This is a genomic window from Pelomonas sp. Root405 (assembly GCF_001425165.1).
Taxonomy (GTDB): Bacteria; Pseudomonadota; Gammaproteobacteria; order Burkholderiales; family Burkholderiaceae_C; genus Pelomonas.
The window spans coordinates 1-57,671 of sequence record NZ_LMDU01000017.1 but is presented as its reverse complement, the minus strand read 5'-3'; the positions used below and the strand labels follow the sequence as shown (position 1 = coordinate 57,671).

The following is a 57,671-nucleotide window of genomic DNA, read 5'->3' as shown; positions in this document are numbered from 1 at the left end:
TCGTCGCCGCGCTGGGCAATACGCCTACCGAAGTCGCAGGCGTCGTCATGAACGAGTATTGAGGTGTCGACCTTGGGGATTTCAATGGTTCCGGCGCGCGGCAGTCGGGCAGCGCTGGTTCCCTGGCTGGTAGCTGGCCTCGGCCTGCTCGCGCTGTATGTGCCGACGCTGATCAGCCTGTTCAGCACCATCTGGGCTTCCGATGCCCAGGGCCATGGCCCCATCGTGCTGGGCATCAGCATCTGGTTGATCTATCGGCGCTGGCCCCAGCTCATGGACACCAGTACGGCGCAGCCGAGGCCGGGGCTTGCCTGGCCCTTGTTCGTCATCGCGGCCTTCCTGTACGCGGTCGGGCGCTCCCAGGGCATCTGGGTCTTCGAGGTCGGCTCTGCCATCCTCGTCGTCTCGGCCATCGTGCTGCTGCTGCGCGGCACTGCCCATGTGCGGCTGATTGCCTTCGCGCTGTTCTTCATGCTCTTCATGATCCCGCTGCCGGGTGCCATCGTTGATGCGCTGACGCAGCCGATGAAGATGGCCGTCTCCTACGTGGCCGAGAGCATGCTCCATGCAGTTGGCTACCCGATCAGCCGCAGTGGCGTCATCCTGCAGATCGGCCCCTACCAACTGCTTGTTGCCGATGCCTGCGCCGGCCTGCACACGCTGTTCACGCTGGAGGCCTTGGGCCTGCTCTACCTGAACATCGTTCGGCACTCCTCCTTGTTCCGCAACATCGCATTGGCCATCCTGATCGTCCCGATCAGCTTTGCAGCCAATGTCATCCGGGTGTGCACGCTGACGCTGATCACCTACTACTTTGGTGACGAGGCCGGACAGGGTTTCCTGCATGGATTCGCCGGCATGGTGCTGTTCATCAGCGCTTTGCTGCTCATCATCGCGACGGACGGCATGCTGCGCTTCGGTACGCGGCGGGTCACTGAGAAGGGGCACGCATGAGCGAAGCCATCAAACCAAGTGGCGAACTTTCTGTCGAGGGCCAGACCCGTCGCGCCGCGATCGCCAGCCTCCTGATGGGAGCTGCGGCAATCGCTGCGTGGCGCCTGACGCCCACGCAGCGAATGGCCAGCCTGCATGGCGAGATGAACCTCGAAAGCATGATCCCGAAGCAATTCGGCGAATGGCAAGTCGACCTCACCGTCACGGGCGGTGTGGTCAACCCGCAGCAGGAAGAACTGCTCAAGCAGCTCTACAGCCAGATCCTCTCGCGCACCTACATCAATCGAGTGGGCCAGCGCGTGATGCTGTCCATCGCCTATGGCAACGACCAGCGCGACGGGCTGCAGCTTCACTATCCCGAGGTCTGCTACCCGGCCCAGGGCTTCCGCCTCGCCGCTAACAGCAAGGTCGAGCTGAAGCTGGCCGGGGCCACCATCCCGGCAAGACGCCTCGAAACTGTTTTCGGCAACCAGCGCTACGAGCCGGTCACCTACTGGACCGTCATCGGTGAGACCGCCGTACTCGGGGGTATCGACAAGAAGCTCGCGGAGATGCGCTACGGCTTCCGCGACCTGATCCCTGACGGCCTGCTGTTTCGCGTGTCGTCGATTGATCGCGACACCAATGCAGCTTTCGCACTGCAAGACCAGTTCTCGAACGCGCTGCTCCAGGCCATCCCCGAAGGCGTCAGAGGACGATTCGCCGGCGTAGACCATATCGCCTGACGTTTCGCGCTCCAGTTTCTTAACGCTTCTACCGGCCCTCGCCGCAGCCGTGCTTCCGCATGTCTATCGTCCGCAATCTTGCCCTGATGGGGACCAGCACTGCCATGCGCCTAGGCTTTGGCATGCTGACCTTCGTCGTCATGGCGCGCATGCTCGGGCCGACGCAGTTCGGTCTTGTCATGCTCTGGTTGTCGGTCGCCACGCTGTTGGCGCTGCTGGCCAACTACGGGCTCACTCCCTTCCTGCTGCGTGAGATCGGCGCCGCGCCCGACCGGGCCGGCGAAGTCATGGCCGAGGTGCTGTCGGCCAAGCTGCTGCTGACCGTCGTTGTGCTGCTCATCGCATGCGCAGCGCTGCCATGGCTGCAGCCCAGCTCGCGCACCATCTTCCTGCTCCTGCTGGGCGCCCAGCTGGCCGATGCGCTGACCGAATTCCTGAATGTCGGCTTTCGGGCGACGAACCGGTTCGCCGACGAAACCCGCATCGCTTCCGTAGCCGTGCTGCTCCAGTGCGCCATCGTCACCTTGGCGCTCTGGTGGATGGCAACGCCCGTGATGGCCGCGCTCGCTTTCCTGGTATCGCGCCTGTCCGTGCTGCTGTTGACCTGGCTGGCGCAGCAGCGCTACTTCGCGGCCTTGCGGCCAGCGACGCTTTCGGTAGCCTGGGCGCGCATTCGCTCAACGCGTGCCTACGCCGTCGACTTCGGCCTGCAAAGCCTGCTGGGGCAAATCGACAGTGTCGTGCTGAACCACTTCGCCGGCCCCGCGGCAGTCGGTATCTACCAGGCCGGCATGCGCCTCTTCAACGGGGGCGCGCAGGCCGCCGGTGTGCTCGCGAACGTTTTCCTGCCGCGCGCTGCGGCTGCGGCAGGTGCTGCCGACGATGGCCGCAGTCTGCGCAAGGAGTCGGTTCGCATCCAGTGGGCCTTTGTCGCTGTCGGGCTGCTGTTCGGCCTCGCCCTTTGCGCCCTGGCCGAGCCCCTGGTCGCGCTGCTTTTCGGTAAGCAGTACCTCGGCCTGGTGGCGCTCATGCCCTGGTTCGGCCTGCTGTTCTTCGTCCGCTTCTTCGCGTCGTCCTGGGGCGTGCTGCTCACCTCGGCCGGTGCCCAGCGCTTTCGCGCTGCCATCAACGCCGTGCACTGGGTCTTCATTGGCGCACTCAGCCTGGTCGTCGTGCCCCGCCATGGCGTCGCCGGCTGGCTCATCTGCCTCACTGCAGGCAATGCGTTGCTGGCCGTCGCCTATGTGTGGCGTGGCAGGCAGCTCTCAGGCGCCGGCTGGCGCCAACCCGCTCTGGCCACGCTCGCGCTGGCCAGCTTCTTGCCTTTCCTTCATGTGCCGCGGTAGACGCCGTGCCTCCACGTTTGACGCTCCATGTCCGCTGACGTCTCCCTGATACCGAACGTCGTTCAGAACGGCCTGTGTGCCGGCTGCGGCCTTTGCGCTTCCGTCGCCACGCCCGGCGTCATCCAGATGCGCATCAGCAGCCAGGGCTATCTGCGGCCCCAGCAGCGCGGCGCTCTCAGTGACGAACAGACCCGCGTGCTCGCCGACGCCTGCCCTGGCGCCCATGTCGCGCATGCTCCGACACAGGCGGGCCAGCCTGACTACCACCCGCTTTGGGGCCCGCTCGTCGGCGTGCGAGCCGGCCATTCGCTCGATCCCGAAATCCGTCGGCAGGGCTCCTCCGGCGGCGGCATCTCTGCTGTCGCAGCCTGGTTGCTCGAAACCGGCCAGGTCGACTTCGTCGCGCAGATCGCCGTCAGTGGTGACGACCCGCTGCGCAACGACCTGCAGATCAGTAACAGCCGGGCCGACATCCTCGCCGCAGCGGGATCGCGTTACGCACCGTCGGCGCCTTTGGCCGACCTGCGTCAACTGCTGGAGCGTGGCCAGCGCTTCGCCTTTGTCGGCAAGCCCTGTGACGTTGCCGCACTGCGCAGTTACGGCCGTCATGACGCCCGCGTCGGCGAGCTGGTGGTCGCCATGATCTCCTTCATGTGCGCCGGCATCCCGAGCCTCCACGGCACTCACGAACTCCTCGCAAAGCTCGGTGCCGACCGGCACCAGCTCAAAAGCTTCCGCTACCGCGGAGACGGCTGGCCCGGCATGGCGCGCGCCGTCCAGCACGACGGCCAGGTCTTCGAGACCGACTACAACAGCTCCTGGGGCACCGTGCTCAACAAGCACCTGCAGTTCCGCTGCAAGATCTGCCCCGACGGTACCGGCGAGTTCGCCGACATCGTCTGCGCCGACGCCTGGTACGGCAAGGACGGCTATCCCGACTTCGCCGAGCGCGACGGCCGCAGCCTCATCCTCAGCCGCACCGCCCGCGGCGAAAGCCTCATCCAGGCCGCAATGGCCGCCGGCGCCCTGTCGGCCGACCCGCTGCCCGTCGACGACATCGCCCGCATGCAGCCCTACCAGGTCAACCGCAAGCAAATGGTGCTGGGCCGCGTCATCGCCACCTGGCTGGCCCGACGCCAGGCGCCACGCTACCGCCGCCTGGCCCTGCTGCGCAACGCATTGAACGCACGCAAAGTCGAATGGTTGAGAAACGCGTGGGGCACCTTGCGCCGCGCCAAAGGTGAGTCCCCGTTGTGAATCAGAAAACCTCTTCGTCGCTCCCCGCCGCTCCCGCGCGGCTTGTCACCGTCGGCCTCATGTGGCATTCGCTCGGGTCCGGCAACCTCGGCGTCGGTGCGCTGACCGAATCCAACATCGCCATCGTGCGCGGCGTGGCGGAGGAACTCGGCCTGCGCGTGCGCTTCGTCGTGCTCGGTACCAGCGATGCCACGGTGCCCCAGCTGGCGGCCGAACTGGCCGCTGCCGGGCATGAACTGCAGGTGCGCCGCATCCGCGTCTTCCGCGCCGAGTTCCGCGAGGCCGTGCGTGCCTGCGACCTCGTCCTCGACATCGGCGAGGGCGACAGCTTTGCCGACATCTACGGCCTCAAGCGTTTCCTCTTCTACTGGTACAGCAAGAACATCGTCTGCTCGGTCGGGCGGCCTCTCATCCTTTCGCCGCAGACCATCGGTCCCTTCGACGGCGGCATCGCCCGCCTGCTGGCACGCCAGGTGATGAAGCGCTGCGCCCGCGTCTTTGCCCGCGACAACCTCTCCAGCGCCTATCTGAAGGAGCTGGGCATGACCGGCAACGTCGACGAGGCCATCGACGTCGCCTTCCGCCTGCCCTTCACGCGCCCTGCACCCCGCAACGACGGCAAGGTGCGCTTGGGCATCAACGTGTCCGGCCTGCTGCTCAATGGCGGCTACACCGGAAACAACCAGTTCGGCCTGAGCATCGACTACGCCGCCACCATGCGCGAGTTGCTGAGGCAACTCACGTCCCGGTCCGATGTGGAGGTTCACCTCGTCAGCCACGTCATCGAGCCCCACATGCCGGTGGAGGACGACGTGGCCGCGGCCAAGCTCCTCGCAGCAGAGTTCCCTGGCATCGTGGTGGCCCCGACCTTCGCCCGGCCCTCGGAAGCCAAGTCCTATATCGCCGGCATGGACTTTTTCACCGGCGCTCGCATGCATGCCTGCATTGCCGCGTTCTCAAGCGGCGTGCCGGTCATCCCGATGGCGTACAGCCGTAAGTTCAACGGCCTGTTTGGCACGCTGGGGTACTCGCATGTGGCTGATTGCAAAAAGGAAGATGGAGAAGCCGTCGTCACCAAAATACTCGACGGCTTCCTGCAGCGGGAGACACTGCGGGATGATGTGCGACGCGCACTCAATCAAGTAGATGCCCGCATTCGGCGTTATGAAGATGCACTGAGAGAAGTTCTAAAGGCACTTCGATGAACTTAAAACTCAACTTCCCGGATCGGCCGCAAGCCATATTGGCGCTGCTTCGCGCAGCCAAGTATGGCGTGCTATTGGTCTTCACGGTCTTGTGTGGAATGGCCGTGGTTGTCCTGCCTCCTGGGTTGACGGTTCGAGCTTTCGCAGCGCTTGGCGTTTTAACCTTCCTTGCGTTCGCCTGGGGATATCCATCTTTACCAGGGCGTGAGCCTCCAAATCGAATTTTGAAGCTGATCGCTTCTCTAATGTTCTTGTTTGCGATCATTTGGCCGCAATACATCTTCCTTTCTGTCGCGTCGCTCCCCCGTGTTAATCCGTTTACCCTCGGCAGCTTCCTCTTTTTGGCGCTTGTCGCCGTAATATCTCTCCATTACAGAAGTTTTTCCGCCGAACTGGGGCGCGGATTGGCGTCAGTACGCGGACTGCTGATCGTTTATGTTTGCTGGATGTGCTGGCGAGTTGTCACATCAGCAGTCGTCGATTTTCCAGTCTCGCGCATTCTCGAAATATTCCGCGAGTTTGTGTTCATTCATTCTGCATTTTTCGTTGGGCTGATATTGTCGAGAAGTGACGGCTGGCGCGAGCGATTGAATAACTTGTTGATCTGCGCTTCCCTTGTTGTTGCCGCCGCCGGTATCGTTGAAGCCATCGAACAGCGAAATCGATTTGTCGCGTTCGCTTCAGCGGACGAGGCAGGCCAGCTCGGGTCGGTGATCGCAAATATTGCCAGTGAGAAATTGCGATCGGGAACGTTTCGCGTTCAATCCGTTTTCGGCCATCCGATCCTATTCGGTCAATTCCTAGGAGCAATGTTGCCGCTTCTCTTTGCCGCTTTCGTGTCTCGTAGCGGAATTATTTATCGTGGGTTGATCATCGCGGTGACGTTACTATGTCTGGTAGGCATCTGGAAATCCGGATCGCGGTCCGGCGTGCTTGCTGCGGTTACATCCGTTGCAGTGCTGGCGTTGCTGGTTTGGTGGAGGGTGTTGAAGTATTCAAACGTTTTCAGAGGGTTGGCTATCGCACTCGTGCCGGTGCTCATCTTGGGTGCAGCGGTCGGGGCAATGGCAATGCAGGAGTTGGTTCGTGGTAAGAGTCAAACCGAAGCGTCAAGCAGTAGCACGCGACTGGTTCAATTAAACGCCGCGATCTCTGCCGCTTCGGACAGCCCAATATTGGGATATGGGCAAAGCTCGGCGCTCGGTCTGGCAGGCGTTTCTGGTTCGGGCGGCCTTCTCACTATGGATGTGCATTACATCTCATTGCTGCTGGATTCTGGCTTAGTGGGTTTCGTCCTATTTATCGTTTTGGCGGTATGGATGATTGGCAGGTTGGTTGCTCATGGCATTAATACAAAAGGACCGCCCGGCCTTTTTGCCTGTGCATTGGTTGCCGCAAGCGTCTCCGTTTTGGTAACTCTCTCAGCTGTGGCTATTCCGCAGAACTTGTACTTGTTCTTTCTGGCCTTTGGTTGTTTGGTCGGCTTGAATAGAGAAAAGAATGAATCAGGCGAAAGCAAAGCTTGAATGGATTGAATGCCTGCGCTATCCATTAATAGTTGGTGTAGTGCTCATTCACGCATACGACCCCGTCAAGGGGTATGACGGTACGCTTGTTTCTTTGCAGGGAAGGGACCCCGCCGCTGATGTGGTGATGTTTTTCGTTTCGCAGATATTTGCCCGTCTCAGCGTGCCAGCCTTTTTTGTTTTTGCAGGGTTCTTCTTTTTTCGGTCGACCTTTGCTTCGGGCTTAAATAGGTGGGTCACCGAGGTTGCGAAGCGGATTAGGACATTATTGATTCCTTTTCTGATTTGGAGCTTGTTGGTTCTATTGGTTTACTACGCGGCGCAGCGAATCGGTGTGGTCCCTGTGGGTGAGGATAGCCGAGTGGGGAACATAGCGCAGCTGTCGCTCGTGGAGATAATAGATCTCCTGCTAGGAGTTACCAGATATCCGGTCGCCTACCAATTCTGGTTTCTGAGAGACTTAATAGTCTGCGTCGCCATCTCGCTCCCGGTCATATTTGCGAGTCGAGGTGCTTTCATCACCGTCACGGCAGTCTTGGGGCTTTGCTGGTTCTCTGGATATGGCGTAACGCTTATACCGTCGTCCACCGCCTTGTTCTTCTTTTTACTGGGAGGGCTGTCGTCGGTGGTGCGGTGTAATCTAGAACTTCCTGTACCAGCGCCTTTCTTGATTGTCGGACTTGTGATTCTGGCAATTTGTGATTTTCTCGCTAAAGATTCAGAAGCGGGTGAATACATTCACCGGGCCTTTTTGCTTTGTGGCGTCGCTTCGCTCAGTCTGGTAGGGAAATTAATCTCGCGCAACGAAACTATTGCTGGCAGCATCAAGGCGTTGGGGGCGACGGCTTTCTTTCTTTACGCCGCACATGAACCGGGCTTGATGGCCTTGAAAAAGTTTCTGGTGAACCTTTATCCCTGGGAGGGAACGATTCAGGTGCTTTTTGCGTTCTTTTTGCCCGCGCTGCTTGTAATTGTTCTGTGCGGTGCTGCCTATAAGTTCCTCGCCTCCGTCGTTCCTAAATTCTTGTCTGTCTCAACTGGAGGCAGAAATTGAATTGGGAGCGCGCGTTGCTCGATGTGCCTGTGGTCGTTCTTCTCAACTGGAACGGTTGGCGCGACACCCTCGAATGCCTCGACAGCCTGTTCGCCGAAGGTGCCACGCCATGCCGCGTGCTCGTATGTGACAACGCATCGCGCGATGAGTCGGTGCCTCGCATTCGTACTTGGGCCGAGCAGCGTTTCGGTACGAGGTTCGCCAATCTGACGCGCGCGGATGTCGACGGCGGCGCCAGGCTGGAAGACAGCCAGCAGTTCGCGCTGATCGAGAACGGCGGCAACCTTGGCTTTGCCGCCGGCAACAACGTGGGCATCAAGCTCGCGTTGCGGGACCCGCGCTGCCGCTACGTTTGGGTGCTCAACAACGACACGGTCGTGCTGCCCGATGCGCTGGGGCAGGCTGTGGAGCGCATGCAGGCGGACCCGAGCGTCGGGCTGTGCGGGTCGACGCTGGTGTATTTCGATGAGCCTGACAAGGTGCAGGCCCTGGGCGGAGCCAGCTACTCGCGGTGGAGCGGGCGGTCTCGCCACGTGGGAGCCTTCATGCCGCGCTCCGAGGTGCCGCAAGACAGCGCGGCTTGCGAGGCGCGCTTTTCCTACGTGGTGGGCGCCGCGATGCTGGTGAGCCGGGCCTTCCTGGAGCAGGTGGGGCTGATGCGCGAGGACTATTTTCTTTACTACGAGGAGATCGACTGGGCCACGCGCGGGGGCGGGCGATTCCGGCTGGGCTACGCCCCGGGGAGCGTCGTGCTGCACAAGGAGGGGGCGTCCATCGGCACGGCGGCGAGCGGCGGTTCACCGTTGTCGCTGTATTTCCTGTATCGCAACAGGCTGCGCTTCTCGTGGCGCTTTCATCGGCCCTTCGTCGCCAGCGTCGTGTACTTCAGCCTGCTGGATGTGGCACGGCTGGCGGTGCGGCGCCGCTGGCCTCAGGTCGGCGCGGCGCTGCGCGGCATCCTGCAACTCTCCCGCCCACCCGCACCCGCACCGGCGCGGCCGTGATGTGGCACGGCCTTTGCGCCTGCCAGAGCGCGGCTCCGCCGGCGTAGGCGCGCCGGCATCGAAGACTTGAACCTGACCATGCGAATACTGTGCATTGCCAATGACGTTCCCTTGCCCGCCACGAGCGGCGGGCGGGTGGATGTGTGGCGCCGGCTTCAGGCGCTGCGGCGCGCTGGCCACGAGATTGCGCTGCTGTGCTGGATGGATGCCGGGCGGGTGGAGCCCCCATCGCCGGCGATCCTGGCGGAGCTGCAGTCGGTCTGCCGCGACGTAAAGCTGCTGCCCATCACGCGGTCACTGCCCGAGATCGCCCAGCGGCTGCTGCAGCTCTGGCGCTGGCCTAGTCATGTGGCGTCGCGCTGGGTGACGTCGCGCCATGCCGGCCTGCTGGACTGGGCTCGCGGCTTTGCACCCGATGTCGTGCTGCTGGACGGCCTGTATGGCGGCGCAGTGGCGTGGGAGCTGGCCAGGCGGCTGGGCGCGCCCATGGTCTATCGCTCGCACAACGTGGAGCACCGCTACATGAACGATCAGCAGGCTCGCGAAGAGCGCTTTGCGCGCAGGCTGGGACTGGCGGCCAACTGCGTGGGGCTCGAGCGCTTCGAGCGCCAGACAGTGGCGCGGGCCGTGCAGGTGATGGACATCTCGCTGGAGGACGCGGAGTACTGGCGCGCCCAAGGCTTCAGCCATGTGAGCTGCGTGCCTACGCTGGTCGATGCCGGCTTTGCCGCGCGGCTCTCGCAGGCTCCCGCGGACAAGCCGTATGACTTGCTGTATTTCGGCAATCTCAACACGCCGAACAACGTGGAGGCATTGCGCTGGCTGGTGGGGGCGGTATTGCCGCGGTTGCCGGCGCGCGACCTGCGTATTGCCGTCGCTGGGTCGCGCCCGACCGATGCGGTGCGTGCGCTGCTGGCGACGGATGCCCGCATCACGCTGATCGAGAACCCGGCCGACATGGCCGAGGTGGTGGGCCAGGCGCGTGTGCTGGTGAATCCCATGCTGGCTGGCAGTGGCGTGAATCTGAAGAGCGTGGAGATGCTGTTTTCGCGCGCGGCGCTGGTCAGCACCTCTGTCGGCGTGAAGGGCTTGCCCGAGGCTGCGCGGCGGTGCTTCGCGGTGGCTGATGCGCCCGAAGCCTTTGGCGCAGCCATCGAGCGTGGGCTGGGCGAAGCGGCGGCGGAGACTGAACACCGAACCGCCGCGCGCGCGCTGTTCTCGGACAAGGCGCTTCTCGCGGCAATCCAACAAGCCATCGTGCCCCCGACGGGCCTGGCCATCGGAGGTCGCCCTTGACTCAACCGACATCGCGCCGGCGCATCGGCGTCGATTTCCATGTCTTCGACGGCAAGTTCCAGGGTTCGCGCAGCCACCTGATCGGCATCTTCGGCGAGCTGACCCGGCTTTGCCCGGAGTACGACTTTGTCTTCCTGCTCGAACAGACGGATGCGCTGGGCCGGTTGCCTGGCTTCTCGGGGCCTAACGTCGAGCGTGTGCGCATGCCGCATGCCAACCCGTTCGTGCGCCTCGGGCTGCAGCTGCCGCGCTTGCGACGAGAGTTGGCGCTGGACTTGGTGCACACGCAGTACGTGATCCCGCTGCAACCGGCACGCGGCAACGCGGTGACCATCCACGACGTGCTGTTTGAGCCGTTTCCCCAGTTCTTCAGCCGGCTGTTCGTGCTGCGCTCGCGCACGCTGATGCGCTGGTCTGCACGCAAGGCGGACCTGTTGTTCACGGTCAGCGACTATTCGCGCGACGAGATCGCGCAACGCTATGGCGCGCACGCGGCGGACATCGGTGTGCTGCACAACGCGGTGGACCGGCAGCTCTTCTTTCCAGGCGAGACAGGCGCTGATCTCGTGCGCGCTCGTGGGCTCACGCCGGGCGGCTATCTGCTCACCGTGGGGCGCATCGAGCCGCGCAAGAACCATGCAGCCCTCCTGCGGGCTTACCGGCTGCTGCCCGGCACGCCACCTCCGTTGGTCATCGTGGGTCAACGGGATTTCGGCTACGGCGAATTCGAGACCGAATTGGCCCAGTTGCCGGCAGGACGCCAGGTGCACCTGTTCAGCGACGTCGGCGACGGCGAACTGCCGGCGCTGTACCGGCATGCGCAGATCTTCATCTACCCCTCGTTCGCCGAAGGCTTTGGCATGCCGCCGCTGGAGGCTCTCGCCAGCGGTGCGCCCCTGATCACATCCGACTCCACGGCCATTCCCGAGGTGGTGGGTGATGCGGGTCTGCTGATCGATCCTACGGATGCACAGGCGCTGCAGTCAGCCATCGAGCGCCTGCTGGCCGACCCGGCACTGCGCGCGCAACTGGTGCAGCGCGGGCTGGCGCGGGCCGATGTTTTCACGTGGCGCCGCTCCGCCGAAACGCTGGCAGCCGCCTATCGACATTACTTTGAAAAAGCGTGACCGTGTCTGAACCTCGCACCCTTCGCATCCTGGGCACCCGTGGCGTGCCCGCCGCCCACGGTGGTTTCGAAACCTTCGCCGAGCAGCTGGCCGTGTACCTCGCTGCCCGCGGCTGGCGCGTCATCGTCTATTGCCAGGACGAGGGCGAGGGCCCGGTCTTCGAGGACCGCTGGGAAGGCGTCGAGCGCGTGCATATCCCGGTCAAGGGCGACGGCCCCAAGAGCACCATCGTGTTCGACTGGCAGGCCACCCTGCATGCCAGCCGCCACCGCGACCTGTGCCTCACGCTGGGCTACAACACCGCGATCTTCTGCGCGTTGCTGCGGCTGAAGGGCGTTCCGAACGTCATCAACATGGACGGCATCGAGTGGTCCCGCGCCAAGTGGGGCCCCGTGGCCAAGACCTGGTTCTGGCTGAACGACTGGGCGGGTTGCTGGCTGGGCAACCATCTCGTGGCCGACCACCCGGAGATCAAGGTCCATCTCAGCTCACGCGTCAGGCCCGACAAGATCACCACCATTGCCTATGGTGCTGATCGCGTCGATGCGATGCCTGACCACGCCGTTCGGGCGCTGGGCCTTGAGCCGGGCAGATACCTGACGCTGGTGGCTCGCCCCGAGCCGGAGAACTCCATCCTCGAGGTGGTGAGCGGCTTCTCCAAGCGCACGCGCGGCATGCAGCTGGCAGTGCTGGGCAACTACAACGAGGCCAACGCCTACCACCGCGCTGTGAAGGCGGCGGCAGGGCCCGAGGTGCGCTTCCTGGGTGCCATCTACGACAAGCCGGTGGTGCAGGCGCTGCGCTTTCACAGCGCGGCCTACGTGCATGGTCATCAGGTGGGCGGCACCAATCCATCGCTTGTTGAAGCATTGGGAGCCGGGAACGCGGTTGTTGCGCACGACAACCGATTCAACAAGTGGGTGGCCGGAGAGGCTGCTCGCTACTTCCGCGATGGTGAGGAGTTTTCAGCGGTGCTGGATGCCGTGCTCTCCGCCCCCGGAACGCTGGCTTCCATGAAGTCCGGCAGCCTTCAGCGTTTCGAGCAAGGCCTGACCTGGCCTCAGATCCTGGGTCAGTACGAAGCGCTGCTCCAAACGTGGCTGCCGCGGCGCTGAGCGGCAGCCATCTTTCAGTCGGTATTGGTACCGAAGACGTCCCTGATCTGCTCAAGGTACTTGGTGCCGTCGACCTTGGTCGGCTCAATGAACGAGCCTTCGCCGTATTCGTTCCAGCAGCAGATCACGCCCATTCGACGGGTGAGGGTGGGGTACTTGTCTATGAAGCTGCGAGCTGCCAGCAGATGGTTCCGGAACTCGCCCGGTGTCGAGCGGCTGTCGTCGTGCAACGGGTCCTTGCTGCCGCCCCAAGGCCGCTTGTCCCAGCCTGACGTGATCGGCGTGACGTAGATGCCAGAGGCATTCTTTTGCATCCAGCTCCACTGGTTCTGGTAGGACGTGTCCAGCTCGGCATAGCTCCGCGAAATGTTCTCGGGGCGAAGCGGCGTCAAGGCGATGGAAACAGGGCTGTGATAGTTGTAGGTGCTGAAGCCCTGATAGCCGCTGCTGCTGCTGTAGTTCTTGGCAGACGGTGACCCGCCACCGATGAAGACGATGCCCGGCAATCCCTTTGCCTTGACCGCGCTTTCTGCCATGGCGACCAGTGCCTCGGTGGTCATGCCGAGCGCCTTGGCGTTGTTGTCCAGCGTCTCAGCAGAGAAGATGAAGACCACCGGCTTGCCGTCGAGCTTGACGTAGTCGGAGCGTTTGAAATAGTTGGCAGCCCAGAAATCGAAGAGCGCCTCGAAATGGGATTTCGAGAAGGTGTACGTGGTGTGATTGGCCCACATCACCGAAAACTCAACGCCGTAGCGGTCAGGCGCATTGAGGTAGGCGTTGATGCCCGCGGTCAAGGGCGCCTTGTTGTCTGCGCCCCAATAGGAGTCGAAGACGACGTAGTCGATGCCGTAGTCGCGCATCCACTTGAGCTGCTGTGTCATTACGCCGGGGCCATCTTCGGAATACCAACCCAGGGTCGGTTCGCGGTCGGTGTAGAGCTTGATGGTGTCCCACGGCTGCTTGCGTTCGTTGCCCACCTGGTTGCTCTTCCAGCCTGGGAAGTAGTACGTCCCGATGCGGTAGCTGCTGGCCGACGCCGTCGTGGCGGCGGCAGCGGCAGTTGTGGCAGCGCTCGTCGCTGCCTTGGGCACCGAGGCGATGTAGGTGCAGCTGCTGGCCGACCAGGTGATCGCGCCGTTATTGCAGGTGGCCGTGATGCCACCGCGGTAGCCGGCCCGGGTGTTCGGGAACGTGGCGCTGCCGCCGCTGGCGAGGTCGGCGCTCGCTGCGGCATAGCAAGCCTCGCCGAAGGTCTTGCTAAGCCGGACGGCGCAGGGCGCATTCGCCGTTGCGGTGGTTGCGGCCGGTGTCGGCTCGACCGGAGCGGTGGCTTGCACAGTTGAGCCGGTGCTGGCGTTCACGGGTGGCGTGATGGCTGCGGGTGGGGCGGGTATGGGCGCCGGCGCAGCAACATTGACGGGCGCTGGTGCAGGTGCAGGTGCAGGTGCGGGCGCAGCGACAGGCGTCGGTGCAGGCGCGGCTGCCGTAGCAGGTGCGGGTTCAGGTACGCCTTCCCCGCTCTTGGAGGCGTTGGCCACAACGTCAGGACCGGATGCTGGAATTGACGCTGACGCGACGGCGCTGCTGGCCCCGGCGGGGCTGCTTGCTGCCTCAGGCGCCGCTGCGGTGCTGGTGCCAGGTGTCGTGGGCGTGATCGATTGCGAACTGGAGGTGGCGCCGCCACCACCACCGCCTCCGCCGCAGGCGATCAACGAGCAAGAAAGAAGGAGGGCGGCAAGCGGGGTCAACGCTGGCGCGCGGGCAGGATGGGGGGCGTTCATGGGCATGGTTTCGGCAGTACTGCGTGCTCATGGAATTGTGAGCCGCGGCTTCTTGTACTGCGTGCGCAAGATGTCGCGCGAACCACCGCTCTTCGCCCGGCGTCGCGCTGCGGCGCCCGAAGACCTGAACAATTCCTCATTCCTACCCGACCGGTGGACGAGCTGTCTGCCTAACCTAAAGATCGAGCTGAGCTTGCGTTGCCTTCACGACGCTGCCCCGCGACAACTCGACAGCTGTGCAAGCCGCCGTTCCGCGGTGTTTCTACTTCGCGCCGAACACGTCCCGGATCTGCTCCAGATACTTCATGCCATCCACCTTGGTCGGCTCGATGAAGGAGCCTTCGCCGAATTCGTTCCAGCAGCAGATCACGCCCAAGCGGCGAGTGAGCGTGGGGTTGCCGTCCATGAATCTGCGCGCGGCGAGCAGGTGGTCGCGAAACTCTGCCGGCGTCGAGCGGCTGTCGTCGTGAAGCGGGTCCTTGCTGCCACCCCACGGGCGCTTGTCCCATCCCGAGGTCATGGGCAGAACGTAGAGGCCAACGCCCTTGTCGCGCATCGACGACCATTGGTCCTGATAGGCGGCGTCGAGTTCGACAAAGCTGCGGGACAGGTTGCCGGGCCGTGCGGGTGCGAGAGCCGCTGCAGCAGGGCTGTGGTAGTTGTAGGCTGAAAATCCCTGATAGCCGCTGCCGGCGTAGTTGTAGCGCGACCCGGTGCTTGCGCCGATGAAGGCAATACCCGGGATGCCCATCGGCTTGGCGATGGTTTCTGCCAACGCGATGAGGTCTTGTGACGTCATGCCGATCGCCCTGGCATTGGCATCCAAGGTCTCGGCGGAAAAGATGAAGACGGCTGGCTTGCCGTCGATCTTCAAGTAGTCGGGGTGTTTGAAATACTGGGTCGCCCAGAAGGTGAACAGGGTTTCGAACTGAGCTTTCGAGAACGTATAGCGGGTGTGGTTGGTCCAGAGCACCGAGAACTGCACGCCACGGCGGTCAGGCAGACGGAGGTAGGCGTCGATGCCGGCGGTCAACAGTGGCCTGTTGTCGCCACTCCACAGGAAATCGAAGACGACGTAGTCGATGCCGTAGTCACGCATCCACCGGAGTTGCTGGTCCATCACGCCAGGGCCGTCTTCGCTGTACCAGCCCAGTTTGGGCTCGCGGTCGGTATAGAGCTTGAGGACGTCCCACGGCTGCTTGCGGGCGTTGCCCAACTGGTTGCTCTTCCAGCCCGGGAAATAGTAGGTGCCGATGCGGTAGCTGCCACTGGGCGCGCCAGCCTCGACTGGGGAGGCAGCCGCGGTTGCCGTGCTCGATCTGGCAACAGCTGCCGCGGCGTCGCCGGCCTTCGCCAGGGCTTTGGAAATCGAGGCGCACTCACCCGCTGTCCAGGTGACGGTCCCGTTGCTGCAACTGGCTGTGATGCTGCCCCGGTAGCCGGGCCGTGTGTTTGGGAACTGTGCATTGCCTCCATCGGCGAGCCTTGCATTGGCTGCGGCGTAGCAGGCATCGCCGAAGCTCTTGCTTTCATGGAGGCGGCAAGAGCCTTTGCCCGTGGGCGCTGCGGCATCGTCTGCTGCCGCCGTGGTGGTGTGCGTGCCGCCAATGGCGGCCATGGCGGCGAGGATCAGGCGCGCTGCGAAGTCGTTCATCCGGTTCGTGAAGTTGCAGTGGTTTGTGTGTCGGTTCGCCGCGAGCGACGCAGGCAGGCGAGGGCACCCATACCGCAGGCCATGCCAAGCCAACTGGCGGGCTCTGGGACGGGCGTCATGGTGGCCCAGTTGATGAAGCCGGAGCCGGTGTCCACCGTGTCGCCTGTAGCGTCCTTGATGTTGGTCAGCTCGATGCTGACCACAAAGGGCAGGTTCAACGCGGGGCTGGTTTCGAACGCGAAGCTTGCCTTGACGTAGTGGGCGTAGTCGGTCGAGATGAGGCTGGCCGCGCCGCCGAGGGGATCGGCAGTCCACGCACCCTTGATGGACAGCGGGGTTGCAAAGCTGTAGCTGACGCTGCCTTTGGTGCCCAGCGCTGCCGCCCAGTCGGCGACCGATCCGGGACCGCTGGCGACCGGAGTGGCAAGGACGTTGTCCCAGGCCAGCGTGAACTCGAAGCTGCTGAGGTCGATGCCCGGCTTGGTCCCGAATGTGAAATTTGTGCTGACCGCATCACCAGGGCTGTAGCTGGCGTAGGTCAGGTAGAACGTGACTTCGTCCCAGGAGACGAGGGCGTTTGCCTGGCTGCAGCCCAGGGCGAGAGCGCCAAGGGCGGCGATGCGTGCGGGTGAGGACCGCAGCGAACGGCGGGGGATGGCCATGACGAATCCTTTGCGCCGGGAAGGGATCCCCGGAGGACTCAGTGGACGATGGACCGCGCCCAGCCGTCTATCCCTAGACGGCCTTGACGAGCGGGCTGCTAGCTGAAGAGTGCCGGCCCCGCACCGAAGCTGGAGAGATTGGGCAGCACGACCTGCTGCTCGGTCGAGCTCAGGCCCATCCAGCCCGAAAGGCTGCCGGCAAGCTGGCTGACGCCCATCGTCGGCAGCAGTCGCCCGGAGCCGATGTCGCTTGCTGTCCCGAGGGCGGTGACTGGGAAGTTGCCGATGATCCTCTTGCCCTTGACGGCACCGCCCGCCACGAGGTGGTGCCCGCCCCAGCCGTGGTCGCTGCCGTCGCCGTTGTTGATGAGGGTTCGGCCGAAGTCGCTCGCGGTGAACAGCGTGACATTGTTGAGCAAGCCGAGGCCCTGCAGCGCGTCCATGAACCATCCCACGGACTGGGCGACACGAGCCATTTGCAGGGGCTGGTCGCGCATCTGGAACGCGTGGCAGTCGAAACCGCTGAGGCTGACCATGAAGACCTGACGCTTCATGCCGAGGCGGCTACCAGCCGCAATCATCTGCGCCACGACGCGAAGCTGCTTGGCGATGGATTCATTGGCCAGCGTGATTGAGCCGCCACTGGAGAGGGCGATGGCGCCGGTGGGCAGGGCGGGCAGGCTGGCGCCGGTCAGCGCAGTTTGCAACGTGGCCGAGGCGTTCAGCGAGCGCTGGGCAACCTTGAGGTACTCGGCCTGGAAGTCGTTGGGGCTGGATGACGTGGCCAACATGCTGCGCAAGGCGGCGGGAACGGCCGTGCTACCGGCGTGCCAGCCGCTTTGGGCGGCGCTGACCTGGATGGGGCCATTGAGGCCGACGCAATAGGGCGTGACCTTGGAGCCGGACAGGAAGACGGCGTTGCCGTTGGCGCCGACGGCAGTGAAGACGGGCTGCCCGTTGGCGGCCATCAGCGCATCGCCCATGCGGCCGCCCCAGCCGGTGGGAGCCCCTTCGACTTGGAGCGACTGCCACATGGAGGCCTGGTCGTTGTGCGAGAAGAGCTTGCTGGGCAGGCCGATGCCAGCCTGGTATTCGCTCTTGCTGATCGGCCGCAGCAGCGTGCCGACGTTGGCGACGACGGCGCACTGGCCGGCTTCGTACTTGGCACGCAGCGGCGCCAGTTCCTGCGGCATGCCGAACTCGCGGCCGCTGCCCTGCCCTGGAGTGCTGAGCGCAAGCAGCTTGTTCAGCGGCACGGCCAGTCCGCCGCGTGCGGCGGCGTAGCTCGCGTAATTGGCCGCATCCATCGGCACGATCCAGTTGTGGCTGTCGTTGCCGCCGTGCATGAACAGGCAGACGAGCGCCTTGTAGCCGTCGGTGGTGGCGGCCTGGGCCTGATTGGCGGCCAGGGCGCCCAGGCCCGCAAGGTTGAGCGCGAGGGGGGCGGCGTGGCGACCCAGTCCTGCGGCGGCGAGACCGGAGGCGGCGGAGAGGAAGGCGCGGCGAGATGCGTTCATGGTGCGATTCGGTGGCGGTGGCGGCGTTGAGCGGGTCAGGGCTGGTACATGTACTCGGGCGACGCGAGTGCCAGGAAGACGGCTGCTCGGGCTCGGGACAGGGCGCCTTCAGCGCTGGCCGTGTCGATCTGACTCATGATGTCGACGATCTGCTGACGCAGGGCAGGGGTCATGCGGCCGCCCAGCAGCATCAGGTTGATCTGGTCAGGCAGCATGGTGAGATTGGTGCTCTTGGCGAGGGCGACCTGGGATGCGTAGGTGGCCACGACGTCGTTGGCGCTGACGTTCCAGCCGAGCCCGGAGCCCGCCATGGCTTCGGCCATGTTGAGCCATGACGCCACCGTGGTCTCGTTGATGATCTGGAACTCCGGGGCCGTGGCGCCGCGCGTGCTGAAGGCTGTGTTGGCCGGGATGTAGCCCGGTCGGAAGTAGCCGAACACGGAGGGCGCCGCCATGGCACGCTGGCCCTGGTCTTCAAGGGCCCATTGCAGCGTGTACTCGCCGCTGGCCGACTTGGCACCCATGGCCCGCATCCAGTGGGTCAGGCGCTGCACGGGTTCACGCAGCTTGCCGGCAGTGGCAGTTGGGGCGCTGCGGGCTTCGGTGTCCAGCAGCACGGCGCGAACGACGGCGCCAAGGTCTCCGCGCACGCCGCTGCCGTTGTTGTTGAAGACGGCAGCGACGCGGCCCACGTAGGCAGTGCTGGGGTGGCTCGTGACGAGGTGCTGAATGAGCTGGCGGCCGATGAAGGGCCCAACGTTGGGATGGTTGAACAGGACATCGAGCGTCGCCTTGAGATCAGCCTGGGCGCTGTTGCCCGCGGGCAGCGTGGTCGCCCAGGGCTTGCCGGCGAAGAACTTCTTCTGCGCCGTGGAGTGGAAGGCCGGGTAAGCCTTCATCGGCAGCACGTCGATGCCAGGGTCGTTGGCCGCAGTGGTGCTGGGCGACTCCCACAGGAAGTGCTGCTCGTTCAGCTTGGAGTCCGGGAAAGCCCAGCTCCAGCCGGTGAAGACCTTGGCGAGAGCCAACACGTCGGCGTTGGTGTAGGTCTCGACGGGATTGCCGAAGCCGTCGCGCTTGGGCGTGCCGTCGATGTTCAGCTCGTGCAGGCCGATGGTGAAGAGCTGCATGACCTCGCGGGCGAAGTTCTCGTCCGGCATGCGGCCGGTGGCAGCGTCCTCTTTGCGGTTGCGCATGTGGGACAGGTAGATGCCCATCGATGGGCTAAGCGCCATGTCCTGCAGCAGGGTGCGGAAGTTGCCGAAGGCGTTCTTGTGCAACAGGTCCACGTAGTTGGCATAGGCACGGCCGTGGTAGTACTGGTTGCTGTCAGCCAGCGAGACCATGAAGATCTGGTGCAGCGCGAATGCCGTGCGAGCGCGCAACTGATCTGGCGCACTGGTGGCACGCTCCCAGAACTTCTGCTGGATCCAGTTGGTCGTGTAGTTGGCGCCCCGAGGGCGATAGGCATCGCCTTGCGAATACTTGCCCCAGACGTAGTTCTGATAATTCGGCGCATAGGGCAGTGCCATCTGGGCCGAAATCCAATTGGCGTAGGTGGTGCCCAGCAGAGCGTTCACATCCGCTGTCGTGGGGCCGAAGGTGGCCTGCTGCAGGAAGCGCACCGCATCAACCTTCTGGGCCCATTGCGCGTCAGGCGTGACGGTGGGCCACACCATGCGCATGGCGCCGAACCAGCAGACGCAACCGCCCCAGGGCAGCACGTCGAGGCTGTCAAACGCCATGCGAGCGGCACCACGGTCGACGATGGCGTTGGCCGAATTCAACTGCAGCACGGTTGTGCCGTCGCTCAGATAGGACAGGTAGAGGTTGCGGTCGACGCCGTTGACCCTGCCGTCGTTGGTGTAGACGACCTCGACCTTTGAGCGCGGCTTGAGGCCGGGTGCGCTGAAGGGGTAATTGGCGAAGCTCGTTGCGGTCACCTCGACAGTGCCAAGCGAGATGTCATCGACGATCACCGTCATGAGGGCGCCAACACCGCCTGCGACGTCTGCCCTGGCGCGCACGGTCAGCGTGGGGCCGGCTGCGGCAGTGGCCGCCATGGCCCTCGCTGTAGGTTGAATTTCAGCCTGCACCAACATCTCGGTGTATGACCCGGCGGCCGCCGTCTGAGCTGCGTTCTCGGCCGCCAAGGCCGCTTCTGCGGTTTGCTGGGCGGCGCGCGCTTGCGCCTCGGCTTGTGTCGCCAGCAGCGCTGCTGTGGGGGGCTCGACAGGGGGCGCGGCTGCTGCCTCGCTCGTCGGTTCCGCCACTGCCGCCGTGTTGGCTTGAGATGACTCGGAAGCTTCGCGACCACCGCCGCAGGCGGTCAGTGAGCCCGCCATGAAAAGGAGCACGATGACAGATGACAGCGGGCGCGAAACGGGGGGCAGGAGGTGCATGAGACTTGCGGCCATGAAGGAGGACAACCACGCCTGGCCGACCGCCGGCGTGTGCTCGGAATTGTCCGCGTAGCCCCTCATTTGAGGGGGTGTACGGCCCGAAAGCAAAAGTTGCAGCCGTGATGCAAACCACGCGGCCGTGGAGCGTGACGGGCATGAAGCCCAGATACAAACCGCAGCACAGCGTTTTGGCGCCGTGCGGCGGGTCATCTCACGTCGCGTGCTCGTCTATTCAGCAGGTGCTCAAACGGGTCTCAGACAAACGAGCGCAGGGCTGCATCCGCTGCGCTTGATGCGTGCGGAAACCTCGATGGATTGCGCTGGCTTCAAGCGAAGAGCGCTGGCCCGGCGCCGAAGCTGGACAGGTTGGGCAGCACGAGCTGCTGCTCGGTGGGGCTCAGGCCCATCCAGCCCGACAGGCTGCCGGCCAACTGGGTCACGCCGGTGCTGGGCAACAGCCGGCCGGAGCCGATGTCGGTCGCGGTACCCAGCGCGGTGGTGGGGAAGTTGCCGAGAATCTGCTTGCCCTTGACCGCACCGCCGGCCACGAAATGATGGCTGCCCCAGCCGTGGTCGCTGCCCGCCCCGTTGCTCAGCAGCGTACGGCCGAAGTCTGAGGCGGTGAACAGAGTGACGTTGTTCTGCAGGCCCAGACTATTCAACGCCGTCATGAAGTAATTGATCGACTGTGCAACCTGAGCCATCTGCACAGGTTGGTCGCGCATCTGGTTGGCATGGGTGTCGAAGCCGCCCATCTGCACCATGAAAACCTGGCGCCGCATACCCAGGGTCTGGTTGGCAGCAATCATCTGCAGCACCACTCGCAACTGGCGAGCCAGGCTCAGCTGGTCCAGCGTGGTGTTGGAGGCGTTGACCCGCGCGATGGCGGTAGTGGGAATGGCGGGCACATTCACGCTCGACAGTGCGGTTTGGAGCATGGCATTGGCGCTCAACCCCCGTTGCATCACGCGCGCGTATTCGGTCTGCAGGCGGTCGGTGGTGCTGGCCGCATAGGCTCGTTGCAACGCAGCACCGGCACTGCTGGAATTGAATACGCTGCCGCCGTTCATGCTGGTTGCCAGGACGGGTCCCTCCTGGCCAATCTGGTACTGACTGACGCTGCTGCCTGACAGGAACACGGCATTGCCGCTGGCCGACACGGCGGTGAAGACCGGTTGCGCATTGGCCGACATGAGAATGTCGCCCATGCGCCCACCCCAGCCGGAGGGAGCGCCTTCCGGAGCGAGGCTCTGCCAGGTGGAAGCTTGGTCGTTGTGCGAGAACAGCTTGGCGGGCACGCCCATGCCGGCCACGTATTCGGCCTTGGTAATGGGGCGCACCAGCGGGCCCACGTTGGCGACGACGGCGGCTTGTCCGGCCTCGTACAGGTCACGCAGGGGGGACAGCTCCATCGGCATGCCGAAGCTGCGGCCGGCGGCTTGGCCTGTGGCGGTAATGCCCTGGAGGCGGTTGGCTGCCCAGGCGAGCTCGCCTCGGGCGCTGACGTATTCGGCGTAACCCGTGGCATCGATGGGCACGACCCAGTTGTGGGTATCGCTGCCGCCGTTCAGGTACAGACAAACCAGTGCCTTGTAGCCGCTGGTAGTGGCCGCCTGGCTGTTCTGGCTGGCCAGAGCAGCCAAGCCGGCCAGGCTCGTGACCAAGGGCAGGCTGCGGTGCGGAATTGCCGCGCTGGCAGCCAAGCCACCCACGGCGCGAAGAAAGCTGCGGCGGGAGGCGTCAGTGCGGGTAGATCGAGTCATCGTTGCACCAGGTATTCGGGTGAGGCCAGCGCGAGGAACACGGCGACGCGGGCGCGGTTGAGGTGGCTGGACGCGTCGATACCGCTCACGCTGATCATGGCGTCCATCAGGTCTTGCTTGAGCGCGCTGCTCATGCGGCCGGCATACAGCAGCAGGTTTAGTCGCTCGACCACCGCTGCCAACTGACCTGTGGCCACCAGGGAGGCCAGCGGTTGCAGCTCAGCAGTCGTGTCAATTTGCGAGCCGTTCCAGCCGATGCCGGCGCCAGCCATGCGTTGAGCTATGTTCACCCATTGCGTTGTGGTCGCTTCGCTAACGATCTGCATCGTTGGCACCGTGATGCGGTCGCCTGAGAAGACCGTGTTCGGCGGCACGTAGCCTGGCCTGAAGTAGCCGAACACCGAACCAGCGTGGAACTGGCGCTGGCCCAGCGGTTCAAGGTCGTTGGTGATGGTGTACTGGCCGCTCATCGACGTGGCCTGCAAACTGCGCATCCAGTGCGCCACGCGGGCGACCGGCTCGCGCAGCTTGCCAACGCTGTTGGCCGGCGGGTTGACAGCTTCGCTATCCGTCAGGATGGCGCGTGCCACGGCGGCCAGGTCGCCCCGCACGCCCTTGCCGTTGTTGTTGAACGCAGCAGCAACGCGACCCACATAGGCATTGCTGGGGTGGCTGCTTACAAGGTGCTGGATGAGTTGGCGGCTGATGAAGGGTCCGACGTTCGGGTGGTTGAACAGGGCATCGAGCGCCGTCTTCAGGTCAGCCTGCGCACTGCTGCCTGCCGGCATCACTGCCGCATTCGGCTTGCCGCTGAACAGTCGTTTTTCGCTCATCGAATGAAGCCCTGGGTAGGCTTTCAGCGGCAGTGTGTCGATTCGCTGGTCGTTGGCGGCGCTGATGTCGGGGCTCGCGTAGCGGAAGGTGTGTTCGGTGAGCTGCGCGTCGGGGAAGGCCCAGCTCCAGCCTGTGAACACCTTCGACAGGGCCATCACGTCATCGTTGGTGTAGGTTTCGATGGGCTGGCCGCTGCCGTTGAGCTTTGGGCTGCCGTCGGCATTCAACTCGTGCAGACCGATGGTGAAGAGCTGCATCACCTCGCGTGCGAAGTTTTCGTCGGGCATGCGGCCGACGGCCGCGTTCTCAGGCCTGTTGCGGATGTGGGAGAGATAGATGCCCATCGCCGGGCTGAGCGCGACCTGCTCCAGCAGGTCGCGGTAGTTGCCCAGCGCATGGCGATTGAGCGTGTCGACGTATTGAGCGTAGGCGCGAGCGTGGTGGTAGAGATTCGAATCGGCTTGCGACACCATCAGGATGTGGTGCAAAGCAAAGCCCATGCGCCTGCGCAGCTGGTCTGGGCTGGTGGCGGCCGATGCCCAGAAGCGCTGGCCCACCCAGTTGGGTGTGTAGCTGGCACCGTTGGGACGGTAGGCATCGCCCAGGTTGTAGCGAGACTGCACGGCCGCCACCATGTCAGCCGTGAAGGGCAGGGCAAGCTGTTCATCGACCCAGGCTGCCTGGCCGATCACCGCCACGCGATCGATTTCGGCGACCGTGGGGCCGAAGCTCGCCTGCTGCAGGAAGCGGGAAGCCGATTTCTGGGCAGCGCTGGCGACAGCCGTGGCCGCAGGCACCGTGAAGCGCAGCGCGCCGGGGATGTACATGGCGCCGTTGGTGGCGGCGGCGGAAAGGCCGTCCAGGCCGTATTCACCGACACCGGAATCGAACACCACGCCACTGGCAAACGGCACCAGCGTGGAACTGCCGGTGTTCACGTACTGCACGAACAGATTGCGATCCACGCCGTTGACGCTGCCGTCGTTCGTGTAGACGAGGTCAATGCGACTTCCGGCCGAGAGGCGCGGCACAGCAAATCGGTAGTCCGCAGGGGTGCTGCTGCGCACTTCGGCATTGCCCACGATCACCCCATCCACCCGCAGCTGCATCATGGCTCCGACACCACCCGCCAGCGTCGCGTAGGCACGAACAGTCAGCGAGTCGGTGATGTTGGCGGTGGGCCATGAGGTGGTCAGCGTGCCGGAGGCATAGCTGACCCCGGAGGAGGTGGGCGTGACGAAGGTAGCGCCGGCGATGAGGTAGCTGACGTTGAGTTGGCGGGTCACGCCGTCGACGSTGCCCGGGTTGGAGAAGGCGACGACGACCTTGCTGCCCGGCTTGAGGGCGGTGGTGGGCATCAGGTAGTCGACGGGCGAGGCGTTGGTGACGTTCGCAGCGGAGACGGCCACGCCGTCGACCCACAGCGTCATCAGCGCGGCCCAGAACATATTGCCGCTGGGAGACAGGACATCGGCGCCGTCGAAGGCAGCCGCGCCGTTGCCGCGGTCATAGGTGTTGCCGGCCATGCCCGGCAGCAAGACGGTGTTGCGTGTGGTGGCGTAGGCAATGAACAGGTCACGATCAGCGCCGTCGGCCGCGTTGCTGAAGGCGATGTCCAGCTTGCGTCCTGCCGTCATGGGCGGCACGGCAAAGCGGTAGTCGGCATGGTCGATTGAATTGACCTGCGCGCTGCCGACGAGGATGCCGTCGACGAACACCTGCATGGCCGGACCGGTGCCGGCAGCCAGCGTGCCGCGGGCGCGGACGGTGAGGGAGTCGGTGAGGTTGGCGTCGGGCCAAGCGGCGTCGATGACATTGTTCGTCGCACGCAGCACGGTCTTGCCCGAGATGGCATAGGCCAGCTGCAAGCCGCGGTCCTGGACAGGATTKGTGTAGACGACTTCGACGCGCTGGCCGGACTTCATGGGCAGCGTGGGTAGGCTGACGTCAGCCAGCGTGGTGGAGCGCAGCTCCACTGTGCCGATGACAACGCCATCGACCCGAACTTGGACGATGGGACCGACATCGCTGGCCAGGCGTGCGCTGGCGCGCAGCGTCAGCGAGTCCGTCATGTTGGCCGCGGGCCACTTGCCGCGCAGGGCGCCGTTGGCGGTGAGCAGGTTCTGCGTGGTGGACGCAGCGTTGATGCTATCGAAAGCTGCCAGGCCGCTGCCGGCATCGAACACAACACCGCCGGCGCCGGGCTGCAGCACGGTGGTGCCCGACATCAGGTAGTGCACGCGCAGGCTGCGCACCTGGCTGTCGACCGTGCCGGCATTGGCAAASGCGACTTCCACGCGGCTGCCGACAGCCAAAGGCGGGGCTGCGAATACAAAGTCGGCCGGATCGGCGGAAGAGACCGTGCTGGAGCCAACCACGATGCCGTCGACGCGCACGCTCATCTCAGCGCCGACGCCACCGGCGCTGGTGCCACTGGCGCGTACGGTGATGCGGTCGCTCAGGTTGGCCGCAGGCCAAATGACTCGCAGGGCRCCGGCGTTGTAAAGGCCGCTGACGCCGGCAACGACGTTCTCGCCATCGAAGGCAGCGTTGCCGACACCCTTGTCGAAAGTGACGATGGAAGCGGTGGGCAGCACGGCGGTGTCCGCGGTGCTGATCTGCTGCACGAACAGATTGCGGTCCACGCCGTTGACGACGGAGTCGTTGGTGTAGACCACGTCGACCTGGCTGCCCGGCTTGAGACTGGGTACGGCGAGCGTGTAGTCGGTGGGCCAGGTGGCCCGCACTTCCACGGTATCGGTGACCACACCGTCCACCCGCACCGAGACCATCGCGCCCACACCGCCTGCAACGTCAGCGTAGGCACGCACGGTCACGGTCGTTGCGGCGCCACCGTCGCCGGTACCGGCGGTTGATTGAATCCTTCGGGCCGGCTCTTGCAGCGTCGAGGAAACCTGCGCTTGAGTCAGTGTTTCAGACGTCCCCAGCACGACCATAGCGCCACTGCCTTGAGATGGCTCTCCGGCATCCTTGCCCCCACCGCAGGCGCTCATCAAGGCGGCAGTAAAAACGAGCGTGATCGTGGATGAGAACGAACGCGAGAAGTCAGTCAGGAATTGCATGTCTTTGCGGCCGGGGCGGAGGAACAACCACGCCAGGCCCGCTGCCGGCGTCTGGCCGGATTGTCGGGCGGCCGCCCCCTTGGATAGGGGGGTTCCGACTTGAAAGCAAAAGTAGCGCACGTGACCCAGGCCACGCGGTTTGGGCATTAGGCGCCGCAGCCGGTCATATCGCACGAGTGCGCCGCGACGCCGTCGACTGCAGTCTGGGGTGTACGCGTCGCGAAAGCCATCACTAGAGGCTGTTGGACAATGCAGCCGCCCAAGGTCCACCCCCAGCTTAGGAATCCATCGTGAAGGTACTCGTCACCGGCGCCGCCGGCTTCATCGGCATGCATGTCAGCCAGATCCTGCTGGATCGTGGTGACCAGGTGGTCGGCCTGGACAACTTGAATGACTACTACAGCCCGCAGCTCAAGCACGACCGCCTGGCACGGCTGACGCCCAAGCCGGGCTTCAGCTTCGTGCAGATGGATGTGGCCGACCGCGAAGGCATGGCCAAGCTGTTCACCGAACAGCGCTTCGATCGCGTGGTCCACCTGGCCGCCCAGGCTGGTGTGCGCTATTCCATTGAGAACCCGCACGCCTACATCGACAGCAACATCGTCGGATTCACGAACGTGCTCGAGGGCTGCCGGCACAGCGGCGTGCAGCATCTCGCCTATGCGTCGAGCTCCAGCGTCTATGGCGGCAACACGCTGATGCCGTTCTCCGAGCATCACGGCGTTGACCACCCGATCAGCCTCTATGCCGCGACGAAGAAGGCCAACGAGCTGATGGCGCACACGTACTCGCACCTGTTCGGCCTGCCGACGACGGGGTTGCGCTTCTTCACGGTCTACGGGCCTTGGGGCCGGCCCGATATGGCGCTCTTCTTGTTCACCAAGGCCATCATCGAAGGCCGCCCAATCAACGTGTTCAACCACGGCAAGATGATTCGCGATTTCACCTATGTCGATGACATCGCTGAAGGTGTCGTGCGGGTGCTGGACCGCACGGCCACGGCCGACCCGGCCTACGACCCTGCCAAGGGTGACCCGGCACGCTCCAGCGCGCCGTATCGCGTGTTCAACATCGGCAACCATGCGCCCATCGAGCTGATGAGCTTCATCCAAGCCATCGAGCAGGCGGTGGGCTGCGAGGCCGTGAAGAACTTCATGCCGCTGCAGGACGGCGATGTACCGGCGACGCATGCGGATGTCGAGGAACTTGCCGCCTGGACCGATTTCCGGCCGGCCATGCCCGTGCCCGACGGCATCAACCGCTTCGTGGCCTGGTACCGCGACTACTACAAGGTCTGATCGGCCGGAGGCCTTGTCACAACTCTCCACAGCGCTGTCACACGACGACATTAAAAACGCGTGACTCGAAGCTGATGGAGAGCAGGAATGAAGGTCACAGCCATTGGCGCTGGCTACGTTGGGCTGGTCACAGGTGCGTGCCTGGCCGAGATGGGCAACCACGTCGTCTGTCTGGACGTCGATGCGGAGAAGATCCGCACCCTGGACCGGGGCGAGATTCCCATCCATGAACCGGGCCTGCTGGAGATCGTGCGGCGCAATGCGGCCGCCGGTCGCCTGCAGTTCACGACGGATGTGGATCTGGCCGTGCAACACGGCACCATGCTTTTCGTGGCGGTCGGTACCCCTCCCGGCGAGGATGGCTCGGCTGATTTGCAATATGTTGTAGCGGCGGCCAGATCCATCGGTCAGCGCATGACCGACTACAAGGTCATCGTCGACAAGAGCACGGTCCCTGTCGGAACTGCGGATCGCGTGCGCGATGCGATCCAGGAAGAGCTGGACAAGCGAGGCCGGGGTGACATGCCCTATGCGGTTATCTCCAACCCCGAGTTCCTCAAAGAGGGCGCGGCGGTCGAGGACTTCATGAAGCCGGATCGCATCATCGTTGGCGCCGACGACGATCAGGCCACGCTGCTGATGCGTGCGCTATACGCGCCCTTCAACCGCACCCAGGATCGCATGCTGATCATGGACGTCAAAAGCGCCGAGTTCACCAAGTACGCTGCAAACGCCATGCTGGCGACGCGCATCAGCTTCATGAACGAGCTGGCCCTGCTGGCCGAGAAGGTCGGCGCTGACATCGAACTGGTACGCCGCGGCATCGGCTCGGACGCCCGCATCGGCTATCAGTTCCTATACGCCGGCGCGGGCTACGGTGGCTCCTGTTTTCCCAAGGACGTGAAGGCCCTGGTCAAGACGGGAGCCGACCATGGCGTGGCCTTGAAGGTTCTGACAGCGGTGGAAGATGCCAACGAGCGTCAGAAGCGCGTGCTGGTCGACAAGGTGGTGGCCCGCTTTGGCGAAGACTTGAAGGGCCGCCGTTTCGCGCTGTGGGGCCTGGCCTTCAAACCCAACACCGACGACATGCGTGAGGCGCCGTCGCTGGTGGTCATCGATGAGCTGACGAAGCGCGGCGCAACAGTGGCGGCCTATGACCCGGTGTCCATGCCTGAGGCTGCGCGCATCCTCGGGCCGCGTGACGACGTGAGGCTGGTGCAGCGCGCCGACATGGCGCTGCAAGGGGCCGACGCCCTGCTGATCGTGACCGAGTGGAAGGAGTTCCGCACGCCGGACTTCGACGCGATGAAGGCCCTGTTGAAGGAGCCGGTGGTCTTGGACGGCCGCAACCTGTACGACCCCAAGCTGATGAAGATGCTGGGCATCGATTACCGCGGCATCGGCCGGGCTTGAGCCGCCTCGACGCAACGAGAACGCCCTCCAGCGGGGGGCGTCTTTCAAGGCGCGGAGTTGCGCGTCAGTCGAAGGTCTTGGCGTCGGCCAGCAGCGGGGCGGCCACGTCCTTGGCAGACAGCTGCGGCACGATGCCGTCAAGCGGCCAGGCAATGCCGACCGTCGGATCGTCCCAGCGCACGGCGCCTTCGCATTCGGGAGCGTAGCGGCCGCTGGTCTTGTAGAGGAAGTCAGCCGTCTCGCTGATGACGACGAAACCATGCGCAAAGCCAGGCGGGATCCAGAGCTGGCGCTGGTTCTCGGCTGACAGCTCATAGCCGACCCAGCGGCCGAAGTTGCCGCTGGAGCGGCGCATGTCCACGGCCACGTCGAAGACAGCACCTGACGTGCAGCGCACCAGCTTGCCCTGTGCATGCGGGTGCAGTTGGTAGTGCAGGCCGCGCAGCACGCCGCGCGATGAGCGCGAATGGTTGTCCTGCACGAAGTGGATGTCGTAGCCCAGCGCTGCATTGAAGCGCGCCTCGTTCCAGCTCTCCATGAAGAAGCCGCGGGCGTCGCCGAAGACCTTGGGTTCGATGAGCAGGACTTCGGGCAGGGCGGTCGGTGTGACTTGCATCGCGATCAGAAAACCTTCTCGGTCAGCACCTTCAGCAGGTACTGGCCGTAGCCATTCTTGGCCAGCGGCTTGGCCAGCGCTTCGAGCTGGGCGACGTCGATCCAGCCGGCACGGAAGGCGATCTCTTCGGGGCAGGCGACCTTCAGGCCCTGACGCTTTTCCAGCGTCGCGATGAACTGGCCGGCTTCCATCAGGCTGTCATGCGTACCGGTGTCCAGCCAGGCATAGCCGCGGCCCATGATCTCGACGCTGAGCTGGCCGCGCTTGAGGTACTCGGCATTGACGTCGGTGATCTCCAGCTCGCCACGCGGGCTGGGCTTGATGTTTGCCGCGATGTCGCAGACCTGTTCGTCGTAGAAATACAGGCCGGTGACGGCGTAGTTGCTCTTGGGCGCCTTGGGCTTTTCTTCGATGGAAAGCGCGCGCTTGTCGGCGTCGAACTCGACGACGCCGTAGCGCTCGGGGTCATGCACGTGATAGGCAAAGACACTGGCGCCGCCATCACGGCTGGTTGCATTGCCGAGCAGGCCTGCAAAGTCGTGGCCGTAGAAGATGTTGTCGCCCAGCACCAGCGCGCTGGGATGGTCGCCGACGAAGTCACGGCCGAGGATGAAGGCTTGCGCCAAGCCGTCCGGGCTGGGCTGGACGCAATAGCTGATGTTCAGGCCCCAACGCGAACCGTCGCCGAGCAGGGCCTCAAAACGCGGAATGTCCTGGGGCGTGCTGATCAGGAGGATGTCGCGAATGCCCGCGAGCATCAGCGTGCTCAGCGGGTAATAGACCATGGGCTTGTCGTAGACCGGCAGCAACTGCTTGCTGAGCGCCAGCGTGGCCGGGTGCAGGCGGGTGCCAGACCCTCCGGCGAGGATGATGCCCTTGCGGCTTTTCATGAACGACCTCTGAACTGCGTTTAAAGAATTTCGGACAGCATGCGCTGCACGCCCTGCTGCCAGCTCGGCAGCTGCAAGCCGAAGCGCTGCTGCAGCTTGGCCGTCGACAGGCGGGAGTTCAGCGGCCGCTTGGCGGGCGTCGGGTAGTCGCTGGTCGGGATGGCCAGGATTTGCTCCGGTGCCACCTTGATGACTTTGCCCTGCTGGCGTGCGAACTCGATGACAAAGCGGGCGTAGTCGTGCCAGTTCGTCTCGCCACCGGCGACCGCGTGATAGGTCCCAGTCAGCGCGGGGTTGGCCCGCGCGGCGCGCAGCATGTGCGCCGTCAGGTCGGCCAACAGCTCGGCGCCGGTGGGTGCACCAATCTGGTCGGCAATCACCTTGAGCTGCTCGCGCTCGGCCGCCAGACGCAGCATGGTCTTGGCGAAGTTGCCGCCACGGGCGGCATAGACCCAGCTGGTGCGCAGGATGAGGTGCTGGCAGCCGCTGGCGCGGATGGCATCCTCGCCCTCGGCCTTGGTGGCGCCGTAGACGCTCAGCGGGGCGATTGGGGCCTCTTCGTCACGCGGCTGGTCGCCGCTGCCGTCGAAGACATAGTCGGTCGAGTAGTGCACGAACAGCGCGCCCAGGCGCTTGGCCTCGATGGCCAGCAGGGCAGGCGTCGTGGCGTTGATCTGGCGGGCCAGGTCGGGCTCGCTCTCGGCCTTGTCGACGGCGGTGTGGGCGGCGGCATTGACGATGACCTGGGGCGCGATGCCTTGCACTGTCGCCAGCAGGGATTCGGGCTGCGTGAAATCGCCGCCGTCGTCGAAGTCCAGCGCCACTACCTCGCCGGCCACGGCCAGTGAGCGTTGCAGTTCCCAGCCGACCTGGCCGCCCTTGCCCAGTAGAAGAATCTTCATCGCTTCAACCGTATTGCTTGGCGACCCAGTCGCGATAGGCGCCGCTTTGCACGCGGGCGACCCATTCCGGATGGTCGAGATACCACTGCACCGTCTTGCGAATGCCGGTCTCGAAGGTCTCGGCCGGGCGCCAGCCGAGCTCGCGCTCGATCTTGCGGGCGTCGATGGCATAGCGGCGGTCGTGGCCCGGCCGGTCTTTCACGTAGGTGATCAGGCGCTCATAAGGGCCATCGGACGAGGGCTTGAATTCGTCGAGCAACGCGCAGACCGTCTTGACGATGTCGATGTTGGCCTTCTCGTTCCAGCCACCGATGTTGTAGGTCTCACCGAGCTTGCCGCCGGCCAGCACGGCGCGGATGCCGCTGCAGTGGTCGGTCACGTAGAGCCAGTCGCGGATCTGCTGGCCATCGCCATAGACGGGCAGGGGCTTGCCCGCAAGGGCGTTGACGATCATCAGCGGGATCAGCTTCTCGGGGAAGTGATAGGGGCCGTAGTTGTTCGAGCAGTTGGTCGTGACGACCGGCATGCCATAAGTGTGATGCCAGGCGCGCACGAGATGGTCGCTGGCCGCCTTGCTTGCCGAGTAAGGGCTGTTGGGCTCGTAAGGATTTGTCTCGGCGAAGGGCGGGTCCTCCGCTTTCAGCGAACCGTAGACCTCGTCGGTCGACACATGGTGGAAACGGAAGGACGCCTTGGCCTCGCCTTCCAAGCCGCTCCAGAAGGCGCGCGCGGCTTCGAGCAACGTGAAGGTGCCGTCGACGTTCGTCTTCATGAAGGCGCCGGGGCCGCTGATGGAGCGGTCCACATGGCTCTCGGCCGCAAAGTGCACGATGGCACGCGGCTTGTGAGTAGCCAGCAGGCGCTCAACGAGCGTGCGGTCACAGATGTCGCCCTTGACGAAAATGTGGCGGGCATCGCCCTGCAGCGCCGCCAGGTTCTCGGGGTTGCCTGCGTAAGTCAGCACGTCGAGATTCACGACGGGCTCGTCCGACTGGCGGAGCCAGTCGAGCACGAAATTGCTGCCAATGAAGCCGGCGCCGCCGGTCACGAGGATGGTCATTTCAGGTCCTGCCGTAGGTGTCTTCGAAGCGGACGATGTCGTCCTCGCCAAGGTAGGAGCCGGACTGGACCTCGATGATCTCCAGCGGCACCTTGCCCGGGTTGGCCAGGCGGTGGGTCTGGCCCAGTGGGATGTAGGTCGACTGGTTCTCGGTCAGCAGGATGGTCTTGTCGCCGTTGACGATTTCGGCCGTGCCGCTGACGACGATCCAATGCTCCGCGCGGTGGTGGTGCATCTGCAGGCTCAGGGATGCACCCGGCTTGACCATGATGCGCTTGACCTGGAAGCGCTCGCCGGAGTCGATGCTGTCGTACCAGCCCCAGGGCCGGTGCACCTTGCGGTGCAGGGCATGCTCGCCGCGCTGTTCAGCGCCCAGGCGGTTGACGATCTGCTTGACCTCCTGGCTGCGTGACCGGTCGCTGACGAGCACGGCGTCAGCGGTCTCGACGACGACGATGTCGGTCAGGCCGACGACGCCGACCAGGCGGCTGGTGGCGTGCACCAAGGTGTTTTTGCTGTCGGCGATCAGGGCGTCACCGACGAAGGCGTTGCCGTTCTCGTCCTTCTCGGACACTTGCCAGACGGCTTCCCAGGCACCCAGGTCGTTCCAGCCCGCATCGAGCGCAACCATGCGCAGCGGGATGTCGGTACCAGGGCAGCGCTCCATGACGGCATAGTCGACGGACTCGCTCGGCACAGCAGCAAACTCCGCCTTGCCGGGCCGCACGAACTTCGCGTCGGTCTTGCGGACGTCCCACGACGCACGCGTGGCGGTGGCGATGTCGGGGCGGAAACGCTCCAGCGCCTTCATCCAGACGCTGGCGCGCAGCACAAACATACCGCTGTTCCAGTAGTAGTCGCCTTCGGCCAAATAACGCTGGGCCGTTTCCAGGTTGGGCTTCTCGACGAACTGCGCGACGGCGAGTCCGGTCGAGTCGCCCGCGGTGCGGATATAGCCATAACCCGTCTCAGGGCGGTCCGGCGTAATGCCCAAGATGGCGATCCCGCCCTCGGCCGCGATACGGATTGCGTCCTGCAGCGCCGCCGTGAAGGCGGCGGCATTGGTGACGGTCTGGTCGGCCGGCGTGACGACAAGGACCGGATCATCACCGCCTTCGAGCGCGGCCAGCGCCGCTAGCGTCAAGGCCGGCGCCGTGTTGCGGCCCGACGGTTCCAGCAGCACACTGCTCGGTTCAAGGCGGGTTTCCCGCAGTTGGTCGAGCACGAGGAAACGGTGCTCTTCGTTGCCGACGATGCAGGGCCCAGCCAGCTCGAACTGGGGCGAAGCCAATGCAGCCAGGCGCCGCGCGGCGAGCTGGAACAGGCTCTCGTTGCCCGACAGCACAAGGAATTGCTTGGGATAGCCGCTGCGCGACAGCGGCCACAGCCGGGTGCCGGAGCCGCCGGCCATGATGACGGGTTGAACCTGGATCATTGTTTAAGCGGGGTTGAAGCCATGAGGATTGAGGTTCTGCCAGCGCCAGCTGTCCTCGCACATGCGCGCAAGGTCGAGCTTCGCTTCCCAGCCAAGCAACTCCCGAGCCAGCGTGGGGTCGGCCCAGCAGGCCGCGATGTCGCCAGGGCGGCGCGGGCCGATTTCATAGGGCACGCTGCGGCCGCTGGCGGCCTCGTAGGCGCGGACCAGGTCGAGCACGCTGTAGCCCTGGCCGGTGCCGAGGTTGACCGTCAGCGAGCCGATATTGCCCAGCAGCCAGCGAAGCGCGGCGACATGACCTTCAGCGAGGTCGCTGACATGGATGTAGTCGCGCACACCGGTGCCGTCTGGCGTGGCGTAGTCATTGCCGAACACGGCCAGCTTGTCGCGCCGACCGACGGCCACCTGGGCGACATAGGGCATCAGGTTGTTCGGCGTGCCGCGCGGGTCCTCGCCGATGCGGCCGCTCTCATGGGCGCCCACCGGGTTGAAGTAGCGCAGGCAGGCGGTCTGCCAGCGCGGATCGGCAACGCCGAGGTCGCGCAGGATCTGCTCGCCCATCAGCTTGGTGGCGCCGTAGGGATTGGTGGACGACGTCGGTGCGTCCTCGCGCAGCGGCAGCTGCTCCGGCGCACCATACACGGTGGCGCTGGAGCTAAAAACTATGCGTGAGCAGCCATGGCGCTTCATGACCTCGCAGGTATTGACGAGGCCGCCGAGGTTGTTGCGGTAGTAGGCCAGCGGTTGGCTGACCGACTCACCGACCGCCTTGTAGGCCGCGAAATGGACCACGGCGGCGGGCTGGTACTTGGCGAAGACCCCGTCCATCGCCGCGGCATCGCAGACATCGGCGCGCTCAAACTCGATCGGCGCGCTGGCCAGCTCAGCCAGACGCTCCAGCACGATAGGCGAGCTGTTGACGAAGTTGTCGACACCGACGACGCGGTAGCCGGCCTGCTGCAGCGCCAGCCAGGTGTGCGAGGCGATATAGCCAGTCGCACCGGTGAGCAAGACGGTGGTCATCAATAGACGATGGCTTGGCCTGTGCAGCCGTAGCCGCTGGCGTTGTAGACGTATTGCGGCACGCTGCTGTCGCGGCTGACGCGGTCGTACTGGCAGCCCAGGCTGAAGCTGCGCGAGATCGCCCAGCGCACGCCGAGGTTGTAGAGCTGGTTGTCGTCGACCGCGTCCGCGACTGGTGCCCCGGATCCGCTGGTGCGCCGCGCTCGGTTGTTGCTCGCCTTGACGTTGAGCTTGATCTTGGCTGTCAATGCATAGCTGCCGCCGAGCTGCCACGACGTGTAGACACGGTCCAGGTCGGCGGCGCGGACGACGCTTTCCTGGCCGGTATCGCGCGAGTATTGGAGATTGAGCTGCAATTTGCCCGTCGGCCGCCAGTCCCAAGCCACGGAGCCGGTCGTGCCGCTGAAGTCCCGAAGCTGGTCGAGGCTGTTCTTGGTTCTGCTGCGGCTGATACGCGTATTCAGCGTGCTGCTGCCACCCGTGCTCCACCGCGTCGTGAAGTCGATGTCATCACGGGTGTAGTCGTTGGGCTGGCTGATCACCACCACCTCACCGGTAGACGGGTCGATGGCCAGGCCGATGGGATAGCGAGGATTCTTGCCCTTGGTGTGCCGCGCAACGACGCCCAGTCGGACGTTGCCCGCGGGCGTTGCATAGACGCCGACGGACGCCGCGTTCTGCTGGTAGACGAAGCGGGCGTACTGCTCGGCCGTGAAGTCGCGCCGCCGGTGCGTCAAGCCGGTCTCCAATGTGTAGCGGGTCGCAACACCAAGGCGCGCGATCGCCTGGTATTCATCGTTGCGCTCGATGTTCTTCTGGCGAATGGGATCGATGCCGCTGCCGATATTAAAGTCGGCCAATGAGCGGTCCGACTTGGCGCTCAGCACACCCGACATTCTGCCGATGGTTTCCCAGTTCAGCGCGCCGCGCAGGCTAGAGGAGCGGTAGTTGAGATCGCTGTTCGTTGAATAGCGGTTGTTCTGCAAGGAGCCGTCCAGCGTCAAATGCTGGCGCCCAAGGCGCTGGTCGATGCCGCCCAGCAGGCCCACGCTGACGACCGTGTCGTCATTCGTTGCGGTGGTCTCCCGGTAGACGTTCGAGACCTTCGAAACGCCGACTGAACCGCCGACGTAGAAGGGCGTGGTGTCGTCGGTCTGGGCGCTGGCTCCGGCCATGGCGGCCAGCAGGCAAGCCGCTGCGAGCGAGGTCCGGACGGGCGAGCGATGGGGCTTAGTAGGCATGGCGGTCAAACACCACCAGCCGCACCGTCCGCAGAATGATCTGCAGATCGAGGGCCAGCGACCAGTTGCGCAAGTATTCAAGATCGTATTCGACGCGTGCGACCATCTTGTCGATGGTGTCGGTCTCGCCGCGCAGGCCGTTGACCTGGGCCCAGCCCGTGATGCCGGGCTTGACCTTGTGGCGCACCATGTAGGCCTTGATGAGCTTGCGGTATTCCTCGTTGTGCGCCACGGCATGCGGGCGCGGGCCCACGATGCTCATGCGGCCTTGCAACACGTTGATGAATTGCGGCAGTTCATCCAGCGAGGTGCGGCGGATGAAGGCGCCGAAAGGCGTGATGCGCGAGTCCCCCTTGGTGGCCTGCTTGACGACGGCACCGTTGTCCTGCGTGCGCATCGAGCGGAACTTGTAGACGATGATCTCTTCGCCGTTCACGCCATTGCGGCGCTGCTTGAAGATGACCGGTCCTGGCGAGCTCAGCTTCACGCCGATGGCAAGCGCCAGCAGGATGGGCGAAATGAGGATCAGGATCAGGCTGGACAGCACGACATCGCTGATGCGCTTGACGAGCTGATTGGTGCCCGTGAAAGGCGTCTCGCAGATGCCGACGACCGGCACACCGTTGATGTCCTGCAGCCGGCCCTGGATGATGCTGATGCCGAACACGTCAGGCACGAAGAAGAGGGACGCCGTGGTGCCCTGTACCTGTTCGAGCAGCTCGACGATGCGAGGCTGCGAGCCCAGCGGCAAGGTGATGTAGACCTCGCGGACGCCCTTGTCGCGCACGAACTCGCTGAGTCGGGCCAGGGGGCCGAGGATGGAGGCGCCCGCTTCGGGATGCAGGCGGTCCGGGCTGCGGTCATCGAAATAACCCAGGCAGATGACGCCCTCGGAGTCGCGCAACGCGCGCGCTACCTTGTGCCCCAGCGGGCCTGCGCCGACGATGACGGCGGTGCGCCGCGCGCTCGGGTCGCGCGCCCGCCATTGCTGGATGCGCCGGCCGATCATGATCGCCGCCATCTGGGCGACCGGCGTGATGATGCCCCACCAGAGCAGTACTTCGTTCTCGAAGTAATACAGGCTGTTGGTCGCATAGCCGCACAGCAACAGAATGCCCAGCAGCACCAGCCAGGACGACACCACGTCCACGATGGCGCTGGCCGGGTGCTCGTTGAAACGGTTGCGGCCCGGGAAGGTGAGGGCGAATATCAGCAGGCACAGCGTCAACGTCGGACGCATCACCGGCTCGTCGAAATGACCGTTCACTAGCAGGAAGGTCAGGACGATGATGCCGGGCTCGAGAAATGCGGCGATCAGGGACTCGACCGACTGCGGCGCGCTGTAGAACGTCCTCTTGTAGCTGCGGTCCTCAAACATCGTGGCGGGTTCGGTGATCCTTGGACCTGGGGACAGGGCGGGCTGAAAAAATGCGACCCTGGATTCTCTACCAACAATTTTGACAACCGAACCGGCCACGTCCCTTGTTCAAGGTCCGCTGCCTACAATCTTGAATATGCCTGCCCCCTGGTCACTTCCGCCTCTGCCGTCCTTCTCGCCACTGCTGATGCCGGCACTGCAGGACCGCCTCGTGCTGCTGATCAACCATGTTGTTTCTCGTGAACCCATCGCGGCCCAGCGGCTGCGACCGCTGGCCGGGCGGGGCCTGGTGGTCCACCTGGCAGGTTGGCCGGGCTTGCTGCCGTCGGCACCGGACCTGGTGCTCGGTGTCACGCCCGCCGGCTTGTTCGAACGCCTGGACACGGCGCCTGCGGGCCAAGGCGGGCTGCGCATCGAGATCGACGCGTCCAACCCCGCGAAACTGGCGCTGGGTGCGCTCAGTGGCGGCGCGCCGACGGTCAGCGTGCAGGGTGATGCCGCCTTTGCCGGCGAAATGCACTGGCTGATGGACAACCTGCGATGGGACATCGAGGACGACCTCGCAGGCATCGTTGGCCCGCTGGCCGCCCGCCAGCTGGGCCAGTTCGGCCGCACGTTGCGGCGCTCGCTGTCCGGCATGGCCCAGCGGTTCGCGCCTTCGATGTCGTCCGCGCCCGGTAGCGGCGCATGAGGTTTGTCTCGCGGCTGCTGGTCATCCTGTGGACAGTCTGGCGTTTCGGCCTCGATGACCTGGCCTTGTCCGGCCTGCAAAGGCGTCGCTTTCAGCTGCTGAGGCGGTTCACGCGGCTCGGCCGGCGCTGGCAGGAGCCCCGCGGCGCGCGTCTACGCTTGGCGCTGGAAGGCCTGGGCCCGATCTTCGTCAAGTTCGGCCAGGTACTGTCCACCCGCCGCGACTTGCTGCCCGAGGACGTCGCGCAGGAGCTGGCCAAACTGCAGGACCGGGTGCCGCCGTTCCCGGCGTCGCTGTCGCGCGAAATGGTCGAGCGCGCCTTTGGCCGGCCGCTGGAGGAGCTGTTCGCCAGCTTCGACGCCGAACCTATTGCCAGCGCCAGCATCGCGCAGGTGCATTTCGCCACGCTGCAAGATGGGCGCGAGGTGGCGGTCAAGGTGCTGCGCCCCGGCATGCTCGACGTCATCGACGACGACCTGTCGCTGATGCGCACGCTGGCCCGCTGGATCGAGCGCTTCTCCGCCGATGGCCGTCGCCTGAAGCCGCGCGAGGTCGTCGCCGAGTTCGACATGTACCTGCATGACGAGCTCGACCTCGTCCGCGAGGCGGCCAATGCCGCCCAGCTACGCCGCAACATGGACGGCCTGGACCTCGTCATGGTGCCGGAGATGCACTGGGACCTATGCAGCCCCGAGGTCATCGTCATGGAGCGCATGAAGGGCGTGCCGATCTCGCAGCTTGCCGTGCTGCAGGAAGCCGGCATCGACATCAAGAAGCTGGCCCGCGACGGCGTGACGATCTTTTTCACCCAGGTGTTCCGGGACGGCTTCTTCCACGCCGACATGCACCCCGGGAATATCCAGGTCAGCCTGGCGCCCGAGACCTTCGGCCGCTACATCGCGCTGGACTTCGGCATCATCGGCACGCTGACCGAGGTGGACAAGGACTATCTGGCGCAGAACTTCATCGCCTTCTTCCAGCGCGACTACAAGCGCGTGGCCGAGCTGCACATCGCCTCGGGCTGGGTGCCACCGCAAACCCGTGTCGATGCGCTCGAAAGCGCGGTCCGGGCGGTCTGCGAACCTCATTTCGATCGGCCGCTGAAGGACATCTCGTTGGGCCAGGTGCTGATGCGCCTGTTCCAGACCTCGCGTCGCTTCAATGTCGAGATTCAGCCCCAGCTCGTGCTGCTGCAGAAGACCCTGCTCAACGTCGAGGGCCTGGGTCGCCAGCTCGACCCCGAACTCGACCTCTGGGCTACGGCCAAGCCGTTCCTGGAGCGCTGGATGAACGAGCAGGTCGGCTGGCCGGCCTTCAACAAGCAGTTGATGAAGGAGGCGCCGCGATTCGCGCAGCTGGTGCCCGAGCTGCCGCGTCTGCTGCACGATGCGCTAAAGCACCAGGCCCAGCGCGGCGGCGACGCCGAGATGCGCGCGCTGGTGCGCGAGCTGCGCAGCACCAACCGCCTGCTGTCGGGCCTGCTCTGGGGCGCGGCCGGCTTCGCGCTGGGCATTGCGCTGGCAGCGCTGACGATGCGCCTTCTGGACCTCGGCGTCTAGTCGTCCGTCGGTTGGCCGCCCCCATAATCCGCGCCACTTTTTCAGGCCCGCTTCGCGACCCATGAACACCACGCTGATCGTTTTCGTCGTGCTCTATCTGCTCGGCACGCTGGCCATCGGCGTCTGGGCCGGCACGCGGGTCAAGAACACCTCGGACTTCGCCGTGGCCGGGCGCAGCCTACCGCTGGTCATGGTCATCACGACGACCTTCGCGACCTGGTTTGGTGCCGAGACGGTGATGGGCATCCCGGCCAAGTTCGTGCAGGGCGGCCTGGGTGCCATCGTCGAGGACCCCTTCGGCGCTGGCCTGTGCCTGGTCCTGGTGGGCACATTCTTCGCCGCCAAGCTCTACCGCAAGAACCTGCTGACCATCGGCGACTTCTACCGCCAGCGGTATGGCAAGGGCGTGGAGGTGTTTTGCTCGCTGGCCATCATCCTGAGCTACCTCGGCTGGGTGGCCGCGCAGATCACTGCCATCGGTCTGGTTTTCAACATCCTGACCGATGGGGCGATGAGCGCCGAGATGGGCATGATCGTCGGCCTGCTCGCTGTGCTGGTCTATGTCGTCATCGGCGGCTTCCTGGCGGTCGCCTGGACCGACTTCATCCAGATGATCGTGCTGGTGCTGGGCCTGTCGGTGATCGCCGTTTTCTCAGCCGACCTGGCGGGCGGCACGGCCAAGGTGCTGGACCTGGTGCAGCAAAGGGAACTGGGCAAGTTCTTCCCCGCACCAACCTTCACGGAAATCGCCATGTTCATTGGTGCGGCACTGACGATGATGCTGGGCTCCATCCCGCAGCAGGACGTGTTCCAGCGCGTCATGTCGGCCAAGGACGCCCAGACCGCCCAGCGCGGCGCCATCATCGGTGGCTTCAGCTACATCGCCTTCGCCTTCGTGCCGATGTTCATCGTGCTGGCGGCCGTCGTCGTCATGGGCGACAAGGCCCTGGACCTGGCGCAGAACGACTACCAGCGCGTGCTGCCGAGCTTCATCATGGGCCACATGCCGCTGTTCATGCAGATCCTGTTCTTCGGCGCGCTGCTGTCGGCCATCAAGAGCACGTCCTCGGCCACGCTGCTGGCGCCGACGACCAGCTTCGTCGAGAACATCCTCAAGCAGATCCGCCCCGGCATGAGCGACAAGCAGTCGCTGCTGGCCATGCGCGTGACGCTGGTCGTGTTCGCCTTCGCCGTGCTGGCCTACGCGATTGCGCTCCAAGGCACGCCCATCTACGACCTGGTCAGCGCGGCCTACCAGGTCACGCTGGTTGCAGCCTTCACGCCTTTGGTCTTCGGCTTGTACTGGCAGCGTGCAACGACGCAGGGCGCCGTGTTCTCGATCTTCGCCGGTGTGTCCGTCTGGGTGGCCTTTTTCCCGCAGGTCAGCACGTGGGGCGAGTTCTTCCCCGGCCAGCTTGCCGGCTTGCTGGCGGCCCTGGTCGGCATGGTCGCGGGCTCGCTGGCGCCGCAGTGGTTGACCAACCGGCAGGAGCACGTCAGCCACCACCTGACGCCCCACGGCTGAGCGGCCCCTAAAATAGCGGGCTTTTCGCCTCCCGCGATCCACGAGAGCCCCCATGCCCATCTACGCCTACCGCTGCAGCGCCTGTGGCCACGCCAAGGACGTGCTGCAAAAGCTTTCCGACGCGCCGCTGACGACCTGCCCAGCCTGCGCGGCGGAGAGTTTTTCCAAACAAGTCACCGCCGCCGGCTTCCAGCTCAAAGGTTCGGGCTGGTACGCCACCGACTTCAAGGGTGGCGGAGCCCCGGCCGCAGCCGGCGCGGCAGCCGCCCCGGCAGCCGCTGAAGCGGCCAAGCCCGACGCGCCCAAGGCGGAAGCTTCTGCCGCGCCCTCGTCGTCCACTTCCTGCGGCGGCTCCTGCGCCTGCCATTGACCGGAAGCTTCGTGGGCGCCTCACTTCGCAAATATCTGGTTGCCGGCCTGTTGGTCTGGCTTCCCCTGGCGATCACGATCTGGGTGCTTGCCCAGGTGCTGGGCGTCGTCAACGGCGTCTTCGGCTCGATGCTGGCCGCGGTTGCCCTGGTCATGCCCGACGCCTGGCGGGACGGCATCCTGGGGCTGGAGCATGTGCCCGGCCTGGGCCTTGTCATCCTGGCGGCCGGCCTGCTGGCCACCGGCGTTTTCGTCGCCAACATCTTCGGCCAGTGGCTGCTGACGCAGTGGGACCGCTTGATGTCCCACATTCCTATCGTCAAGAGCATCTACAGCTCGGTCAAGCAGGTGTCGGACACGCTGTTCTCCAGCAGCGGCAACGCCTTTCGCGAGGCCGTCCTCGTCCAATACCCTCGCGCCGGCAGCTGGACCATCGCCTTCGTGACCGGCACACCCAGCGGCGAGGTGGCCTGTCATCTCGACGACGAGCATGTCAGCATCTATGTGCCGACGACGCCCAACCCGACTTCGGGCTTCTTCCTCATCGTGCCCAAGGCTGACGTCAGGCCGCTGCACATGACGGTGGACGAGGCGCTGAAATACATCATCTCGATGGGTACCGTGTCGCCGCTGCCCCACCCTCTGGACCTCGGCGCCATCGCCGACGAGGCGGCACGAAATCAGCCGGGTTGAACGCCCCGGCCGGCGTTCAATCCTGAGAGCCGAGCGAGCTCGCCAGCGCCCACAGAACACCCTTTGCAAAGAATTCGGAGAACTTCCATGCGTACCTGCTATGCCGGCCAAGTCAGCGAAAAGCTGCTCGACCAGACCGTGACCCTGATGGGCTGGGCCCATCGCCGCCGCGACCACGGCGGCGTCATCTTCATCGACCTGCGCGACCGCGAAGGCCTGGTCCAGATCGTCTGCGACCCGGACCGCGCCGACAGCTTCAAGATTGCCGAAGACGTCCGCAGCGAGTTCTGCCTCAAGATCGTCGGCAAGGTGCGCGCGCGCCCGGCCGGCACCGAGAACGCCAACCTCGTGTCCGGCAAGATCGAAGTGCTCTGCCACGAGATCGAGGTGCTGAACCCGTCGGTACCCATCCCCTTCCAGATCGACGAGGACAACCTCAGCGAGACGACCCGCCTCACGCACCGCGTGCTGGATCTGCGCCGCCCGTACATGCAGAACAACCTGATGCTGCGCTACCGCGTGGCGATGGAAGTGCGCAAGTTCCTGGACGAGCATGGCTTCGTCGACATCGAGACGCCGATGCTGACCAAGAGCACGCCCGAAGGCGCGCGCGACTACCTCGTGCCCAGCCGCGTGCATGACGGCCACTTCTTCGCGCTGCCGCAGTCGCCCCAGCTCTTCAAGCAGCTGCTGATGGTTTCGGGCTTCGACCGCTACTACCAGATCACCAAGTGCTTCCGCGACGAGGACCTGCGCGCCGACCGCCAGCCCGAGTTCACGCAGATCGATATCGAGACCAGCTTCCTGACCGAGGAAGAGATCCGCTCGATGTTCGAGGGCATGATCCGCCACGTCTTCCGCAAGGCGCTCAATGTCGAGCTCGGTGACTACCCGGTCATGAAGTACGCGGAAGCCATGCACCGCTACGGCTCGGACAAGCCCGACCTGCGCGTCAAGCTCGAGTTCACCGAGCTGACCGACGCGATGACGACGGTGGACTTCAAGGTCTTCAGCGGCCCGGCCACGACGCCGGGCGGCCGCGTCGTCGCGTTGCGCGTGCCCAAGGGCGCATCCATGAGCCGCGGCGAGATCGATGCCTACACCGAGTTCGTCAAGATCTACGGTGCCAAGGGCCTGGCCTGGATCAAGGTCAACGAAGTGGCCAAGGGTCGCGAAGGCCTGCAATCGCCCATCGTCAAGAACCTGCACGACGAAGCCGTTGCCGAAATCCTCAAGCGCACCGGCGCCCAGGACGGCGACCTGCTGTTCTTCGGCGCGGACAAGGCCAAGATCGTCAACGACGCCATCGGCGCGCTGCGCCTGAAGGTCGGCCACAGCGAGTTCGGCAAGGCCAACGGCCTGTTCAACGATGTCTGGGCGCCCCTGTGGGTCGTCGACTTCCCGATGTTCGAGCACGACGAGGAGAACAACCGTTGGGCGGCCGTTCACCATCCGTTCACTGCGCCGAAGGACGGTCACGAGGATCTGATGACGGCCGACCCAGGCAAATGCATCGCCAAGGCCTACGACATGGTGCTCAATGGCTGGGAGCTGGGCGGTGGCTCGGTGCGTATCCACCGCGCAGAAGTGCAGGCCAAGGTGTTCGCGGCGCTCAACATCAGCGAGGAAGACCAGCGAATCAAGTTCGGCTTCCTGCTCGACGCGCTGCAGTACGGCGCGCCGCCGCACGGGGGCCTGGCCTTCGGCCTGGATCGCATCGTCACGATGATGACCAAGGCCGAGTCCATCCGCGACGTCATCGCCTTTCCCAAGACCCAGCGCGCACAGTGCCTGCTGACCGGCGCTCCCTCGCTGGTCGACGAGAAGCAGCTGCGCGAGCTGCACATCCGGCTGCGCAACACGGCGCCGTCTGCCTGATCAGGCGTTGCCTGTTTGGGACCCGCGGCTGCGCGAGGCAGAGATTGGGCTGATTACTCAGTCGCGTGTCCAAAGCGGCAGCTCGTCAGCTGCCGTTCACGTCGCTGGCAATAGGGTCAGCGGAACTACGGTGGTTGGCAGCCGTTTAACGGCGCTCGTTGCTAGCGCGCTTGGCGCCGAGGGCCAGCAGCCCCAGGGCCAGGAGCAGCCATGACGAGGGTTCCGGGATAGCGGCTGGCGTCGGCGTGTTTGACACGGACGACAGACTCGTTTGGTACCTGAAACCCAGGATGATCGGCTGGTCGGAATGGTGGGTAAACAGGATCGACGCCGCCAGGAACGATTCGTCGTACCCGACTTCGGGATTCGTCGCAATATCCAGGTTCCAGCCCGCGCTCGCTGAAGCGCGGGCGGCTCCAACTATGGTCGCAGTGCCGCTGAGCGGCGAAGGTCGAAACAGCGAAATCTCCGCCATGCCGTTCGCCCAATCCCCCCGCCAACTCGGCACGGCGGCTGCCACGGCAGTGTGAAGTTCAGCCTCAATCAGCAGGCTGGTGTTTGGCGTCAGCACGAAGCCGAAGAACTCAGGGGGGACAGTGGATGCGCGCACTGTGCCAATAGCGTCGGCAGAGACGTATCCGGATGTCGACGCCATGGTGACGCCTGCCGAGTCACTGCCGATGTACGCCGTGGTGCGCTGATTCGCATCCGTCGAGGACGCGGATAGCGTTTCGAACGGCGCAGCCGCTGACCATGAGCCGCTTGGTAAAAACAATTCCGTGCCTCCCATGGAGGCGTTCGGGTCGTCGATGCGGGTCAACATGGGCGCGACCCCATCCTGACCATCGAGGTCAACCAGAGTGAACTTCAGTCCCTGTATGGTGGCATAGCCGGCTGCTCCCGCAAGGGCCGGCGAATAAGCTCCCGTGCAACCAACGAGGGCCGCTGCGGACAGAATGCGTGCGAACACCTTCATTGAACCTCCATAAGAACGACCTTGTGCTTGCAGCTTAAAGAGGTAGGCGCCGAGATGGCAGTCCTGAACGTGGGATACAGGCGGCCCTGATACCGTCGCGTTGCCCTTCGCCTTCGAATTGACTGACCCGCAGCGGCAGGGCTTTTTGCTGGCTGCCCAACTGGTGCCTTGTTCCGCTACGACTCGTAAATGCGGCGCCCTCCAATCCAATGGCCTGTCCCCATTTCAAAGGGCAGGTCGACGCCCAAGCCAAGGCAGACTCGCGCGTTCCTTTCTCCAGGTGACCCGCATGAACATCCGTCCCATCCTTGCCGTCGGCGTCGTTGCCCTCCTCGCCGGTTGCGGCAAGTCGTCCACGTCGCTCGGTGAGGGCGGCTCCGTCATCAGTGGTTCCGCAGGCGCGGCCGGCGCGCAGAACGCCAGCCGCGAGCTCGTCAAATGCCAGGCGCCCGTCGCCACGCTGGCGCTGATTGAGAACCCCAACGGCTATGCCTATTCCAGCAGCTACCAGCTGCCCTCCAGCCCCGTGCCGCTGGTGCGCCTGCTGGCGCAGCAGAGCGGCTGCTTCCGCGTGGTCGACCGCTCGGCCGGCCTCAAGGCCACCGTGCGTGAGCAGGAGCTCAAAGAAGCAGGCATCCTGCGCCAGCAGGGCAACACGGTTAGCAAGGGCAAGGGCTATGAGGCTCAGTACAGCCTGACGCCCAGCCTGACGTTCAGCGAGCAGGATGCCGGCCGCCAGATCGGCGGCATCCTGCAGGCTATTCCCTATCTGAACAAACTGGTCGGCGCGGCCGAGCAGGTCAAGCTGAAGCAGGCCCAGGCGGCCTTGCTGCTGACTGACAACGAGACGACCGAGCAGATCGCCGCGGCCACCGGTTCCGTCGAGGTGGCGGACCTCGGTGTCGGTGGTGCGGTCGTCGGCAAACTCGGTGGTGCGGCGGGTGCCGGCTGGAGCAATTCCAACGAGGGCAAGGTCATCGCTGCGGCATTCATGGACGCACACAATCAGCTCGTTGTTCAAGTGCGCGAGCTGCAGGCCAGGGAGCTGCCGCCCGAAGTCGCGCGGCGCAAAACCCAGGGAGGCTGAAGGCTCGACGGCCGCCGCTATGCTGCCGGCATGCAGTCGGCCAAGCCTTTCAAGATCCCCGAGTCGGTCCTCGTCGTCATCCATACGGCCGACCTGCAAGTTCTGCTGATGGAGCGCGCCGACCACCCCGGTTTCTGGCAGAGCGTCACCGGCTCCAAGGACACGCCCGACGAGGCGCCGGTCGAGACGGCGCGCCGTGAGGTGCTGGAGGAAACCGGCTTCGACACCGATGCCGCCGGCGCTGAACTGCGCGACTGGCATCTCGCCAACGTCTACGACATCTATCCGCATTGGCGGCACCGCTACGCACCCGGCGTCACCCGCAATACCGAACACGTCTTCGGCCTACAACTGCCTGCGCCGTTGACGCCAAGCCTGGCGCCGCGCGAGCATCTATCGTGGCTCTGGCTGCCTTGGCATGAGGCAGCCGACCGCTGCTTTTCACCGTCCAATGCAGAAGCGGTGCTGCAGCTGCCCCGCTTTTGCGCCGCCACTTTATGAGACCACCGTCAAGTTCACTCCGCGCATTGCTCGTCGACGGGGCGTTGAACGGGTTTGGACGGCCATGCGCCGCTGAGCTGCCATGAGAGCCGTCACCCCACACGCGCCTGGCGCCGTGTTGCGCGTGGCGACCTACAACATCCACAAGGGCGTTCGCGGCCTTGGCCCGGCCAAACGGCTGGAGATCCACAACCTACAGATGGGCGTGGCCGCGATGGATGCCGACCTCGTCTGCCTGCAGGAGGTGCGGCTTTTCCACCACCGCGAGGCCGCATTCTTCGACCGCACCTGGTTCGGCTGGCCCGAGAAAGGCCAGGCCGAGTTCCTCGCCCCTGAGGGCTATGAGGTGGCTTATCGCACCAATGCGACGACCAAGTTCGGCGAGCATGGCAATGCACTACTTTCTCGATGGCCCATCGGCGACATCGGCCACCACGATGTCTCGGACCACTCCTTCGAGCAGCGTGGCCTGCTGCATGTGCCGGTGCACTGGCAGGGCACGGTGGTGCATGTCGTCGTCGCCCACTTCGGGCTGATCCATTCCAGTCGCGTGCGCCAGGTCGACCGCCTAGCCGCCTTCGTGCGCGAGCATGTGCCCGCAGGCGCGCCTGTGCTGGTGGCCGGCGACTACAACGACTGGGGCGAGCGCCTGGACCCGTCGATGCGCGCCCACGGCTTGCGCCGCGCGGCGCCACCACACGGCCGCGCGAGGGCGCCCACCTTTCCGTCTCGGCTGCCGGTGTTCGCGCTGGACCGTGTCTACATGAGCGGCCTGCGCTGCACCAGCGTGCAGGTGCCGCGCGGCCCCAGTTGGGCGCGCATGTCCGACCACCTGCCGTTGATCGTGGAGCTGGCACTGGAATGAGCCAGCAGCATCGATGAGGCGCTTGGGCACGAGGCGGCGGCGCCACCAGGCCGCCGACCCGGGCTTCGTCGGCGGCAACGAGGTCGAGCTGCTGCGCGGCGGCGACCAGCTCTTTCCTCGCATGCAGGCCGCCATCCAGCATGCCCATACCGAGGTGTGGGTGGCGACCTACATCTTTCACCACGACGCCACCTCGCTGGCGCTGGCGGACACGCTGATCGCTGCCGACCGGCGTGGCGTGCGCGTGCGCGTCGTCGTCGACGGCTTTGGCAGCAATGCCAGCATCCGCATGCTGCGTGAGCGTTTTGCCGGCAGCGGCGTGGCGTTCGCTGTGTTCCGGCCGATGGACCGCTGGTGGCGCTGGTTCCAGCCCGGCCAGCTGCGCCGCCTGCACCAGAAGCTGTGCGTCGTCGACGGCCATGTCGCTTTCGTCGGCGGCATCAATGTCATCGACGACCGCCTGGACATGCGCCACGGCGTCAGTGAACTGCCGCGGCTCGACTTCGCGGTGGAACTGCGGGGCGGCATCGTGGATCACATCGCCCAAAGCGTGCGCTCCATCTGGTCACGAGCGTGGTTGGGACGGGAGTTCGACGATGCGCTGATCGACTACGTACCGCTGCGCCGGCGCTTTAGCCTGTGGGTCACTCAGCTCTGGCGCGGACCGCAACGCCTGGCTGAGCCGCCATCGCGGCTGCAACCGGTCAGCGCCGCTTTCGTGCTTCGCGACAACCTGCGCCGCCGCCGCACCATCGAGCATGCCTATGCCGACGCCATTCGCGGCGCACGCCAAAGCGTCGACGTCGTCTGCCCGTATTTCTACCCAGGCCAGCGCATTCGCCAGGCCCTGCGCCACGCCGCTGGTCGCGGCGTGCGCGTGCGCCTGCTACTGCAGGGCAAGCTCGACTATCGGCTGGCCGGCTGGGCGGCTGAGGCCCTCTACGCGGACCTGCTTGGCCATGGCGTCGAGATCTACGAGTACATGCCGGCTTTCCTGCATGCCAAGGTCGCCGTCGTCGACCAGCACTGGGCCACGGTGGGCAGCTCCAACATTGACCCGCTGTCGCTGCTGGTTAATCTTGAAGCGAATGTTGTCGTGCGCGACGCTGGCTTCGCGACACTGTTGGCGCAGGAGATTGAGGCGGCCGTCTCCGTGTCCGAGCGTGTGGGAGAGCGCGCGGGCAAGGGCCTGCGCGCGCTGACGCACCGGGCGATCGTCGTCTGGTTTGCGTACGTCTTCCTGCGCGTGGCGGGGGCGGCGGGCAGGTATTGACACCTCTCCCAGTCTCGCCCCGCTGAACGCAGGGCCGGCTGGTGAGCGGCCCGGCGCTCGGTCCGCAACAGCCGGCTTCCGGTGGTGTCGGCTAGCTATCAGAAGCCCGGTGCGTTCGGCGCCTTCAGCACACCGGCCTGCACCAACGCCGCAGCCCGTTCGATGTCCGGTGCCAAATAGTGGTCCGCCGGGCTGCTGGCGCATTCGGCGCGCAGCCGCACGTGCAGAGCCTCTACTGCGGCTGAGCTGGTCAGCGGCCGCAGGAAGTCGATGCCCTGTGCCGCAGCCAGGAGCTCGATGGCGATGATGTGAGCCGTGTTGTCCAGCATCGCGTGCAGGCGGCGCGCGGCAAAAGTGGCCATGGAAACATGGTCCTCCTGGTTGGCGCTGGTCGGCAGGCTGTCGACGCTGGCCGGATGGGCCAGGCTCTTGTTCTCGCTGGCGAGAGCCGCAGCGGTGACGTGGGCGATCATGAAGCCGCTGTGCAGGCCGGCGTCGGCCGTCAGGAAGGGCGGCAGGCGCGAGATGCCCGGGTCGATCAACATGGCGATGCGGCGCTCGGCGATGGCGCCGACTTCTGCGATGGCCAGCGCCAGGTTGTCGGCCGCGAAAGCAACCGGCTCGGCGTGAAAGTTGCCCCCGGACAGCATCACATCGTCAAAGACCAATGGGTTGTCAGTGACGGCATTGGCCTCGCGCACCAGCACCTGCGCGGCATGCCTTGCCTGGTCCAGGCAGGCGCCCATCACCTGGGGCTGGCAGCGCAGGCAGTACGGGTCCTGCACGCGCTCGTCGCCCTCGCGGTGGCTGGCGCGGATGGCACTGCCGGCCAGCAGCTCGCGGTAGACACCGGCCACTTCGATCTGCCCGGGCTGGCCTCGCACCTGATGGATGCGGTCATCGAAGGGGCCGTCGCTGCCTCGCGCCGCGTCCAGCGTCATCGCGCCGCTGCCGAGCGCCGTCGCGAACAGGCCTTCAAAGCGCAGCAGGGCATGCAGGGCCAGTGCGGTGCTGGCCTGCGTGCCGTTGATGAGGGCCAGGCCCTCCTTGGCGGCCAGTGTCAGCGGTTGCAGTTCCAGCCGTGCCAGTTCGTCGCGCGCCGGCACGCGCTGGCCAGCCACCAAAGCTTCGCCTTCGCCCATCAGGGCCAGCGTCAGGTGGGCCAGCGGCGCCAGGTCGCCACTCGCACCCACCGAGCCCTGGCAGGGCACATACGGGATGAAGCCGGCATTGAAGGCATCCAGCAGCGCGCTGACCACGGCTCGGCGCACGCCCGAGAAGCCGCGCGCCAGGCTGGCCGCCTTGGTCGCCAGCATCAGCCGCACCACCTCGGGGGACATGGGCGCGCCGACGCCTACCGCATGGCTGCGGATGAGGTTGAGCTGCAGCTGCGCGAGCTGGTCCTTGGCAATGCGCGTGCTGGCCAGCTTGCCGAAGCCGGTGTTGACGCCATAGACCGGCGCGTCGCCCGCTGCGGCGGCGGCCACGAGGGCGGCGCTCTTGTCCACCGGCGCCCAGTCGTCGAGTTGCAACGCGGCGCGACCAGCGGCGATGTCGGCCAATTGGGCCAGGGTCAGGTGTCCGGGGATCAGTTTCATAGCGAGGGCAGGTTCAGTTCGTTCTGGCGAGCGCAGGCGGCGGCCGATTCATAGCCCGCATCGGCATGCCGCATGACGCCCGTGGCCGGGTCGTTCCACAAGACGCGCGAGATGCGCTTGGCCGCTGCATCCGTGCCATCGCAGACGATGACGACACCGGAGTGTTGCGAATAGCCCATGCCGACGCCGCCGCCATGGTGCAGTGACACCCAGGTCGCGCCGCCGGCGGTGTTCAGCAGCGCGTTGAGAAGCGGCCAGTCTGACACGGCGTCCGAGCCGTCCTTCATACCCTCGGTTTCACGGTTAGGGCTGGCGACCGAGCCGCTGTCCAGATGGTCGCGACCGATGACGATGGGCGCCTTGAGCTCGCCGCTCCTGACCATCTCGTTGAAGGCCAGCCCGGCGATGTGACGTTCGCCCAGGCCCAGCCAGCAAATGCGAGCCGGCAGGCCCTGGAAGGCGATGCGCTCGGCCGCCATGTCCAGCCAGCGATGCAGCGCTTCATGCTTCGGGAACAGCTCCTTCAGCTTGGCGTCGGTCTTGCGGATGTCCTCGGGGTCGCCCGACAGCGCCACCCAGCGGAACGGGCCCTTGCCCTCGCAGAACAGCGGCCGCACATAGGCGGGTACGAATCCTGGGAAGTCGAAGGCGTTGGTCACGCCTTCGTCCAGTGCGACCTGGCGGATGTTGTTGCCGTAGTCCACCGTCGGGATGCCCATCTGCTTGAACGCCAGCATGCCGCGCACATGGTCGGCGCAGCTGCGCGCGGCCGCCGCCTTCAGCTCGGCGTGTTGCGCAGGGTCGGCGGCGGCGGCCTTCCACTGCTCGACGGTCCAGCCCGCCGGCAGATAGCCGTGGATCAGGTCGTGGGCCGAGGTCTGGTCGGTGACGAGGTCGGGCTTGATGGCCGTGCCTTGCTTGCAGCGATCGGCCAGCGCCGGGATCAGCCGCGCCGCATTGCCCAGCAGCGCGATGGACCTGGCTTCGCCCGCGGCCGTGTACTTGGCGATGCGGTCCAGCGCATCGTCGAGGTCGAAGGCCTGCTCGTCGACATAGCGGGTCTTCAGGCGGAAGTCGATGCGTGACTGCTGGCACTCGATATTCAGCGAGCAAAAGCCCGCGAAGGTCGCCGCCAGCGGCTGGGCGCCGCCCATGCCGCCCAGCCCGGCAGTCAGCACCCAGCGGCCCTTGGCGACACCGCCGTAGTGCTGGCGCGCCGCCTCGGCAAAGGTTTCGTAGGTGCCCTGCACGATGCCCTGGCTGCCGATGTAGATCCAGCTGCCTGCCGTCATCTGGCCGTACATCATCAGACCCTTGCGGTCCAGCTCATGAAAGTGCTCCCAGGTCGCCCAGGCCGGCACGAGATTGGAGTTGGCCAGCAGCACGCGGGGTGCGTCCGCATGCGTCTTGAACACGCCCACCGGCTTGCCCGACTGGATCAGCAGCGTCTCGTCGTCGTTGAGTTCGCGCAGCGACTCGCAGATGGCGTCGAAGGCGGCCCAGTTGCGCGCCGCCTTGCCGATGCCGCCGTAGACCACCAGGGCGTCCGGGTTCTCGGCCACGGCGGGGTCGAGGTTGTTCTGCAGCATTCGATAGGCAGCCTCGGTCAGCCAGCTCTTGCAGCTGAGTTGGGTTCCCGTAGGGGCTTTGACTGGGCGGGCGGCAGGGTGGGGCAGGGCGGTCATGAGCTCTCCTGAAACTGCCGCGAACTCTAGTTGTCTATACAAGTCGAGTCAACTACGATGACCGATATGCCGCGATCAGTCACCAGCCCCGAACCCCAGTACCTCAAGGTCAAGAACCATTTGCGTGAAGGCATCGCCAGCAGCCACTGGGTGGCCGGCGATCTGCTGCCCAGCGAAGGTGCGCTGGTGGGACAGTTCGAGGTCAGCCGCATGACCGTCAACCGCGCCTTGCGCGAGTTGGTGCAGGAAGGCTTGATCGAGCGCGTGCAAGGGGTGGGCAGCTTCGTCGCCCAGCTGCACCGCATCTCGTCGACGCTGAATGTGCGCGACGTCCACGAGGAGATCGTCGAGCGCGGCGGCACGCACGAAGCGCGCGTGCATGCACTCACCAAGGGCAAGGCCACGCCCCAGCAGGCGGCGGAGCTGGGCCTTAAGCGCGGCGCGCCGGTCTACCTCAGCCTGATCACGCACCTGGAGAACGGCGTGGCCATCCAGTGTGAGGAGCGTGCCGTCAACCCGGCCTGCGCGCCCGACTATCTTTCACAGGATTTCACGCGCATCACGCCGACCCACTATCTGCTGGAGGTGGCGCCGCTGTCGGAAGCGCGCTACATGATCGAAGCTGCGCTGCCCGGCGAGGTCGAAGCCAAGTTGCTCGGCATCAACAGGCGCGACCCTTGCTTGGTCGTCAAGCGCATTACCTACAGCCGCGGCGTGGCGGTGACTTCCGTGAAATTGACACATCCCGGAGTGCGTTACCAATTGCAAGGGAGCTTCTCGGCATGAACCGAGCGTGCCGGCGCTGCTGAAAATGCGTCGTGCGTTTTGAAGCTAGGACAAGAACATGAGTTGGAGCAGGGTCAGCGCGGACTCCGTGCAGCCGCAGGCCTGGAAGAACCAGGGCGGCACGACGCGCGAATTGCTCGCCTGGCCGCACGCGCATGACTGGGCGCTGCGCGTCAGCGTGGCCCGCGTTGAGCGTGACGGGCCGTTCTCCGCCTTCCCCGGCGTGCACCGCTGGCTGGCCGTCATCGGCGGAGCGGGACTGCGCCTGTTCGACTGGCCGCAGAGCATGGGCGACGAGCCGTTGCGCTTCGAGGGCGGCCTGGCACCCGCGGCCGAGCTCATCAAGGGAGAGACCGACGTCTTCAACGTGATGGAGCGGCGCGGCAACCTCGATGTCGAGTCGGCCCACCATGTCTTGCTGCCCAGGACACCCTGGGTCGGCCTGTTCACCGTCAATGGCGGCCTGTTGGAGCACGGCCACCGCGCGATGCCCATGGCGCCGCTGACGCTGGCCTGGTGTGAACAGCCGGTCGCGCAGAGCTGCGTCTTCACCGGCGAGGGCAACGCCTGGTGGCTGACCTGGAGCGACGGCGGATGACGGTCAAGCTCTGGCGCGGCGGTGTCCTCGCCACCTTGGCGGGCGACAGCGGCTGGGGGCTGATCGACGATGGCGCCCTGCTCGTCGAGGACGGGGTGCTGCGCTGGGTCGGGCCAAGCGCCGATGCGCCGCCTGCCGATGAAATCGTGGAACTGCACGGCGCGCTGGTGACGCCCGGGCTGGTCGACTGCCACACCCATCTGGTCTACGGCGGCAACCGCGCGCACGAGTTCGAGCAGCGCCTGCTCGGTGCGAGCTATGCCGACATCGCCAAGGCCGGCGGCGGCATACGCTCGACGGTGGCCGCGACGCGCGCCGCCACCGAGGCCGAGCTGTTGTCCGCCGCAGCCAAGCGCGCGCAGGCCTTGATCGCCCAGGGCGTGACGACGTTGGAGGTCAAGTCCGGTTACGGCCTGGACGCGGCCACCGAGACCCGCATGCTGCGGGTCGCCCGCCAGTTGGCCGGCCTGGGTGTCGACGTTCGCACGACCTATCTCGCGGCGCATGCGATGCCGCCGGAGTTCAGCAACGCCGACGACTACATCGATGCCGTCTGTCGCTGGCTGCCGGAGCTGTTCGATGCCGGACTTGTCGACGCGGTGGACGCTTTTTGCGAGCACATTGCCTTCAGCCCGGCCCAGGTAGGCCGCGTGTTTGACGCCGCCAGGCGACTGGGTCTGCCAGTCAAGCTGCATGCCGAACAATTGAGTGATCAGGGCGGCGCCCAGCTCGCTGCCGGCTATCGAGCGCTGAGCTGCGACCACCTCGAATACATCAGCCCCGCCGGCGTCCAGGCCATGGCGGATGCCGGCACCGTCGCCGTGCTGTTGCCCGGCGCCTTCTACGCGCTGCGCGAGACCAAGCTGCCGCCGATGGCCGCGTTGCGCGAGGCTGGCGTGCCCATCGCCATTGCCACCGACCACAACCCGGGCAGCTCGCCGACGCTGTCGCCGCTGCTGATGCTGAACATGGCCTGTGTGCTCTTCGGCATGACGCCCGAAGAGGCTTGGCGCGGCATGACGGTCAACGGCGCGCTGGCGCTGGGCTTGACCGACCGCGGTCGGCTGGTGGCTGGCCAGCGGGCCGACTTCTGTGTCTGGGATGGCGGACACCCGCGTGAGCTGGCAGCATGCTTTGGACACAACCCGCTGCAAGAACGGGTATTCGAAGGACATCAGGGAGAAGCATGAGCGTTTTCAGTCTGCAGCCGGGCCGCGTGCCGCTGCTGATCAGCCTGCCGCATGTCGGCACCGAAATCCCCCCGGAGCTGGCCGCCGGCCTGGTGCCACGCGCCATCCACAGCGAAGACAGCGACTGGCATCTGGAGCGTCTCTACCGCCCGCTGGCGGACGAGCTGGGCGCCAGCCTCATCGTGCCGCGCTACAGCCGCTACGTCATCGACCTGAATCGGCCGCCCGACGACCAGCCGCTCTACCCAGGCGCCTCCGGTGGCACCGGTCTGGTGCCGACGCGCTTCTTCACCAGCGACCCGCTCTATGTCGAAGGCGCCGAGCCCGACGTGGCAGGCATCGCCGCCCGGCATGAGGCCTATTGGCAGCCCTATCACTCGGCGCTCGCGGCCGAGCTTGCGCGTCTGCGCGCGGAGCATGGCCACGCGCTGCTGTTCGACGGCCACAGCATCCGCTCGGAGCTTCCCTGGCTGTTCGAAGGCCAGCTGCCCGCGCTGAACGTCGGCACCGCCGACGGCGCGTCCTGCGCACCCGTCATTACCGAGCGGCTGGGCGCGCTGCTCGCCGGGCATCAGCAGTTCAGCCATGTCGTCAACGGCCGCTTCAAGGGCGGCTACATCACGCGCCACTACGGCCAGCCGGGCCAGGGGGTGCATGCCGTGCAGCTGGAGATGTGTCAGCGCTGCTACATGGACGAGGCCGGCGACCCGGCTACAGCCTATGACGAGGCCGTGGCGGCCACGGTCGCACCGCTGATCAAGCGCATGCTGCAGGAGATGCTGGCATGTCCAGTCTGAAGAAGCTTCATGCGCCGCTCGCCTGGATCGATGGCCGCTGGCAGCGCGACGTGCTGCTCTGCATCGACGCGAGCGGCCACTGGTCCGAGATCACCATCAACCTGCCCGCGCCGGCGGATGCCGAGCGGTTGATCGGCCCGGTCATCCCCAGCCTCGTCAACGCCCACAGCCATGCCTTCCAGCGCGCCTTTGTCGGTCTGGCCGAGCGACGCGAGGCTGGGCATGACGATTTCTGGAGCTGGCGCGACCGCATGTACGCGCTGGCCCTGCGCATCTCGCCGCAGCAGCTGCACGCGGTGGCCAGCCAGCTCTACGCCGAGATGCTGCGCGGCGGCTATACCCAGGTCTGCGAGTTCCACTACCTGCACCACCCCGCAGACGGGCAGGAGTTCGAGGATGAGATGGATATGGCCTGGGCGCTGGCTACCGCGGCGGAGGACGTCGGCATCGGCCTGACGCTGCTCCCGGTGGTCTACACGCGCAGCGGTTTCGCCGCCGACGGCTTGCGCCCTGACCAGCACCGCTTCGCAGCTGATGCCGACTGGGCCTGGCGCGCCAGCCAACGTGTGATGGCCGCCGGCCTGCCGCGCGTGAATGCCGGCGTGGCGCTGCATTCGCTGCGCGGCGCCTCGCCGCAGGACATCACGCGCCTGCTCAGTCTGGTCGGTGCGGCCGACCTGCCCATCCACATCCATGTCGCCGAGCAGACCGCCGAGGTGGCCGATTGCCTGAAGGCGACCGGCATGCGACCGCTGCAATGGCTGGCCGAGGCGGGTCATCTCGACCCGCGCTGGCAGCTGGTGCATGCGACGCATGCCGAGCTCGCCGAGATCGAGGCCGTGGCTCGCAGCGGCGCCGGCATCGTCATCTGCCCGGGCACCGAGGCGAACCTCGGCGACGGGCTTGCGGATCTGCCCCGCTGGCTGCAGGCCGGCGTGCCGCTGACGGTCGGATCGGACAGCCAGGTCACGCGCGGCTGGGTGGAGGAGCTGCGTTGGCTGGAGTACGGCCAGCGCCTGGCCCTGCGCCAGCGCAATGTCGCTGCGGCGCCCGGTTCGCAGCCATCCAGCGCGGCGCGGCTGTTCGACGCGGCCGTAGCGGGCGGCGCCCGTGCGGCGGGGTTCTCCGCCTGGGGGCTGACACCCGGCGCCCGCGCCGACGCGCTGGTGCTGAACCGCGACGCCGACGCGCTGCGCGGCCTGCCCGACGAGGCCCTGCTGGACGCCGTCGTTTTCGGCAGCAACGGCTCGCCCTGGCAATCGGTCTGGGTGGCCGGCCGCGCTCGCCCCTGGCGGGCGCCGCAGCGCGTAGGCGATGCCTTCGAGGCAGCGATGCATGAGCTCTGGTCGCCGGCTCCAACCCTGGGTGCGTGAGACTGCGTGACGGTCGAGCAAAAAGTACACCGTCTCTGCTGAGTGGCTATACAAAGGCGAACCTCGCCGAACGCCCGATTCCTCGTCCCTTGCTGGTATCAAGTACCACTTCTTGGTGTTGCCGGCCAAGATGAAGGAGGAGAAGAATGCGCTGGCCTTTGCGAGCAACCAGTCGTGGCTGCCCGTGTACTTAGGCCTCAAGCGAGGTTTCATCCATGAAAACCGCGATCCTTATCACCGGTCTGGCTGCTGCGTTGCTTATTGCTGAACCGGCGTCGGCGGCGACCGGCCAACTGGACACGTTTTCGGCAAGCAGCGTCAGCATCTTGGCAGGCGATACGGTGGACTTCATCGCCTCCTTCAGCATCAGCACGGACAGCGGCTTCACTGGCGGCAGCAACACTATTGAGCCGGCCCCGGTTGAGGGATATCAAGTCTGGGAAGTGAACTGGTATCAGTCGTGGTCAGAGTCTGTCGCCGACGTCCAGCTGCAAGCCGCGGGTGCTTCGTTCGGCGGCGTCGCCGCCAGCTCTGGGAGCTGGAGCTTCTCGTCTAGCTTCACGGACCCTGGTGAGCTAGCCCCCTGAATGACCGGACACGGTCCATCGCTTATCTTTGAGGATAGGAGTAGGACTGTGAATATGACTAGGCGGACGGAGTCTGTAG

The 57,671-nt window shown here is 65.2% G+C and carries 48 protein-coding genes (1 of these 48 running past the window's edge); 30 read left to right on the top strand and 18 right to left on the bottom strand.

Translation table 11 applies throughout. The annotated features are described in order from the left end of the window. The 12 genes from ASC81_RS24640 to ASC81_RS24590 form a co-directional block, all read left to right on the top strand. On the top strand, positions 1–62 hold the end of the coding sequence (locus tag ASC81_RS24640) for a polysaccharide biosynthesis tyrosine autokinase (protein WP_235533765.1). 814 nt of this gene lie to the left of the window's left edge; 62 of the gene's 876 nt are visible here — the last part of the coding sequence; the start codon falls outside the window, past its left edge; its stop codon occupies positions 60–62. 22 nt (positions 63–84) lie between these two features. Continuing rightward, positions 85–954 carry an exosortase B gene (xrtB, locus tag ASC81_RS24635; RefSeq protein WP_056273550.1) on the top strand — a complete coding sequence of 290 codons (870 nt, stop codon included), beginning with the start codon at positions 85–87 and terminating at the stop codon, positions 952–954. Further along, entirely contained in the window at positions 951–1,679 is a 729-nt protein-coding gene (epsI, locus tag ASC81_RS24630; RefSeq protein ID WP_082536807.1) for an exosortase-associated protein EpsI, B-type, read from the top strand. Before xrtB ends, epsI begins: the two co-directional genes overlap by 4 nt. A 59-nt stretch (positions 1,680–1,738) precedes the next feature. Next, positions 1,739–3,025 (top strand): lipopolysaccharide biosynthesis protein, encoded by a 1,287-nt coding sequence (locus tag ASC81_RS24625; RefSeq protein WP_082536806.1) that lies wholly within the window; start codon positions 1,739–1,741, stop codon positions 3,023–3,025. Positions 3,026–3,052: 27 nt separating this feature from the next. After that, a complete protein-coding gene (locus ASC81_RS24620) occupies positions 3,053–4,282 on the top strand; it encodes a Coenzyme F420 hydrogenase/dehydrogenase, beta subunit C-terminal domain (RefSeq protein ID WP_056273546.1) in 1,230 nt (409 codons plus the stop codon). A gap of 59 nt (positions 4,283–4,341) precedes the next feature. Then, complete coding sequence (locus ASC81_RS24615; protein ID WP_056273543.1) at positions 4,342–5,487, top strand: polysaccharide pyruvyl transferase family protein; 1,146 nt, start codon at positions 4,342–4,344, stop codon at positions 5,485–5,487. Next, complete coding sequence (locus tag ASC81_RS26765) at positions 5,484–7,013, top strand: O-antigen ligase (protein WP_082536805.1); 1,530 nt, start codon at positions 5,484–5,486, stop codon at positions 7,011–7,013. The genes ASC81_RS24615 and ASC81_RS26765 overlap by 4 nt, the downstream gene beginning before the upstream one ends. Then, on the top strand, positions 6,988–8,067 hold the full coding sequence (locus ASC81_RS24610; protein WP_082536804.1) for an acyltransferase: 1,080 nt from the start codon (positions 6,988–6,990) through the stop codon (positions 8,065–8,067). The genes ASC81_RS26765 and ASC81_RS24610 overlap by 26 nt, the downstream gene beginning before the upstream one ends. A 29-nt stretch (positions 8,068–8,096) precedes the next feature. Further along, positions 8,097–9,071, top strand: coding sequence for a glycosyltransferase family 2 protein (locus tag ASC81_RS24605; RefSeq protein WP_235533763.1), 975 nt, complete (start codon positions 8,097–8,099; stop codon positions 9,069–9,071). Positions 9,072–9,182: 111 nt separating this feature from the next. After that, positions 9,183–10,367, top strand: a complete 1,185-nt coding sequence (locus ASC81_RS24600; RefSeq protein ID WP_162245961.1) for a glycosyltransferase — start codon at positions 9,183–9,185, stop codon at positions 10,365–10,367. Beyond that, the gene (locus tag ASC81_RS24595) at positions 10,364–11,494 is read left to right on the top strand and encodes a glycosyltransferase family 1 protein (RefSeq protein WP_056273534.1); all 1,131 of its coding nucleotides are present in this window, start codon (positions 10,364–10,366) and stop codon (positions 11,492–11,494) included. The genes ASC81_RS24600 and ASC81_RS24595 overlap by 4 nt, the downstream gene beginning before the upstream one ends. 2 nt (positions 11,495–11,496) lie before the next feature. Next, the gene (locus ASC81_RS24590) at positions 11,497–12,609 is read left to right on the top strand and encodes a DUF1972 domain-containing protein (protein WP_056273944.1); all 1,113 of its coding nucleotides are present in this window, start codon (positions 11,497–11,499) and stop codon (positions 12,607–12,609) included. Positions 12,610–12,623: 14 nt separating this feature from the next. Here the strand turns inward: ASC81_RS24590 and ASC81_RS27270 are convergent, their stop codons facing one another. From ASC81_RS27270 to ASC81_RS24555, 7 genes are all read right to left on the bottom strand, one after another. Continuing rightward, positions 12,624–13,970 (bottom strand): glycoside hydrolase family 99-like domain-containing protein, encoded by a 1,347-nt coding sequence (locus tag ASC81_RS27270; RefSeq protein WP_056273532.1) that lies wholly within the window; start codon positions 13,968–13,970, stop codon positions 12,624–12,626. A 682-nt stretch (positions 13,971–14,652) separates the two neighbouring features. After that, positions 14,653–16,044, bottom strand: a complete 1,392-nt coding sequence (locus tag ASC81_RS24580) for a glycoside hydrolase family 99-like domain-containing protein (RefSeq protein WP_056273529.1) — start codon at positions 16,042–16,044, stop codon at positions 14,653–14,655. Beyond that, the gene (locus ASC81_RS24575; protein ID WP_056273527.1) at positions 16,041–16,706 is read right to left on the bottom strand and encodes a PEP-CTERM sorting domain-containing protein; all 666 of its coding nucleotides are present in this window, start codon (positions 16,704–16,706) and stop codon (positions 16,041–16,043) included. Before ASC81_RS24575 ends, ASC81_RS24580 begins: the two co-directional genes overlap by 4 nt. A 98-nt stretch (positions 16,707–16,804) precedes the next feature. After that, positions 16,805–18,223 carry a DUF1501 domain-containing protein gene (locus ASC81_RS24570; protein WP_056273524.1) on the bottom strand — a complete coding sequence of 473 codons (1,419 nt, stop codon included), beginning with the start codon at positions 18,221–18,223 and terminating at the stop codon, positions 16,805–16,807. A 35-nt stretch (positions 18,224–18,258) separates the two neighbouring features. Next, complete coding sequence (locus ASC81_RS24565; RefSeq protein ID WP_056273521.1) at positions 18,259–20,286, bottom strand: DUF1800 family protein; 2,028 nt, start codon at positions 20,284–20,286, stop codon at positions 18,259–18,261. A gap of 665 nt (positions 20,287–20,951) precedes the next feature. Further along, on the bottom strand, positions 20,952–22,388 hold the full coding sequence (locus ASC81_RS24560) for a DUF1501 domain-containing protein (protein ID WP_082536798.1): 1,437 nt from the start codon (positions 22,386–22,388) through the stop codon (positions 20,952–20,954). Continuing rightward, positions 22,385–26,053 carry a DUF1800 family protein gene (locus tag ASC81_RS24555; RefSeq protein WP_162245960.1) on the bottom strand — a complete coding sequence of 1,223 codons (3,669 nt, stop codon included), beginning with the start codon at positions 26,051–26,053 and terminating at the stop codon, positions 22,385–22,387. The genes ASC81_RS24560 and ASC81_RS24555 overlap by 4 nt, the downstream gene beginning before the upstream one ends. A gap of 542 nt (positions 26,054–26,595) precedes the next feature. Between ASC81_RS24555 and ASC81_RS24550 the strand changes: the two genes are divergently transcribed. Together ASC81_RS24550 and ASC81_RS24545 are read left to right on the top strand one after the other, a co-directional pair. Further along, entirely contained in the window at positions 26,596–27,603 is a 1,008-nt protein-coding gene (locus ASC81_RS24550; RefSeq protein ID WP_056273513.1) for an NAD-dependent epimerase, read from the top strand. 87 nt (positions 27,604–27,690) lie between these two features. Further along, a complete protein-coding gene (locus ASC81_RS24545) occupies positions 27,691–29,016 on the top strand; it encodes a UDP-glucose/GDP-mannose dehydrogenase family protein (protein WP_056273511.1) in 1,326 nt (441 codons plus the stop codon). A gap of 64 nt (positions 29,017–29,080) precedes the next feature. On the opposite strand, the gene rfbC is transcribed toward ASC81_RS24545, so the two are convergent. The 8 genes from rfbC to ASC81_RS24505 are packed head-to-tail and all read right to left on the bottom strand — an operon-like array spanning position 29,081 to position 37,561. After that, complete coding sequence (gene rfbC / locus ASC81_RS24540) at positions 29,081–29,632, bottom strand: dTDP-4-dehydrorhamnose 3,5-epimerase (RefSeq protein WP_056273509.1); 552 nt, start codon at positions 29,630–29,632, stop codon at positions 29,081–29,083. A 5-nt stretch (positions 29,633–29,637) separates the two neighbouring features. Then, a complete protein-coding gene (gene rfbA, locus ASC81_RS24535) occupies positions 29,638–30,522 on the bottom strand; it encodes a glucose-1-phosphate thymidylyltransferase RfbA (RefSeq protein WP_056273507.1) in 885 nt (294 codons plus the stop codon). Between the two features lie 20 nt (positions 30,523–30,542). Further along, the gene (gene rfbD, locus ASC81_RS24530) at positions 30,543–31,424 is read right to left on the bottom strand and encodes a dTDP-4-dehydrorhamnose reductase (protein ID WP_056273504.1); all 882 of its coding nucleotides are present in this window, start codon (positions 31,422–31,424) and stop codon (positions 30,543–30,545) included. A 4-nt stretch (positions 31,425–31,428) separates the two neighbouring features. Then, positions 31,429–32,484, bottom strand: a complete 1,056-nt coding sequence (gene rfbB, locus ASC81_RS24525) for a dTDP-glucose 4,6-dehydratase (protein ID WP_056273501.1) — start codon at positions 32,482–32,484, stop codon at positions 31,429–31,431. Position 32,485: 1 nt separating this feature from the next. Beyond that, a complete protein-coding gene (locus ASC81_RS24520; protein WP_235533762.1) occupies positions 32,486–33,919 on the bottom strand; it encodes a mannose-1-phosphate guanylyltransferase/mannose-6-phosphate isomerase in 1,434 nt (477 codons plus the stop codon). A 3-nt stretch (positions 33,920–33,922) separates the two neighbouring features. Further along, positions 33,923–34,942 carry a UDP-glucose 4-epimerase GalE gene (gene galE / locus ASC81_RS24515; RefSeq protein ID WP_056273500.1) on the bottom strand — a complete coding sequence of 340 codons (1,020 nt, stop codon included), beginning with the start codon at positions 34,940–34,942 and terminating at the stop codon, positions 33,923–33,925. Beyond that, entirely contained in the window at positions 34,942–36,117 is a 1,176-nt protein-coding gene (locus tag ASC81_RS24510) for an outer membrane beta-barrel protein (protein ID WP_056273498.1), read from the bottom strand. The genes galE and ASC81_RS24510 overlap by 1 nt, the downstream gene beginning before the upstream one ends. 55 nt (positions 36,118–36,172) lie before the next feature. Next, positions 36,173–37,561, bottom strand: a complete 1,389-nt coding sequence (locus ASC81_RS24505; RefSeq protein WP_200946978.1) for an undecaprenyl-phosphate glucose phosphotransferase — start codon at positions 37,559–37,561, stop codon at positions 36,173–36,175. 136 nt (positions 37,562–37,697) lie between these two features. Here ASC81_RS24505 and ASC81_RS24500 point away from each other — a divergent pair, with 136 nt between their 5' ends. The 6 genes from ASC81_RS24500 (at position 37,698) to aspS (ending at position 44,276) form a co-directional block, all read left to right on the top strand. Beyond that, on the top strand, positions 37,698–38,252 hold the full coding sequence (locus ASC81_RS24500) for a hypothetical protein (protein ID WP_056273495.1): 555 nt from the start codon (positions 37,698–37,700) through the stop codon (positions 38,250–38,252). Beyond that, positions 38,249–39,811, top strand: coding sequence for a ubiquinone biosynthesis regulatory protein kinase UbiB (gene ubiB / locus ASC81_RS24495; protein WP_056273492.1), 1,563 nt, complete (start codon positions 38,249–38,251; stop codon positions 39,809–39,811). The genes ASC81_RS24500 and ubiB overlap by 4 nt, the downstream gene beginning before the upstream one ends. Positions 39,812–39,872: 61 nt before the next feature. After that, positions 39,873–41,336 (top strand): sodium:solute symporter family protein, encoded by a 1,464-nt coding sequence (locus tag ASC81_RS24490; protein WP_056273489.1) that lies wholly within the window; start codon positions 39,873–39,875, stop codon positions 41,334–41,336. Positions 41,337–41,388: 52 nt separating this feature from the next. After that, positions 41,389–41,706, top strand: coding sequence for an FmdB family zinc ribbon protein (locus ASC81_RS24485; RefSeq protein ID WP_056273487.1), 318 nt, complete (start codon positions 41,389–41,391; stop codon positions 41,704–41,706). 11 nt (positions 41,707–41,717) lie between these two features. Beyond that, positions 41,718–42,398, top strand: coding sequence for a DUF502 domain-containing protein (locus ASC81_RS24480; protein ID WP_056273484.1), 681 nt, complete (start codon positions 41,718–41,720; stop codon positions 42,396–42,398). An 87-nt stretch (positions 42,399–42,485) separates the two neighbouring features. After that, positions 42,486–44,276, top strand: coding sequence for an aspartate--tRNA ligase (gene aspS / locus ASC81_RS24475; RefSeq protein ID WP_056273482.1), 1,791 nt, complete (start codon positions 42,486–42,488; stop codon positions 44,274–44,276). Positions 44,277–44,421: 145 nt separating this feature from the next. Here the strand turns inward: aspS and ASC81_RS24470 are convergent, their stop codons facing one another. Next, positions 44,422–45,252, bottom strand: a complete 831-nt coding sequence (locus ASC81_RS24470; protein WP_056273480.1) for a PEP-CTERM sorting domain-containing protein — start codon at positions 45,250–45,252, stop codon at positions 44,422–44,424. Between the two features lie 289 nt (positions 45,253–45,541). Here ASC81_RS24470 and ASC81_RS24465 point away from each other — a divergent pair, with 289 nt between their 5' ends. The 4 genes from ASC81_RS24465 (at position 45,542) to clsB (ending at position 48,978) form a co-directional block, all read left to right on the top strand. After that, entirely contained in the window at positions 45,542–46,339 is a 798-nt protein-coding gene (locus ASC81_RS24465; protein WP_056273476.1) for a CsgG/HfaB family protein, read from the top strand. Positions 46,340–46,369: 30 nt separating this feature from the next. Continuing rightward, positions 46,370–46,840 carry a dihydroneopterin triphosphate diphosphatase gene (nudB, locus tag ASC81_RS24460; RefSeq protein WP_056273473.1) on the top strand — a complete coding sequence of 157 codons (471 nt, stop codon included), beginning with the start codon at positions 46,370–46,372 and terminating at the stop codon, positions 46,838–46,840. An 82-nt stretch (positions 46,841–46,922) separates the two neighbouring features. Further along, the gene (locus tag ASC81_RS24455) at positions 46,923–47,705 is read left to right on the top strand and encodes an endonuclease/exonuclease/phosphatase family protein (protein WP_056273471.1); all 783 of its coding nucleotides are present in this window, start codon (positions 46,923–46,925) and stop codon (positions 47,703–47,705) included. A gap of 13 nt (positions 47,706–47,718) precedes the next feature. After that, positions 47,719–48,978: a cardiolipin synthase ClsB gene (clsB, locus tag ASC81_RS24450; RefSeq protein ID WP_056273469.1), complete on the top strand. Its 1,260-nt coding sequence runs from the start codon at positions 47,719–47,721 to the stop codon at positions 48,976–48,978. 98 nt (positions 48,979–49,076) lie between these two features. On the opposite strand, the gene hutH is transcribed toward clsB, so the two are convergent. Both hutH and hutU read right to left on the bottom strand, forming a co-directional pair. Continuing rightward, positions 49,077–50,576, bottom strand: a complete 1,500-nt coding sequence (gene hutH / locus ASC81_RS24445) for a histidine ammonia-lyase (protein ID WP_056273466.1) — start codon at positions 50,574–50,576, stop codon at positions 49,077–49,079. Continuing rightward, positions 50,573–52,261: a urocanate hydratase gene (gene hutU, locus ASC81_RS24440; protein WP_056273464.1), complete on the bottom strand. Its 1,689-nt coding sequence runs from the start codon at positions 52,259–52,261 to the stop codon at positions 50,573–50,575. Before hutU ends, hutH begins: the two co-directional genes overlap by 4 nt. 66 nt (positions 52,262–52,327) lie before the next feature. On the opposite strand from hutU, the gene hutC reads away from it, so the two are divergent. From hutC to ASC81_RS24410, 6 genes are all read left to right on the top strand, one after another. Beyond that, positions 52,328–53,047, top strand: a complete 720-nt coding sequence (gene hutC / locus ASC81_RS24435) for a histidine utilization repressor (RefSeq protein ID WP_056273462.1) — start codon at positions 52,328–52,330, stop codon at positions 53,045–53,047. Positions 53,048–53,105: 58 nt separating this feature from the next. Continuing rightward, the gene (locus tag ASC81_RS24430) at positions 53,106–53,645 is read left to right on the top strand and encodes a HutD family protein (protein WP_056273460.1); all 540 of its coding nucleotides are present in this window, start codon (positions 53,106–53,108) and stop codon (positions 53,643–53,645) included. Continuing rightward, positions 53,642–54,835 (top strand): imidazolonepropionase, encoded by a 1,194-nt coding sequence (gene hutI / locus ASC81_RS24425; RefSeq protein ID WP_056273457.1) that lies wholly within the window; start codon positions 53,642–53,644, stop codon positions 54,833–54,835. The genes ASC81_RS24430 and hutI overlap by 4 nt, the downstream gene beginning before the upstream one ends. Further along, on the top strand, positions 54,832–55,632 hold the full coding sequence (gene hutG, locus ASC81_RS24420) for an N-formylglutamate deformylase (protein ID WP_056273454.1): 801 nt from the start codon (positions 54,832–54,834) through the stop codon (positions 55,630–55,632). The genes hutI and hutG overlap by 4 nt, the downstream gene beginning before the upstream one ends. Further along, positions 55,620–57,005 (top strand): formimidoylglutamate deiminase, encoded by a 1,386-nt coding sequence (hutF, locus tag ASC81_RS24415; RefSeq protein ID WP_056273451.1) that lies wholly within the window; start codon positions 55,620–55,622, stop codon positions 57,003–57,005. Before hutG ends, hutF begins: the two co-directional genes overlap by 13 nt. Before the next feature lie 215 nt (positions 57,006–57,220). Then, the gene (locus tag ASC81_RS24410; RefSeq protein ID WP_056273449.1) at positions 57,221–57,592 is read left to right on the top strand and encodes a hypothetical protein; all 372 of its coding nucleotides are present in this window, start codon (positions 57,221–57,223) and stop codon (positions 57,590–57,592) included. Positions 57,593–57,671: the final 79 nt, after the last annotated feature.

Bases quoted from the DNA above. Each gene is read 5' to 3' on its own strand.
- xrtB (WP_056273550.1), top strand. From the start codon at position 85: ATGGTTCCGGCGCGCGGCAGTCGGGCAGCGCTGGTTCCCTGGCTGGTA.
- epsI (WP_082536807.1), top strand. From the start codon at position 951: ATGAGCGAAGCCATCAAACCAAGTGGCGAACTTTCTGTCGAGGGCCAG.
- ASC81_RS24625 (WP_082536806.1), top strand. From the start codon at position 1,739: ATGTCTATCGTCCGCAATCTTGCCCTGATGGGGACCAGCACTGCCATG.
- ASC81_RS24620 (WP_056273546.1), top strand. From the start codon at position 3,053: ATGTCCGCTGACGTCTCCCTGATACCGAACGTCGTTCAGAACGGCCTG.
- ASC81_RS24615 (WP_056273543.1), top strand. From the start codon at position 4,342: ATGTGGCATTCGCTCGGGTCCGGCAACCTCGGCGTCGGTGCGCTGACC.
- ASC81_RS26765 (WP_082536805.1), top strand. From the start codon at position 5,484: ATGAACTTAAAACTCAACTTCCCGGATCGGCCGCAAGCCATATTGGCG.
- ASC81_RS24610 (WP_082536804.1), top strand. From the start codon at position 6,988: ATGAATCAGGCGAAAGCAAAGCTTGAATGGATTGAATGCCTGCGCTAT.
- ASC81_RS24580 (WP_056273529.1), bottom strand. From the start codon at position 16,044: ATGAACGACTTCGCAGCGCGCCTGATCCTCGCCGCCATGGCCGCCATT.
- ASC81_RS24575 (WP_056273527.1), bottom strand. From the start codon at position 16,706: ATGGCCATCCCCCGCCGTTCGCTGCGGTCCTCACCCGCACGCATCGCC.
- ASC81_RS24570 (WP_056273524.1), bottom strand. From the start codon at position 18,223: ATGAACGCATCTCGCCGCGCCTTCCTCTCCGCCGCCTCCGGTCTCGCC.
- ASC81_RS24565 (WP_056273521.1), bottom strand. From the start codon at position 20,286: ATGGCGGCCACTGCCGCAGCCGGCCCCACGCTGACCGTGCGCGCCAGG.
- ASC81_RS24560 (WP_082536798.1), bottom strand. From the start codon at position 22,388: ATGACTCGATCTACCCGCACTGACGCCTCCCGCCGCAGCTTTCTTCGC.
- ASC81_RS24545 (WP_056273511.1), top strand. From the start codon at position 27,691: ATGAAGGTCACAGCCATTGGCGCTGGCTACGTTGGGCTGGTCACAGGT.
- rfbC (WP_056273509.1), bottom strand. From the start codon at position 29,632: ATGCAAGTCACACCGACCGCCCTGCCCGAAGTCCTGCTCATCGAACCC.
- rfbA (WP_056273507.1), bottom strand. From the start codon at position 30,522: ATGAAAAGCCGCAAGGGCATCATCCTCGCCGGAGGGTCTGGCACCCGC.
- rfbD (WP_056273504.1), bottom strand. From the start codon at position 31,424: ATGAAGATTCTTCTACTGGGCAAGGGCGGCCAGGTCGGCTGGGAACTG.
- rfbB (WP_056273501.1), bottom strand. From the start codon at position 32,484: ATGACCATCCTCGTGACCGGCGGCGCCGGCTTCATTGGCAGCAATTTC.
- ASC81_RS24520 (WP_235533762.1), bottom strand. From the start codon at position 33,919: ATGATCCAGGTTCAACCCGTCATCATGGCCGGCGGCTCCGGCACCCGG.
- galE (WP_056273500.1), bottom strand. From the start codon at position 34,942: ATGACCACCGTCTTGCTCACCGGTGCGACTGGCTATATCGCCTCGCAC.
- ASC81_RS24510 (WP_056273498.1), bottom strand. From the start codon at position 36,117: ATGGCCGGAGCCAGCGCCCAGACCGACGACACCACGCCCTTCTACGTC.
- ASC81_RS24505 (WP_200946978.1), bottom strand. From the start codon at position 37,561: ATGTTTGAGGACCGCAGCTACAAGAGGACGTTCTACAGCGCGCCGCAG.
- ASC81_RS24500 (WP_056273495.1), top strand. From the start codon at position 37,698: ATGCCTGCCCCCTGGTCACTTCCGCCTCTGCCGTCCTTCTCGCCACTG.
- ubiB (WP_056273492.1), top strand. From the start codon at position 38,249: ATGAGGTTTGTCTCGCGGCTGCTGGTCATCCTGTGGACAGTCTGGCGT.
- ASC81_RS24490 (WP_056273489.1), top strand. From the start codon at position 39,873: ATGAACACCACGCTGATCGTTTTCGTCGTGCTCTATCTGCTCGGCACG.
- ASC81_RS24485 (WP_056273487.1), top strand. From the start codon at position 41,389: ATGCCCATCTACGCCTACCGCTGCAGCGCCTGTGGCCACGCCAAGGAC.
- aspS (WP_056273482.1), top strand. From the start codon at position 42,486: ATGCGTACCTGCTATGCCGGCCAAGTCAGCGAAAAGCTGCTCGACCAG.
- ASC81_RS24470 (WP_056273480.1), bottom strand. From the start codon at position 45,252: ATGAAGGTGTTCGCACGCATTCTGTCCGCAGCGGCCCTCGTTGGTTGC.
- ASC81_RS24465 (WP_056273476.1), top strand. From the start codon at position 45,542: ATGAACATCCGTCCCATCCTTGCCGTCGGCGTCGTTGCCCTCCTCGCC.
- nudB (WP_056273473.1), top strand. From the start codon at position 46,370: ATGCAGTCGGCCAAGCCTTTCAAGATCCCCGAGTCGGTCCTCGTCGTC.
- ASC81_RS24455 (WP_056273471.1), top strand. From the start codon at position 46,923: ATGAGAGCCGTCACCCCACACGCGCCTGGCGCCGTGTTGCGCGTGGCG.
- clsB (WP_056273469.1), top strand. From the start codon at position 47,719: ATGAGGCGCTTGGGCACGAGGCGGCGGCGCCACCAGGCCGCCGACCCG.
- hutH (WP_056273466.1), bottom strand. From the start codon at position 50,576: ATGAAACTGATCCCCGGACACCTGACCCTGGCCCAATTGGCCGACATC.
- hutU (WP_056273464.1), bottom strand. From the start codon at position 52,261: ATGACCGCCCTGCCCCACCCTGCCGCCCGCCCAGTCAAAGCCCCTACG.
- hutC (WP_056273462.1), top strand. From the start codon at position 52,328: ATGCCGCGATCAGTCACCAGCCCCGAACCCCAGTACCTCAAGGTCAAG.
- ASC81_RS24430 (WP_056273460.1), top strand. From the start codon at position 53,106: ATGAGTTGGAGCAGGGTCAGCGCGGACTCCGTGCAGCCGCAGGCCTGG.
- hutI (WP_056273457.1), top strand. From the start codon at position 53,642: ATGACGGTCAAGCTCTGGCGCGGCGGTGTCCTCGCCACCTTGGCGGGC.
- hutG (WP_056273454.1), top strand. From the start codon at position 54,832: ATGAGCGTTTTCAGTCTGCAGCCGGGCCGCGTGCCGCTGCTGATCAGC.
- hutF (WP_056273451.1), top strand. From the start codon at position 55,620: ATGTCCAGTCTGAAGAAGCTTCATGCGCCGCTCGCCTGGATCGATGGC.
- ASC81_RS24410 (WP_056273449.1), top strand. From the start codon at position 57,221: ATGAAAACCGCGATCCTTATCACCGGTCTGGCTGCTGCGTTGCTTATT.